General features: G+C 30.7%; 49 protein-coding genes and 1 other annotated feature (1 of these 50 cut by a window edge). Of the genes, 5 read left to right on the top strand and 44 right to left on the bottom strand.

Translation table 11 applies throughout. The features are described from left to right. Positions 1-157: 157 nt before the first annotated feature. The 19 genes from B5E75_RS01825 to kdpF all read right to left on the bottom strand — a co-directional run bounded on the left by B5E75_RS01825 (position 158) and on the right by kdpF (position 21,998). On the bottom strand, positions 158-2,056 hold the full coding sequence (locus B5E75_RS01825) for an ABC transporter permease (RefSeq protein ID WP_087357088.1): 1,899 nt from the start codon (positions 2,054-2,056) through the stop codon (positions 158-160). Then, complete coding sequence (locus B5E75_RS01820; RefSeq protein WP_087357087.1) at positions 2,053-2,814, bottom strand: ABC transporter ATP-binding protein; 762 nt, start codon at positions 2,812-2,814, stop codon at positions 2,053-2,055. The genes B5E75_RS01825 and B5E75_RS01820 overlap by 4 nt, the downstream gene beginning before the upstream one ends. Positions 2,815-2,913: 99 nt before the next feature. Beyond that, positions 2,914-3,900 (bottom strand): sensor histidine kinase, encoded by a 987-nt coding sequence (locus B5E75_RS01815; RefSeq protein ID WP_162607615.1) that lies wholly within the window; start codon positions 3,898-3,900, stop codon positions 2,914-2,916. Continuing rightward, positions 3,897-4,574: a response regulator transcription factor gene (locus B5E75_RS01810; protein WP_205091087.1), complete on the bottom strand. Its 678-nt coding sequence runs from the start codon at positions 4,572-4,574 to the stop codon at positions 3,897-3,899. The genes B5E75_RS01815 and B5E75_RS01810 overlap by 4 nt, the downstream gene beginning before the upstream one ends. A gap of 124 nt (positions 4,575-4,698) precedes the next feature. Further along, entirely contained in the window at positions 4,699-5,571 is an 873-nt protein-coding gene (locus tag B5E75_RS01805; RefSeq protein ID WP_087357085.1) for an Rpn family recombination-promoting nuclease/putative transposase, read from the bottom strand. Between the two features lie 186 nt (positions 5,572-5,757). Beyond that, complete coding sequence (gene argF, locus B5E75_RS01800) at positions 5,758-6,750, bottom strand: ornithine carbamoyltransferase (RefSeq protein ID WP_087357084.1); 993 nt, start codon at positions 6,748-6,750, stop codon at positions 5,758-5,760. 9 nt (positions 6,751-6,759) lie between these two features. Next, entirely contained in the window at positions 6,760-7,620 is an 861-nt protein-coding gene (argB, locus tag B5E75_RS01795; RefSeq protein ID WP_087357083.1) for an acetylglutamate kinase, read from the bottom strand. A gap of 12 nt (positions 7,621-7,632) precedes the next feature. Next, a complete protein-coding gene (gene argJ / locus B5E75_RS01790; RefSeq protein WP_087357082.1) occupies positions 7,633-8,850 on the bottom strand; it encodes a bifunctional glutamate N-acetyltransferase/amino-acid acetyltransferase ArgJ in 1,218 nt (405 codons plus the stop codon). A gap of 12 nt (positions 8,851-8,862) precedes the next feature. Next, the gene (gene argC / locus B5E75_RS01785) at positions 8,863-9,897 is read right to left on the bottom strand and encodes an N-acetyl-gamma-glutamyl-phosphate reductase (protein ID WP_087357081.1); all 1,035 of its coding nucleotides are present in this window, start codon (positions 9,895-9,897) and stop codon (positions 8,863-8,865) included. Beyond that, positions 9,894-11,273: an argininosuccinate lyase gene (gene argH / locus B5E75_RS01780; RefSeq protein ID WP_087357080.1), complete on the bottom strand. Its 1,380-nt coding sequence runs from the start codon at positions 11,271-11,273 to the stop codon at positions 9,894-9,896. Before argH ends, argC begins: the two co-directional genes overlap by 4 nt. Positions 11,274-11,284: 11 nt before the next feature. Continuing rightward, positions 11,285-12,505: an argininosuccinate synthase gene (locus B5E75_RS01775; RefSeq protein ID WP_087357079.1), complete on the bottom strand. Its 1,221-nt coding sequence runs from the start codon at positions 12,503-12,505 to the stop codon at positions 11,285-11,287. Between the two features lie 104 nt (positions 12,506-12,609). Further along, positions 12,610-12,821, bottom strand: a binding site (T-box leader). Positions 12,822-12,912: 91 nt separating this feature from the next. After that, positions 12,913-13,275 (bottom strand): tetratricopeptide repeat protein, encoded by a 363-nt coding sequence (locus B5E75_RS01770; protein ID WP_087243685.1) that lies wholly within the window; start codon positions 13,273-13,275, stop codon positions 12,913-12,915. Between the two features lie 93 nt (positions 13,276-13,368). Next, the gene (locus B5E75_RS01765; RefSeq protein ID WP_087357078.1) at positions 13,369-14,079 is read right to left on the bottom strand and encodes a response regulator transcription factor; all 711 of its coding nucleotides are present in this window, start codon (positions 14,077-14,079) and stop codon (positions 13,369-13,371) included. After that, positions 14,072-16,606 carry a sensor histidine kinase gene (locus B5E75_RS01760; protein ID WP_087357077.1) on the bottom strand — a complete coding sequence of 845 codons (2,535 nt, stop codon included), beginning with the start codon at positions 16,604-16,606 and terminating at the stop codon, positions 14,072-14,074. Before B5E75_RS01760 ends, B5E75_RS01765 begins: the two co-directional genes overlap by 8 nt. A 5-nt stretch (positions 16,607-16,611) precedes the next feature. Further along, entirely contained in the window at positions 16,612-17,325 is a 714-nt protein-coding gene (locus B5E75_RS01755; protein WP_087243682.1) for a response regulator transcription factor, read from the bottom strand. Between the two features lie 119 nt (positions 17,326-17,444). Further along, on the bottom strand, positions 17,445-18,068 hold the full coding sequence (gene kdpC / locus B5E75_RS01750; RefSeq protein ID WP_087243681.1) for a potassium-transporting ATPase subunit KdpC: 624 nt from the start codon (positions 18,066-18,068) through the stop codon (positions 17,445-17,447). A gap of 10 nt (positions 18,069-18,078) precedes the next feature. Then, entirely contained in the window at positions 18,079-20,136 is a 2,058-nt protein-coding gene (gene kdpB, locus B5E75_RS01745; protein WP_087357076.1) for a potassium-transporting ATPase subunit KdpB, read from the bottom strand. Between the two features lie 20 nt (positions 20,137-20,156). Then, on the bottom strand, positions 20,157-21,905 hold the full coding sequence (locus tag B5E75_RS01740) for a potassium-transporting ATPase subunit KdpA (protein ID WP_087357075.1): 1,749 nt from the start codon (positions 21,903-21,905) through the stop codon (positions 20,157-20,159). Between the two features lie 15 nt (positions 21,906-21,920). Continuing rightward, positions 21,921-21,998, bottom strand: coding sequence for a K(+)-transporting ATPase subunit F (kdpF, locus tag B5E75_RS15025; protein ID WP_143746615.1), 78 nt, complete (start codon positions 21,996-21,998; stop codon positions 21,921-21,923). A 278-nt stretch (positions 21,999-22,276) separates the two neighbouring features. Here kdpF and B5E75_RS01730 point away from each other — a divergent pair, with 278 nt between their 5' ends. Further along, a complete protein-coding gene (locus B5E75_RS01730) occupies positions 22,277-24,235 on the top strand; it encodes a DUF4118 domain-containing protein (protein WP_191492496.1) in 1,959 nt (652 codons plus the stop codon). A 190-nt stretch (positions 24,236-24,425) separates the two neighbouring features. Here B5E75_RS01730 and B5E75_RS01725 read toward each other — a convergent pair whose 3' ends face one another. The 3 genes from B5E75_RS01725 to B5E75_RS14800 all read right to left on the bottom strand — a co-directional run bounded on the left by B5E75_RS01725 (position 24,426) and on the right by B5E75_RS14800 (position 26,932). Next, positions 24,426-25,115 carry a response regulator gene (locus B5E75_RS01725; RefSeq protein WP_087243677.1) on the bottom strand — a complete coding sequence of 230 codons (690 nt, stop codon included), beginning with the start codon at positions 25,113-25,115 and terminating at the stop codon, positions 24,426-24,428. Further along, on the bottom strand, positions 25,090-26,553 hold the full coding sequence (locus tag B5E75_RS01720) for a sensor histidine kinase (protein ID WP_158093989.1): 1,464 nt from the start codon (positions 26,551-26,553) through the stop codon (positions 25,090-25,092). The genes B5E75_RS01725 and B5E75_RS01720 overlap by 26 nt, the downstream gene beginning before the upstream one ends. A 241-nt stretch (positions 26,554-26,794) precedes the next feature. Next, entirely contained in the window at positions 26,795-26,932 is a 138-nt protein-coding gene (locus tag B5E75_RS14800) for an HAD hydrolase-like protein (RefSeq protein ID WP_241146601.1), read from the bottom strand. A gap of 100 nt (positions 26,933-27,032) precedes the next feature. Between B5E75_RS14800 and B5E75_RS15020 the strand changes: the two genes are divergently transcribed. Continuing rightward, entirely contained in the window at positions 27,033-27,128 is a 96-nt protein-coding gene (locus B5E75_RS15020) for an AraC family transcriptional regulator (RefSeq protein ID WP_087243675.1), read from the top strand. Positions 27,129-27,227: 99 nt separating this feature from the next. Here the strand turns inward: B5E75_RS15020 and B5E75_RS01705 are convergent, their stop codons facing one another. The 7 genes from B5E75_RS01705 to B5E75_RS01675 all read right to left on the bottom strand — a co-directional run bounded on the left by B5E75_RS01705 (position 27,228) and on the right by B5E75_RS01675 (position 33,638). Then, on the bottom strand, positions 27,228-28,049 hold the full coding sequence (locus B5E75_RS01705) for a MurR/RpiR family transcriptional regulator (RefSeq protein ID WP_087243674.1): 822 nt from the start codon (positions 28,047-28,049) through the stop codon (positions 27,228-27,230). A gap of 40 nt (positions 28,050-28,089) precedes the next feature. Beyond that, complete coding sequence (locus B5E75_RS01700; RefSeq protein ID WP_087357073.1) at positions 28,090-28,749, bottom strand: GDSL-type esterase/lipase family protein; 660 nt, start codon at positions 28,747-28,749, stop codon at positions 28,090-28,092. Further along, positions 28,727-30,241, bottom strand: coding sequence for a DUF4127 family protein (locus B5E75_RS01695; RefSeq protein WP_087357072.1), 1,515 nt, complete (start codon positions 30,239-30,241; stop codon positions 28,727-28,729). The genes B5E75_RS01700 and B5E75_RS01695 overlap by 23 nt, the downstream gene beginning before the upstream one ends. Next, a complete protein-coding gene (locus tag B5E75_RS01690; RefSeq protein WP_087357071.1) occupies positions 30,238-31,002 on the bottom strand; it encodes an HAD-IIB family hydrolase in 765 nt (254 codons plus the stop codon). Before B5E75_RS01690 ends, B5E75_RS01695 begins: the two co-directional genes overlap by 4 nt. Beyond that, a complete protein-coding gene (locus B5E75_RS01685) occupies positions 30,992-32,263 on the bottom strand; it encodes a PTS sugar transporter subunit IIC (RefSeq protein ID WP_241146600.1) in 1,272 nt (423 codons plus the stop codon). The genes B5E75_RS01690 and B5E75_RS01685 overlap by 11 nt, the downstream gene beginning before the upstream one ends. Then, positions 32,256-32,954 (bottom strand): N-acetylmannosamine-6-phosphate 2-epimerase, encoded by a 699-nt coding sequence (locus B5E75_RS01680; RefSeq protein ID WP_087357069.1) that lies wholly within the window; start codon positions 32,952-32,954, stop codon positions 32,256-32,258. The genes B5E75_RS01685 and B5E75_RS01680 overlap by 8 nt, the downstream gene beginning before the upstream one ends. A 165-nt stretch (positions 32,955-33,119) precedes the next feature. Further along, the gene (locus tag B5E75_RS01675) at positions 33,120-33,638 is read right to left on the bottom strand and encodes a DUF3592 domain-containing protein (protein WP_087357068.1); all 519 of its coding nucleotides are present in this window, start codon (positions 33,636-33,638) and stop codon (positions 33,120-33,122) included. A gap of 167 nt (positions 33,639-33,805) precedes the next feature. On the opposite strand from B5E75_RS01675, the gene B5E75_RS01670 reads away from it, so the two are divergent. Together B5E75_RS01670 and B5E75_RS01665 are read left to right on the top strand one after the other, a co-directional pair. Beyond that, a complete protein-coding gene (locus B5E75_RS01670) occupies positions 33,806-35,047 on the top strand; it encodes an MFS transporter (protein ID WP_087357067.1) in 1,242 nt (413 codons plus the stop codon). After that, positions 35,028-36,047 (top strand): ArsR/SmtB family transcription factor, encoded by a 1,020-nt coding sequence (locus B5E75_RS01665; protein ID WP_087357066.1) that lies wholly within the window; start codon positions 35,028-35,030, stop codon positions 36,045-36,047. The genes B5E75_RS01670 and B5E75_RS01665 overlap by 20 nt, the downstream gene beginning before the upstream one ends. 11 nt (positions 36,048-36,058) lie before the next feature. On the opposite strand, the gene B5E75_RS01660 is transcribed toward B5E75_RS01665, so the two are convergent. The 5 genes from B5E75_RS01660 to B5E75_RS01640 form a co-directional block, all read right to left on the bottom strand. Next, a complete protein-coding gene (locus B5E75_RS01660; RefSeq protein ID WP_087357065.1) occupies positions 36,059-37,621 on the bottom strand; it encodes a putative ABC exporter domain-containing protein in 1,563 nt (520 codons plus the stop codon). Between the two features lies 1 nt (position 37,622). After that, positions 37,623-38,315 (bottom strand): ABC transporter ATP-binding protein, encoded by a 693-nt coding sequence (locus B5E75_RS01655; RefSeq protein WP_087357064.1) that lies wholly within the window; start codon positions 38,313-38,315, stop codon positions 37,623-37,625. Positions 38,316-38,446: 131 nt separating this feature from the next. Beyond that, positions 38,447-38,845, bottom strand: coding sequence for a PTS sugar transporter subunit IIB (locus B5E75_RS01650; protein ID WP_087357063.1), 399 nt, complete (start codon positions 38,843-38,845; stop codon positions 38,447-38,449). Beyond that, positions 38,838-40,016 (bottom strand): aminotransferase class I/II-fold pyridoxal phosphate-dependent enzyme, encoded by a 1,179-nt coding sequence (locus B5E75_RS01645; protein WP_087357062.1) that lies wholly within the window; start codon positions 40,014-40,016, stop codon positions 38,838-38,840. The genes B5E75_RS01650 and B5E75_RS01645 overlap by 8 nt, the downstream gene beginning before the upstream one ends. Next, positions 40,016-40,507, bottom strand: coding sequence for an Lrp/AsnC family transcriptional regulator (locus B5E75_RS01640; RefSeq protein ID WP_087357061.1), 492 nt, complete (start codon positions 40,505-40,507; stop codon positions 40,016-40,018). Before B5E75_RS01640 ends, B5E75_RS01645 begins: the two co-directional genes overlap by 1 nt. 162 nt (positions 40,508-40,669) lie before the next feature. Here B5E75_RS01640 and B5E75_RS01635 point away from each other — a divergent pair, with 162 nt between their 5' ends. Further along, the gene (locus tag B5E75_RS01635) at positions 40,670-41,701 is read left to right on the top strand and encodes a lactonase family protein (RefSeq protein ID WP_087357060.1); all 1,032 of its coding nucleotides are present in this window, start codon (positions 40,670-40,672) and stop codon (positions 41,699-41,701) included. Between the two features lie 18 nt (positions 41,702-41,719). Here B5E75_RS01635 and B5E75_RS01630 read toward each other — a convergent pair whose 3' ends face one another. The 10 genes from B5E75_RS01630 to B5E75_RS01585 form a co-directional block, all read right to left on the bottom strand. Continuing rightward, entirely contained in the window at positions 41,720-43,033 is a 1,314-nt protein-coding gene (locus tag B5E75_RS01630) for an MATE family efflux transporter (protein WP_239480127.1), read from the bottom strand. A gap of 4 nt (positions 43,034-43,037) precedes the next feature. After that, the gene (locus tag B5E75_RS01625) at positions 43,038-43,532 is read right to left on the bottom strand and encodes a pyridoxamine 5'-phosphate oxidase family protein (RefSeq protein ID WP_087357058.1); all 495 of its coding nucleotides are present in this window, start codon (positions 43,530-43,532) and stop codon (positions 43,038-43,040) included. A gap of 167 nt (positions 43,533-43,699) precedes the next feature. Next, positions 43,700-44,536 carry a PTS system mannose/fructose/sorbose family transporter subunit IID gene (locus B5E75_RS01620; RefSeq protein WP_087357057.1) on the bottom strand — a complete coding sequence of 279 codons (837 nt, stop codon included), beginning with the start codon at positions 44,534-44,536 and terminating at the stop codon, positions 43,700-43,702. A gap of 18 nt (positions 44,537-44,554) precedes the next feature. Beyond that, entirely contained in the window at positions 44,555-45,340 is a 786-nt protein-coding gene (locus B5E75_RS01615; protein ID WP_087357056.1) for a PTS mannose/fructose/sorbose/N-acetylgalactosamine transporter subunit IIC, read from the bottom strand. A gap of 14 nt (positions 45,341-45,354) precedes the next feature. Further along, the gene (locus tag B5E75_RS01610; RefSeq protein ID WP_087357055.1) at positions 45,355-45,825 is read right to left on the bottom strand and encodes a PTS sugar transporter subunit IIB; all 471 of its coding nucleotides are present in this window, start codon (positions 45,823-45,825) and stop codon (positions 45,355-45,357) included. A 13-nt stretch (positions 45,826-45,838) separates the two neighbouring features. Beyond that, positions 45,839-46,264 (bottom strand): PTS sugar transporter subunit IIA, encoded by a 426-nt coding sequence (locus B5E75_RS01605; RefSeq protein WP_087357054.1) that lies wholly within the window; start codon positions 46,262-46,264, stop codon positions 45,839-45,841. 188 nt (positions 46,265-46,452) lie between these two features. Next, the gene (locus B5E75_RS01600; RefSeq protein ID WP_239480126.1) at positions 46,453-49,128 is read right to left on the bottom strand and encodes a PRD domain-containing protein; all 2,676 of its coding nucleotides are present in this window, start codon (positions 49,126-49,128) and stop codon (positions 46,453-46,455) included. 188 nt (positions 49,129-49,316) lie between these two features. Then, positions 49,317-50,282 (bottom strand): SIS domain-containing protein, encoded by a 966-nt coding sequence (locus B5E75_RS01595; RefSeq protein ID WP_087357052.1) that lies wholly within the window; start codon positions 50,280-50,282, stop codon positions 49,317-49,319. A gap of 230 nt (positions 50,283-50,512) precedes the next feature. Beyond that, entirely contained in the window at positions 50,513-52,243 is a 1,731-nt protein-coding gene (locus B5E75_RS14505; protein WP_162607614.1) for an HAD-IA family hydrolase, read from the bottom strand. Between the two features lie 11 nt (positions 52,244-52,254). After that, on the bottom strand, positions 52,255-53,526 hold the 3' portion of the coding sequence (locus tag B5E75_RS01585) for an MATE family efflux transporter (protein ID WP_087357051.1). 111 nt of this gene lie beyond the right edge of the window; 1,272 of the gene's 1,383 nt are visible here — the last part of the coding sequence; its start codon lies off the right edge, out of view; the stop codon is at positions 52,255-52,257.

Genomic DNA, 53,526 nt, shown 5'->3' with positions numbered 1-53,526 from the left:
GCTAAACATATTATACACAAATCATTGCTTATAGTAAACACTATATAATATTTCTAACCTCTCTATTATTTATATACGCAAAAATATTTCATTTTTCTTTTTTTATTTTCAATTTTATATAAAAAACCCACTTTTTTCTAAGTAGGCTTTTAAGTTTCTATAGTTTTTCATAAATTCCAGCATTTTGACAATATATGACAATGGACAATCCATAACATAATATGAAAAAGATACTAATAACTCCAACACTCAAAATATTTGTCATTAATAAATCTGTCTGCATCATATTAGCAAGAGCATGAACTGAAAAATATGATGATACACTCATAATTAAAAATGGAACGACATAAATAAATAATAATTCTTTTTGAATACCTTTCTTTAATGTCTTTTGACTGATTCCAATCTTCTTTAAAACTCGATAACGTTCTTTTTCTTCAAATGCATCATTATAAAGTTTCATAAAAATGATACTGCCACTTGCAAAAATAAACACCATAAACATAAAGATACAAACAGGATATAACATTTTTATCCATTGAATAGAATCATTCTCTGTATCCATCTTAATCATTCCCACATAATCCGGCTGATTTTGTATGTCCTGTAAAGATGCATTAACCATTTTAGGATTATCAATTTTATAATTATATACATATAATGATGTTCCTATAGATTTTAAATCTTCAAATTCTTCATCACTCACACAATAAAACGATACTTGTTCTTGAAGATAACCTAAATAAGGAACTTGTGTATTTGCAACGGTTTGATAAGTTTTATGATTCAAAACAACATCTTCTAATCGACCATCTGTTAATAATGTCATTAAATATTGATGTTGTAAATCTATAACTTGATTATCTTGAAGTTGAGGTAAATCAAATTCCTGCTTAGAATCCTTAGCTAATTGTTTTAATTGTGAATAAGGAATCACAACATAACTGTTATCTTCATATTTTTCATTTACCAATGAAGGATCTATTTGTACAATTTCAATATGAGATTGATACTCTATATCATTATGTTTTTCTATTTCTCCAGCAAATTCATTTTGCAAATGATCTTTTTGGCTAAATATCTGATAAGTGTATATGTTTTCAAAATCATGAATTGTCTGATAACGATCATACATAGCGACTCCAGTTGCTAGAGCAGTGACAGAGCAAATCATCAAAACTGTTACAATAGCATAAGTTCGATAATTTTTCTTCATACGATAAATCATTTGATTCATCCATAATGTTCTTTGATATCTATAAAGAAAAGTTTTATGTGAAGCTAAACTTTGATAAGTTAAAGGAACAAAGCCACCAAATAACAAATAAACACCAACTATCACAAGAACCACAGCTAATAATGAATTAGACATGGTTTCCATACCACCCTTTTTAATAGCAAAATAATATCCTAAAACAAGAATAATTATTCCTAATAGTGCTTTTAAAAAGAGAATAATTTTATTTTGTTTAATGTATTCATTTTGACGATTAGCACTGACCATATCTAAGACACTGCTTCGCATTAAATTCACATATCCTTTGAATACAAAAATGAAATAAACAATCAAATAAAGAATACAACTCCATAAAACAGCTGATAAAGACACTTGAAATGTTAATTGGACTTCTATATCTGAAATTGTTATTAAAATCATTGTAAACAATTGTGAAACCAAAATTCCAAATCCTATTCCCATAATCAAAGAAACCAAACCAATCATTAATGTTTCTAACATATATAGTTTCCCAATTCTTTGATTAGTGAGTCCCATAAAAATATAGATTCCTATTTCCTTTTTACGCTTTGTCAAAAAAACATTTGTTGCATACCAAACAAAGAAAAACATAAAACAAGATAAAACAATAAGAACACACTGAATAACAATCTTTAAATTACGACTATTCATTTGACCTAATGACTCCATAATGGGTGAAGCCATAAGATTAAAAAAATTAAATATAATCAAAACAGTGAAAGCGAGTGAAGCAATTAAAGAAATATAATTTTTAAGACTTGCTTTAAAATTAATAAAAGACAATTTGACAAGGCTCATGCAAAATCACTTCCCATAGCAATCTGTGTATCAATAATACGATCATACAATTCTTTTCGACTATCTCCTCTTGTTAAACGACATTTCATCATGCCATCACTTAAAATATACACATCTTTTGCATAAGAAGCACTGAAAGGATCATGTGTAACCATGAGGATCGTTGCTTTTCCTTCATCATTAATCATTTTTAAACGTTCTAATAAATCACGACTAGAACGTGAATCTAAAGCTCCCGTAGGTTCATCTGCAAATAGTATTTCTGGTTCACTAATTAAAGCTCGACAAGTTGCTCCTCTTTGTTTTTGTCCACCTGACAGTTGATAAGGATATTTTTTTAAATGCTCTTTTAAACCAAAGATAGAAGCTAAGTTTTCACTTTTCGCTATACAAACTTGAGATGAAACACCATTGAGGGATAATGGTAAAGCAATGTTATCTTGTAAAGTCATTGTATCTAATAAATTATAGTCTTGAAAAATAAATCCTATCTTATCCCTTCTTAGTTTTGATAATTCTTTATTTTTCATTTTTGTTATATCTTTACCATCTAATAAAACCATTCCCTGTGTAGGTTTATCAATCGTTGATAAAATATTCAGTAAAGTCGTTTTTCCACTTCCACTAGGTCCCATAATTGCAATAAAATCATTTTGATAAATCGTTAAATCAATTCCTTTTAATACTCTTGTCTGAAATCCTCTTGTCCCATAATTTTTCACAAGACCTTTGATTTCTACAATCTTTTTTCTATCCATAAATTATTCCTCCTAACACCTTCATTGTAAAATAGAACCTCTTTGAAATCCTTACATTTCCCTCACAATAACCTAGCTTATCTTACATTGATTGAAAGGTTAGCGATAAAAATAATCTCTTTGATCTTGAAAAGATATTTTTACTTTTGTGTATCTTTGATACTCACTTTCTACCTCGATTTGATGTCCTAACTGAGATATCATTTTTTTCACCATATATAATCCCATTCCTGTCGATTTATATTGCCCATTATGATGATTCATACCTGTATAGCCTTTATCAAAAATTCTTGGTAAATCCTGTGTTTGAATACCTTCACCATTATCCTCAATCCATAAATCAATATCTTTTTCCTGTTGTTGTATCCATACTTTTAAACAAGGACTTTCTTTGGCATATTTAATAGCATTACTCATAATCTGATCTAATATATAAACTAACCATGTTTGATCACTATAAACTTGAACATCTTCCACTTGTACATTGATCTCAAAATGCTTTTTGATAAAGAAAAAGCGATTGTTTTTTAATGATTGGTAGACACAATCTCTTAAAGAAACAGGCTTCATATTGATATCATATAATTGACTTTGAATTCTTGTAATGATTAAAACTTGATTGAGATATTGATTCATTTTTTCTAATTGTTCCTGCATATCTTCTTTTTGTTGAAAATGAGAATTTTTTTGATTCATTAATAAACTGGCAGATAGCGGAATCTTCATTTCATGACACCATTTTGCAATATAATCTTGAAGATCATAATTTGCCTGATATTGTGTATTGAGTTGTTCTTGAAGTATTGCGATATCATGATAAGCAATATCAATATTTTCATAGCGATCAAACTGTGAAGCAATGATTTCTTTTGAGTTAAGATATTCTTTCTTTTTATCTTGAAGATGTATTTCTTTGAAAAAATCTATAAGTAAAAACATTGTAATTAAAATAATAATGACTACATCTAAATAAATAAGGTATTGTATATTAGCATGTGGTATTAAGTATATAAAATAAAGATTATATGATAATATGATGAAAATAATGATCAGTAGGTAGACATAATATTTTTGAATATATTTCATGGAATATAATAGCCCTTTCCTTTTTTTGTATAAATCATATCTTGTTGGCATGTTTCTTTGAGTTTTGTTCTTAAACGTGATATAAGCACAGTAAGTGAATTATCAGATATAAATTCATCCGTATTCCATAATGTTTCCATAAGTTCTTGTCTTGAAACAACATTTCCTTTTGATTCTAATAACAAACATACAATTTGACTTTCAGATTTTGTTAGAGGTATTTCTTTTTCATAATAAAAGAAGCTGCCTTTCATTTTATCAAAATATATATTTTCATTAATACGCATCTGATCTTTCACTTTATATTGATACGTTCGTCTAAGAATGGCTTCTATTTTTGCTTTTAAAAGTTCTAAATGAAATGGTTTATCAACATAATCATCTCCACCCTGTAAGATGGCTCTGATTTTATCATGATCATCATTTCGACTGCTGATAAAAATAATAGGGACTTCTGATATATTTCTGATTTGGGTACACCAATAAAACCCATCATAATAAGGCAAATTAATATCCATTAAGATTAAGTGTGGCTTATAATTCATAAAATCTTGCATAATATTCTCAAAATGTGTTGCTGTAACTGCTTGATAACCCCATCTTATCAAAAAATCTTTGATTTCACGTGCAAGTATATCATCATCTTCAACAATCATTATATGTATTGGATTCATCAAATCACCTCTCATCTTAAAACTATTATATCGTTTTCTTATCACTATAAAAAGAAAAAAGCATAATATTACAAAACTGTAACATTATGCTTAAAATTGACCTATTTAAGAAAGCAAATTTTGCTTATAACCATTTTAATACATCTTCTTCATTATGTATTTCTAAAATATGTATTCCTATTGTATCAAGACTTTCTTCACTACTTTTTTCTAACTTGATTTCCAGCTCTGGTGTAAGCTTCCCTAAGATTTTCTTTAATTGTAGCAGGATTAAACCTAACTTCCCTTGTTGTTTTCCTTTTTCCATACCTGATTTCTCTGCATCTTTCCAGAATGAATACATTTCCACTGTTCCTCCATCTCCTTTCATTTTTTCCAGTATGTCTTCTCTCCCTGTCAATGTTGCCAGTACTCTGGCTACCGCTTTTGTAATAATCATCTTCTTCAAGCCTTCTTCATCTTTTCTCCATATTGTCTTTAATCCACTGATGACCTTTTTGTTATCTTCATTTTTCAGCAGGTTTTCATCCATCTCCTTCATGTCTACAACCCTCATCTTCCAGTCATTCTGTTTTCTCTTGATTTCCTCTGGTCCTTTGACTCTTTCCAGCAATGATGTCACGGCATTCCATTTCCCTTCGCCATGAAATAATACGACGCTCATCACTGGCATCAGCATATGATTCTTGAATCGCTTGTCCTGCATGTTGTAGACCAGTGCATCATAAAGCAGTGTTCTTGATGCCATTGTAAAGTCAACACTGCTTTGAGCTTCAAGAATCAAGATAGCTTGAAAATCCTTTCTTTCCCACATCATGATGACATCATGAGTGCGTTCCTTAGATAGAAAGTCACCAATAAATATCTCTCTGGAATCAAGAGGGTGAAGGTCACAGGGATGGATAATAGCATAACCATCAAAGAAAAGAGCATTCATGAAGTCAGCAAAACGGATAGGGTATGAGAAGAAATCCTTCAACACATGATCTTTTTTCATCAATGAATCCCTCCTATAGAGGAGAGGCTAAACTTATTATACACAAATCATTGCTTATAGTAAACACTATATAATATTTCTAACCTCTCTATTATTTATATACGCAAAAATATTTCATTTTTCTTTTTTTATTTTCAATTTTATACAAAATCTTCTATAAATAAAAAAAGCCGTTAAAAAACAGCTTTATCTATTCCCTATTGTTGCAACCATAACAGCCTTTATAGTATGCATTCTGTTTTCTGCTTCATCAAAAACAACAGATTGTGAAGATCTGAAAACTTCATCCTCCACTTCTCTAATATCAATACCTTCATCATATTTTATCTTTGCCACTTCTGTTTCAAAATCATGAAAAGAAGGTAAACAATGCATAAAAAGCGTTGTTTCTTTTCCAGTTTTTTTCATCATTTGGGTTGTGACTTTATAAGGTGATAACATTTCAACTCTTGGTTTATACAAAGCTTCATCTTCACCCATACTTACCCAAATATCTGTATAAATCACATCTGCATCTTTAACCGCATCATCAATATTATCTAAAATTTCTATTTTTCCACCTGATTTTTTTGCTTCCTGTTGGCAATAGGCAAAAACCTCTGGATCAACCTGTAAATCTTTTGGTCCTAAGCATACAAAATGCATTCCCATCTTAGCTGCACCATACATTAAACCATAACAGACATTATTACGAATATCCCCTGTAAAAACAAATTTCACTTTGTTTAAAGGTATATGAAGATGTTCTTCTATTGTCATAAAATCAGCAAGTGTCTGGGTTGGATGATCAACATCTGTTAAGCCATTCCATACTGGAACCCCTGAATATTTTGCTAAATCTTCAACAGTTTTTTGGGCAAAGCCTCTAAATTCAATACCATCATACATTCTTCCTAAAACTTTCGCTGTATCCTCTAAAGATTCTTTTTTCCCCATTTGTGAGTTACTCAAGAATGTCACATGGCCTCCTTCATCTAAAGCAGCCACTTCAAATGCACAACGTGTACGTGTAGATGTTTTTTCAAACAGCAAAACAATGTTCTTTCCTTTTAAAGATTCACCAATTTTCCCCTCTTTTTTTTCTTTTTTTAATTGATGTGCTAAATCCAATAAATAACGAATTTCTTCTTGAGAATAATCTTTCAAAGTTAAAAAACTTCTATTCTTTAAATTAACCATATAATCCTCCTATCTTGTAAACATTGTTCCAATTCCATCTTTTGATAACATTTCAATCAAAATAGAATGAGGAATACGTCCATCAATAATCACTGCTTTTTTAACGTTTTCACGAATAGCTCGAACACAACATTCTATTTTAGGAATCATTCCTCCACCAATAATTCCTTTGTCTGTTAATCCTTTCACTTCATAAACATGAACTAAAGGAATTAGTGTTGATTCATCTTCTTTATCCATCAATAATCCCGGTATATCACTTACTAGAATCATATTTTCAGCTTGAACTTGAGCAGCAATCTCAGCAGCAGCTGTATCAGCATTAATATTATAAGTATGACCTTCTTCATCTAAACCTACACTTGAAACAACAGGAATATACCCTTTATCCAATAAGTCCATGATAATATGGGCATTGATTTTTACAATATCTCCTACATAACCTAAATCATCTTCACATTCATGTTTTTTCGCAACGATTAACTGGTTATCAATACCACTGATTCCAACTGCATTTCCACCTTTTTGCATAATCAACTTCACAAGATCCTTATTTGTTTTTCCAGCTAAAACCATTTGAACAACATCCATCGTTTCTTCATCAGTATATCGTAAACCATGAATAAACTGAGATTCCTTATTCATTTTCTTTAAAGTTTGATTAATCTCAGGTCCACCACCATGTACTAAAATAACTTTAATCCCAATTTCAGACAATAAAACAACATCTTGAATCACATTCATTTTCAATTCTTCATTAATCATAGCATTTCCACCATATTTAATCACAACAATCTTATCATGATATTTTTGAATATATGGTAAAGCCTGAGATAAAATTTCTGCTTTGACAATTGCATTTTGATTCATAATTATTCCCCTTTATGTGCGATAATCTCCATTGATTTTGACATAATCATAAGTCAAGTCACATCCCCATGCAACAGCTTCAAACTCACCATCATGCAAATCAACAATCACTTCTATTTCATCTTCACTTAAGATCTGAGCAGCTTTTTCCTCACTAAAAGGATAGCCACCACCATTTTCACAAACACGAATTTTCCCCTTAATACTTTTTAAATCGACATCAATTTTCTGAATATCATATTGTGCTGGACTATAACCAATAGCACATAAGATACGACCCCAATTCGCATCTTGACCAAACATAGCCGCCTTGAATAATGAACTTGTAATAACAGATTTTGCTACAACTTTTGCATCTTTTAATGTCTGTCCATGCAAAACTGTACATGTTAATAGCTTTGTTGCTCCTTCGCCATCTTTCGCAATCGCTTTAGATAATTTTGTACAAATATACATGAATGCTTCTTTAAAAACATAATAATTTTCATCTTTTTGTGTAATCTCTTGATTTTGAGCCAATCCATTACACATCAATGTTAACATATCATTTGTTGATGTATCACCATCAACACTCACCATATTAAATGTATCATCAACAACTTCATGAATGACTTCATTTAACATCTCTTTATTAATCGCAACATCGCTTGTCACAAAAGCTAACATTGTTGCCATATTGGGATGAATCATCCCACTTCCCTTAGCGATTGCTCCAATGTGACAAATTTTATCACCAATTTTCAACTCAACCGCATATTCTTTTTTGACAGTATCTGTTGTCATGATTCCTTCACAGGCATCACTGCTTCCTTGTGTAGATAGAGATTGAACCAATTGTTCCATATAATTTTCAAATGGTTCAATACTTAAAGGTTGTCCAATCACACCTGTGGAAGCAACCACAATATCATCGCTATCAATGCCTAATGCCTGTCCACATAATTGACAAATTTTATCAGCAATCTCCTTACCATTAGGATTACATGTATTGGCATTACCACTATTACAAATAATAGCTTTGGCTTCAAGATTCTTTAAATGCTGTTGTGTGACATAGATGGGTGCCCCTTTCACCTTGTTTTGAGTATATGTACTCGCACAATGGCACATAACATCACTGACAATTAAAGACAAATCTTTTTTACTTTTATTTTTTCTAATACCACAATGGATTCCAGAGGCTTGAAATCCTAGAGGGGCACACACCCCTCCATCAATATCTTTAAACATATATTTTCCCCCTTAAAATGATGCTGGTATCATCATCAAACCCTCTTTTTCATCTAAATCATACATCAAATTCATATTTTGAATAGCCTGTCCAGCTGCACCTTTTACCATATTATCAATAGTTGATACAATAATAAGTTGATGATATCTTGCATCATAGTGTAAAGATATATCACAGAAATTAGAATATTGTACAAATTTTAAATCAGCCACTTTTCCTGTTGGTAAGACTCTTACAAAATATTCATCTTGATAAGTTTTTTGATAAATATCATAAACAGCTTCCCATGATACAGAGTCCTTTAAAGATACATATATGGTAGAAATAATTCCACGATTGACTGGCAATAAATGTGGTGTAAATACAACTTCTATATTCTGATGAGCCATCTTTGAAAGTTCTTGTTCAATTTCAGGAGTATGACGATGACTTGCGATTTTGTAAGGATGAAAAGATTCATTACATTTTGGAAAATGCGTGTCTTCCGTTAACGATTTCCCTGCTCCTGTTGTTCCAGACTTCGAATCAATAATAATCTTTTCATCTTTTTGTATATGATGTTTTAAAAGCGGATAAAGTCCTAAAGTAATAGAAGTTGGATAACATCCCGGATTTCCAATAATTGTTGCTTTCTTAATTTGTTCTCGATTGACTTCACTTAAACCATAAACCTGTTTTTCATGAAGATCTGGATATTGATAATCATGAAGATACCATTGTTGATAATCTTTTTCATGATCCAAGCGAAAATCTGCACCTAAATCAATAAATTTTTTTCCTTTTTCATCACAAACTTTCGCATATTTTTCACTTAGCCCATGAGGAAGGGAAGCAAAAATCATCTCTGCATTTTCCAATACTTCCTGATCATTTGTCAACATCATATCAAATCTTCCATAAAAAGATGGATATAAATCAGAAATCATCTTTCCTTCATAACTTTGTGAACTTATCGCAATAATATTTACATCTTTATGACCTAATAGTAATCGATACAGCTCAGCTCCAGCATACCCACTGGCACCTATAATTCCTACTTTTATCATTTCAATGCCTCCAATTTCTTGACCATTCTTTCAATTGCTTTTTGACAAGTTACTGGTGCTGGACCACCTTCCACTTTTCTATTTTCAATACAAGTCAAAAGTGATATAGCCTGATAAATATCTTCATCAAAAACTTCATCAAAAGACTGATAAACATTTAACGGAAGTGTTTCAAGCACTTCATCATGATCAATACAATAAGCAACGAGTTGTCCTGTTGTTTTATAAGCTTCTCTAAAAGCTCTACCCTTTTTCACAAGATAATCAGCACAATCTGTCGCATTGATAAATCCTTTGGCAGCACATTCTTTCATACGTTCAACATTCACTTTCATTGTCTTGATCATATCTGTAAATACAGGTAAACACATTTTCACTTGATCAATACTATCAAATAATGTTTCTTTATCTTCCTGCATATCCTTATTATAAGCCAAAGGTAATCCTTTCATCATCGTTAAAAGTGTTGAAACATGATTGATGACTCTGGCACTTTTTCCTCTGACAAGTTCAGCAATATCTGGATTTTTCTTTTGTGGCATGATGCTTGACCCTGTTGCATAAGCATCATCTAATTCAATATATTTAAATTCCCACGAACACCATAGAATGATTTCTTCACTCAAACGTGAAAGATGCATCATAATCATAGCTAAATCATTGGCTAATTCTATCGCATAATCTCTATCACTGACACCATCGAGTGAATTATACATAATATCATCCATACCTAATTCTTGAGCGACAAACATTCTATCAATAGGATATGTTGTTGTGGCTAATGCCCCACTTCCTAGTGGTGATACATTCATACGTTTCAAACAATCTTCTAATCTTGTATAATCACGATAAAACATTTCCACATAAGCCATCAAATGATGAGCAAAAGTGATAGGTTGTGCTCTTTGTAAATGCGTATAACCACACATAATTGTATGGGTATGATCCTTGGCCTTTTCAATCATCACTTTCATCAGCTCTATCAACATATTTTTAATGTCATTCATCTCATCACGCGTATATAATCTTAAATCTAAAGCTACCTGATCATTACGTGATCTGGCTGTATGCAACTTTTTCCCACTGACTGGATAACGCTTTGTCAGCTCTGCTTCTATAAACATATGAATATCTTCAGCTTCAGGATCAAACAATAGTTTTCCTTCTTCAATTTCTTGAAGAATATCATTCAATCCCTGTAAGATTTCATCTAAATCCTGTCTTGAAATAATCCCCTGTTTTGCCAGCATTTTTGCATGGGCCTGACTTCCCATAATATCATGTTTATACATTCTTGCATCAAATGATATAGATGAATTAAAAGCATTCACATCTGCATTAATCTCTTTTTTAAATCTACCAGCCCATAATGCCATATTTTCAACCCCTATTTCTTTCTTTGTTGATCTAATAAAGCTTTTACCTTAATAGGTAAACCATATAAATTAATGAATCCTTGAGAATCCATTTGATTATAATCTTCATCCTCTCCAAATGAAGCTGTCTGTTCACTATATAAAGTATCTGGTGAAGTCATTCCTGCTCCAATAATATTTCCTTTATATAATTTTAATTTCACTTCTCCATTGACAGTCTTTTGTGTTTCATCAATAAAAGCCAATAATGCTTTTGTAAGTGGTGTATACCATTGACCATTATATAAAATATCTGCTAGTTTTTGAGATACTTGATATTTAAAATGTTGTGTTTCTTTATCAATTGTGATTTCTTCTAAATCAGCATGAGCTTTATAAAGAATTGTTCCTCCCGGTGTTTCATAGACACCTCTTGACTTCATACCAACCAATCTATTTTCAACCATATCAATGATACCAATACCATTTTCCCCACCAATTTTATTTAAAGCAGTAATTAAATCAATACCATTCATCTTTTCACCATTTAAAGCAACAGGTACTCCTTTTTCAAAAGTTAAAGTAATATATGTTGGCTTATCTGGTGCTTTTTCTGGTGTGACACCTAATTCAAGAATCTTATCATACATTGGTTCATTTGCAGGATTTTCTAAATCCAATCCTTCATGTGATAAATGCCATAAGTTTTTATCCTTAGAATAATTTGTTTCTTTATTGATTTTTAAAGGAATATTTCTCGCTTGGGCATACTCAATTTCATCTTCTCTACTCTTTAATTCCCATACTCTCCATGGTGCAATAATATCTAATTCAGGTGCAAAAGCTTTAATTGTCAGTTCAAATCTGACCTGATCATTTCCTTTACCTGTACAACCATGACAAATGGCATCTGCCCCTTCTTTTTTTGCAATCTCTACTAATTTTTTCGCAATGATTGGTCTTGCTAGAGAAGTTCCTAAAAGATATTTTCCTTCATAAACAGCATTCGCTTTAATCGCTGGAAAAATAAAATCATTCACAAACTCTTCCTTGCAATCAGCACAATAATATTTAGAAGCTCCGGTCGCTAAAGCTTTTTCTTCTAATCCATCAAGTTCATCTCCTTGACCAACATCCCCAGCTACGGCAATAACTTCACAACCATAATTTTCTTTTAACCATGCAATAATAATTGATGTATCCAATCCTCCTGAATACGCTAATACGACTTTTTTATATTGTTTCTTTTCCATCTTTCATTTTCCTCCATTATTTCTATATTATTCAATTGATTATTTATACATTGAACTCGCCGCAATTTCATCACCCTCTCTAAAACAAAAAACCTCTGGATAAATCCAGAGGTGCATAAACACGGTACCACTCTAGTTGTCAGATAATATAATATCTAACCACTCTTTCCTTTAACGCAGGTTACGTTCCATTATACTTCTCTTTCCAATGGACTCTCACAGGTGCGTTTCACATCTTTCCACTTAGTAGCCTTCCACTCTGTACTACCTCGCTTGAAGCGTTCAAGAAATTACTTTTCCTGCTCAACGATTTTTAATATGCGTTAATCATACATGGATAGCTTTCTTTTGTCAATATATTTTTTTATTTTTTCCAAATATAACAAGTTTTTTTATGAAAATGCAAATTATATAATAATTTTTCTTTTAAACAATCCTTGAGAATCTTGCGTTTCCATCTCACAACACTCTTGATCATAATAATAACATTGGAAACTTGATAAAGATACCAATCGATCAATATTTTTTCTTGATGGTCGGTAATTAGGAGATAATGACCAAGCTGCACGATAATGTTTCATTGCTAGGGCTAAATCTCCTTGTTTTTCTGCTAAAATGCCTAGTAAATTCTGTGGTTGAGGTGCATGTGGATAATTCACTAATGCCTGAACAACTAATTCCTGACATTCAGAACGATCCTTTTCAATAAGACTTTTAACCTTTTCTCCTAATTTTTCTAAAACTATATATTCATTTCTATTTTGTTTCATATAACTCACTCCTTATCTTCACTATTATTATAAGAAATATATTGTGAAGTGAGTGTGAGAAAACAAAAGCTTGTGTGAGAATGCTGTGAGAATTTAATCACTCTTTTCAATCTTCACCATACGATAGCCTATCCCTACATGTGTCTGAATATAACTCACACCACTTTTTTCTGGTTCAATCTTTTTACGCAAATTAGCCATAAAAACACGTAACGAAGCGACATCACTATCAAAAGCACTTCCCCATATTTCTCGTGTTAAATAAGTATGCGTTAAAATTTTTCCGATATTTTTTGATAACAAATTTAATATCTTATATTCAATAGGTGTTAAATGAATTTCTTCTCCCTTAAGAGTCACACAACTTGAAGCATAATCAATTTTTAAATCTCCATTTTCAAATATATGGTTGTTTTTTGCATCACTATTCCATATATATTCTGTTCTTCTTAATGCGACACGCAATCGAGCCAATAATTCTTCTACCGAGAATGGTTTTGTCAAATAATCATCTGCTCCAGCATCAAGAGCTGCCACTTTGTCACTTTCTTCTCCTCTGGCACTAAGAATAATGATTGGAATTTGTGATTTTTCACGAATTTTTTGAATCACTTCCATTCCATCTATATCAGGTAATCCCAAATCTAGAAGGATAACATCAGGATGTTCAGAGGCAAACTCTAGAAGAGCTGATTCTCCACTATCAGATAATATATATTTATAATTTCTTGTCTGTAATGTAATAGCAATCAAATTACGAACGGCTTTATCATCTTCCACAACTAATATTTTTGGACTATTCATGTATTTCTACCTCCTGTGCCGGTAAAGATATCTGAAAAACTGTTCCATGAGGCGAATTATCATAAACTTTAATTTCCCCATGATGTGCCTGTATAATGGACTGACAAAGAGATAATCCCAATCCTAAACTTCTGCGACTATCTGCGACTTGACGATTGGCAGTATAAAACATATCAAAAATATGTTCCTTATCTTTATCATTAATGCCATTTCCTTCATCAGCAATATCAATATAGATGTTTTTATCTTTAAGATAACTCTGTATAGTTATTGTTGTATGATCAGGTGTATATTTGATAGCATTATCTAAGATATTCATAATGACTTGAACAATCAGTCTAGCATCTATTTTAGCAAGTAATATATTTTCATCTTGAATAACTTGAATATGATGTTGTATTCTGCGTGTATTGATATGTTTAAGTGCTTCATTAATCACATCTTCTATTAATTCTACTTTTAGATTCAAATTCATTGATCCATTTTCTATACGAGTTACAGACAATAAATTTTCTACAAGATTAATAAGCCATAAAGAATCATCATAAATATCGCTGTATAACTGCTTTTTTTTATCTTCATCTAAGATTGTACCCGTACTTAATAAAATTCCTGCATTACCAGAGATAGAAGTCAAAGGAGTTCTCAAATCATGAGATATAGAACGTAAAAGATTAGCTCTGAGTTGTTCATTTTTGGCTTTTAAATCTGCGGTTGCTTTTTCCTTAATAACACTTTCATTTTCTAAAGAAAGAGCTAATTCTCCTAAGATAGAAAGCATAATATTATTTTCATATGAATCTAAGGGTTTGTCATCTATATATATACCGATAATACCATAAATTTTGTCTCCAATACGTACTGCTAAATAAAGGCATAATGCATTGGATAATGTTTTCGTTGTCGCTCCAGCATGTTTATTATTTTTGAGAACCCATTTTGCAACAGCTTCTTCATTTTGAAATATGGATGTATCCTTTGGCGATTGGCAAAAAATAAGTGGTTTTTCTAAATTATTCTTTGAAACAGGATAGAAAATAATATCCCTTTGTAATAATTTCATAAGTGAATGACATGTTACAGAAATAATTCCTTCTTTATTTTTTTCCTTCTGTAGTTTCTGATTTGTTTCTAATAATATTTTCATACGATAAGCATTTTGTGCTGAATCTTTTGCACTTGTTTGTAACTTATTTGTCATACTGCTTGTAATAAAAGCAACAATAAACATGATTATAAATGTCACGATATACCTTGAATCATAAGCTCTCAATGTTAATCTTGGACTTGTAAAAAGAAAATTAAAAATCAAGACACTAATGAATGAAGATGCTAAACTATAAATTCTTCTTGTCGTAATCAATGCAGTCATTAAAACACCTAAAATATAAATCAGTATAATATTAGATTCTTTAAAATCAAGATAGTAAAAGATTCCACCAATCAATGTGGACAAAATCAACATACCTGCTGTTCGCATGAAATCTTGACGATTAAGTGTTAATTGTGGTCTTACTAACTTAAAAATAGACCTTTCATCAATATAAGGTATAACATATATTTCTAGTTGTGGTGCTAATCGAACTAATTGCTCAGATAATGAAGAACGTTGAAAAAAATGCGTTGGACTTTGACCTAGCACAATTTTGGTAACCCCAGAGATTCTAGCATATTCAGCTATTTCAAATACAACCTTATTATCATTAAGCACTTCAATTTGTGCTTGTAAGTCTTTTGCTAGAGATATATTTTCTTGTAGATACTGATATTCTTTTTTAGAAAGCTTTTTATCCAATGGTGCAATATATAAAGCTGTTAATCTTGCTTGATATGTACTTGCAAGTTTTGCTGCTGTTCTTATGACTTTCGCATTTGAAGGTGATGGTGACAAGCAGACTAAGATATGCTCAGAATTTATAAAATGAGATTTAGAAGGTAAGGAAGTTAACTTTTTTATTCTTTGTGCACAACATTTGATTGCTAACTCTCTTAATGCTTTTAAAGTTTCTACTGAATAATGATGCTCATATTGTGGCTCATTATCAATAAACTTAACTTGATGTGCTTGTTCAAAAAGATAATCAGGTATTGTTTCACTTGAATGCTCTCCTGTTATCTTATTAATATCATCTTGTAAGCTCACTATATCTTGTACATTGGCAGTTGTATAAACATCAATTCCTGCTTCAAGTATTTCAAGAATATCTTGATAACGTTTTAAATGCCTAGAGCCATTTCTATTTGTATGAGCCATATGATCAATCAATACTATATGTGGATGTCTCGCTAAAATAGCATCTATATCTACCTCTGGTGAAGATAGCATTAACTGACGATTGGGAACACATTCCAACCCCTTTAAAATCGTCTCTAACCCTTCTACATTTTCTATATACCCCACAACCACATCATTAGACATATCCGTCAATTCCTTAGCTTCTTGTAACATTGCATATGTTTTTCCAGTATGCATTGCATAGCCAAAAAATATTTTTAAACGCCCTTGATGTTTTTTTTCTTCATTCATGAATATTATTCACCACTCTTTTTTTGTCTAACCATACGATAACCAATACCTATATGCGTTTGAATATATTTTTGATCATCCGCATACTGTTTATCAATCTTTTTTCTTAATGTTGTCATATAAACACGTAATGAGGACAAATCTGATTCCAATGCATTTTTCCATATTTTATCTAAAATAAACTGATAAGTTAAGACTTTACCAACATTTTTTGCTAAAAGGCAAAGCAAATTATATTCTATTGGCATTAAATGTATTTCTTTTCCTTTTAAAGATACTGTCGCTGATAAATAATTAATTTTTAAATCACCATTTTCAAAAACCGTTTCTTCTTGAGTCGTCATATTTTGTAAATATTCAGCTCTACGTAAAGTTGAACGAACTCTTGCTAAAAGTTCATCAATATTAAATGGTTTTGTTAAATAATCATCTGCTCCTGCATCCAATGCAGCTATCTTATCTTCATTACTACTTCTTGCACTTAAAACAATGATGGGAATAACCGAAAACGTACGAACTGTTTTGATAATATCTATACCATCTTGATCAGGTAATCCTAAATCTAATAAAATAATATCGTAATGATGTGATGTCATAGCCAATAAAGCACTCTCACCATTAATCATAGCATCAAATTGATATCCATGTGTCTGCAAAGTTGTAGACACAAGATTTCTAACTGAATGATCATCTTCTACAACCAATATATTCGCCTGCATATTTTCTTCCTTTTCCCCTTTAAATATATTTATATTTTACTATATAGCTATTACGAAAAAAAGTCTTTTCTATATAAACAAGACCAAAAAACTCCACTTGGATAAAGTGGAGTTTTTCATTAAATCATATCTATTTCTTGTGCAACCATTAAGTTTAATTTTAAAACATTGACAGTTTCTTCTCCAAAAATACCTAAGAATTTTCCTGAAGTATTTTCTTCAATCATTTTTTCTAATTGTTCTTGAGATAAACCTGTATTTTTAGCAACTCTATCCATTTGTACTTTAGCAGCTTCTACTGAAATATGTGGATCTAATCCTGATCCTGATGCAGTAATAATGTCAGAAGGAATATCTTCTTTGCTTACTGTAGGATTTTCTTCTAAGAATTTTTCAATATCTTCATCTAATCTTTCTTTCAAAGCAGGATTACTTGGTGCATAGTTGTTACTTCCAGATGATAAACCTGCATATTCTCCACTATCTTTTTGTTCTTGTGTATAAGTATTGTAGTTGTAAGCTGAAGGTCTGCAATGGAACAATCTTTCATCAGTAAAATCTTGTCCAACAATTTCAGAACCCACTGCTTTTCCATCTACTTCAACAAGACTTCCATTTGATTGACTTGGAAATACAACTTGTGAAACTCCTGTTAATACCATGGGATAAATAAATCCACATATCACAAACATTGCTATTGCAAATAGAAACGCCAATCTAAAGTGTCTTAAAAACTTTTTCATAGTTTACCTCCTATAATCCTAATAAAACTAATAATGGTGCAATAATCATATCAATAATCTTAATTCCTAAAAATGGACAAATCACTCCACCTAATCCATAGATTAGCATATTTCTTCCAAGCATTTTAGATGCACTCATAGGTTTATACTTAACACCTTTCATTGCTAGTGGAATCAAACATGGAATAATCACTGCGTTAAAAATCAATGCAGATAAAATAGCACTTTCAGATGTTTGTAATCCCATGATGTTAAGAACACTTAATTGTGGTATAACAGCTTGGAACATGGCTGGTATAATTGCAAAGTATTTTGCAATATCATTAGCAATTGAGAAAGTCGTTAATGATCCTCGAGTAATTAACAACTGTTTACCAATTTCTACAACTTCCAAGATCTTTGTAGGGTCAGAATCTAAATCAACCATGTTTGCAGCTTCTTTGGCAGCAGATGTCCCACTATTCATAGCAATACCAACATTAGCTTGGGCAAGTGCTGGTGCGTCATTTGTTCCATCACCAGTCATGGCTACAATCTTTCCTTCAGATTGTTCTTTTTTAATTGCTTCAATTTTATCTTCTGGTTTACATTCCGCAATATAACCATCAACACCTGCTTCAGCAGCAATAGTCGCAGCAGTTAATGGATTATCTCCAGTACACATAATAGTTTTAATACCAATTTTACGCAAACGTTCAAAACGTTCTACTAAACCAGGTTTTACAGTATCTTTTAAATAAATAACACCTAAAATTCTATAATCTGCACATACAACCAAAGGTGTTCCACCAAGTTTTGAAACTTCATCTACTTTTAATGTTAAATCATCTGGTACCTTACCACCATTTTCTTTAACATATTGAATCATAGCGTCACCGGCACCTTTACGAACAACATGTCCATCAGTCGTATTCACACCACTCATTTTACTAGCAGCAGTAAATTCAATAAATTCAGCATTTTCATAATTTTTTCTTTGTAATTGACAACCGAATTTTTCTGCCAATTCAACAGTAGATTTTCCTTCAGGTGTGTCATCACCTATAGATGCAATCCAAGCGTATTCAGTGAGTTCTTCTTTTTTAATACCTGATACAGGGATAAAATCACTAGCCAAACGATTTCCAAAAGTAATAGTTCCTGTTTTATCAAGAATCATTGTATCAACATCACCACATGCTTCAACCGCTTTTCCTGACATAGCAATAACATTAAAACGTGTTACTCTATCCATTCCCGCAATTCCAATAGCACTTAATAAAGCTCCTATTGTTGTAGGAATCAAACATACAGTTAATGCGATTAATGTTGAAATTGGTATTTGTACTTCTGAATAATTAGCCATTGGATAAATTGTTACAATAACGATTAAGAAAATAATTGTTAATGAAACTAATAATGTGTTTAGAGCTATTTCATTAGGTGTTTTTTGACGTGAAGCCCCTTCAACTAAAGCAATCATTTTATCCAAGAATGAATGCCCTGGTTCAGAAGTAATTTCCACTTTAATCCAGTCTGAAACAACCGTTGTTCCTCCAGTGACTGAAGCAAAATCTCCCCCACTTTCCTTAGTGACTGGTGCCGATTCACCTGTAATCGCAGATTCATCAATACTCGCAATTCCTTCGATGATTTCACCATCATTTGGAATTAATTCTCCAGCTTTTACGAGAACAACATCACCTTTTTGTAATTCACTAGCTGAAATCATTTCTTCTGATCCATCCTCGTGGATAAGACGAGCTTTTGTATCTTTCTTTGTTTTCTTTAATGTTTCAGCCTGTGCTTTTCCTCGTCCTTCTGCAACAGATTCAGCAAAGTTAGCAAACAATAAAGTAATAAACAAAATAATCGCAACAATCGCATTATATAAACTTAAATTATCTCCCTTATCATTAAATAAATGTGGGAAAAAGACAAGAATAGTACAAATGACAAATCCAACTTCAACAACAAACATAACTGGATTTTTCATCATATACATAGGATTTAATTTTACAAAAGCCCCTTTGATAGAAGAACCAAGAATATCTTTTGTAATAAATTTTGTTTTTTCTTGACGACTCATATATTAAACTAAACCCCTTTCTATAGACCTAAGGTCAATCCCTCTGAAATTGGTCCAAGAGCTAAAGCTGGTAAGAATGTTAATGCTGCAAAAATATAAACAACAAAAACTAAGATAATAGCGAAAGTCCAAGTATTTGTTTTTAATGTACCAATTGACTCGTTCACATCAATTTTATTGAATAAACTTCCAGCAATAGCTAATTGAATAATAATTGATAGATAACGTCCTAAAAACATAACTAAACCACAAGTAACATTCCAAAATACTGTATTATCCGCTAATCCTTCAAATCCAGAACCATTGTTAGCTGCAGATGATGTAAATTCATACAATACCTGTGTTAATCCATGAAAACCAGGATTTGTAATTCCATCTAATCCTGCTTGAACTGAAACAGCTAAAGCACTAAATCCTAATATTAATAAAGGATGAATAATAATACATAGTGCTGCTAATTTCATTTCTTTTCCTTCTATTTTTTTACCTAGATACTCTGGTGTACGTCCAATCATTAAACCACAAATAAATACACCAATAATTGCATAAATCAGCATATTCATAAGACCTACACCAACACCACCAAAGACAACATTTAACATCATATGCAATAATGGAACTAATCCACCTAATGGTGTTAATGTATCATGCATATTGTTAACTGTTCCTGTTGTAAATGATGTCGTTACAGTTGTAAAGAGCGAAGACTGGGCAACTCCAAATCTTACTTCTTTACCTTCCATATTTCCAATTGTTTGAGTAATTCCAGCTGATGCAACTGCACTATTTCCTTGACTTTCACTAAAGAAACATAGTGCTAAACCAATAACAAACAAAATTGACATTGCCGCAAAAATTGTACGTCCTTCTTTACCTAACCAAACTTTAGAACTTGGTTTATCAAATTCTTTTGAAGCTGTTGTATCCAATTTTTTAGCTTTTCTTTCTTGATATTTATCATAAACCATATGACCAAATGTGAATACACAAGCTGCTGGTAAGAACATCATTGAATATAATTCAGCAATATTTGATAAAACTGTTGGATTTTCAAGTGGTGTTGATGAGTTTGCCCCTAAGAAACCTCCACCATTTGTTCCTAAGTGTTTAATTGATTCCAGTGCCGCTATTGGTCCAGAAGCAATATCTTGCAATTTTCCTTCAATTGTTGTTAGTGTTATATTTGGACTCAAATTTTGAGGTACTCCTTGAGATACAAGGAACAATCCAACAATGAAAGCCATAGGAATCAAGAAACGTGTTGTAATTCGTGTCACATCACAATAGAAGTTACCCATTCGTTTACCTAAGATTCCTCGAACCATTGCAACACATGCAGCATATCCAGTTGCTGCAGATGTAAACATCATCATAATGATGACAAACATTTGTGATAAATAAGATAAACCTGATTCACCAGAATAATGTTGTAAATTTGTGTTTGTCATAAACGAAATAATTGTATTGTAAGATAATGATGCTTCCATCCCTTCAATACCATTAGGATTGAATATACCTATTGATTGAATTCTTAAAATAAGATAACCAACAAAAACTAAACATGCATTAAATAACAATAAAGATAATGCATACTTTTTCCACCCCATATTTGATGTATCAATTTTTAATATCTTATATATTCCATTATCAATACGATCAAAAAGTGGATCTGCAAATGTCTTCTTGTGAGTTGTTATATGATAAACATACTTTCCAATAGGAAAAATAATCACCATGAAGACAAGTAATGTACATACTATTTGTAACATAAACTCTCCTCCAAATTAAAATTTCTCAGGATTGATCAACGCATAAACCAAATAACTTGCTAATGCTACAATCACAATCGCTAATAACCACATATTCTTCCCTCCGTTACTTTTTATTGATCTGTTTATCATTCCAATCTACAAAAAGTTTCATAAGCAGAAAACCTATAGCTAATACAGCACCCATAATTATGTCCATCATCATAGCGTTTCCCCCTTTTGTCTTTTTTAGACGTATATATCTTAGCATAGATAAAATAAAGAAAGTGTTAAAACACCAAGCCCCCATATTAAAATCATATTAAAATTTTTATTAAAACTTTTTTATTTATAAAATTTATGTACAATAAAAAAATAAGGAAGTGGTAGATATGGAAACAATAAAAAAAGGACGTCTAAAAATATTTTTCGGTTATTGTGCTGGTGTCGGTAAAACATTTGCGATGCTTGAAGCTGCTCATCAAAAATCTGTACAAGGTGTTGATGTTGTTATAGGGTATATAGAGCCGCATGATCGTAAAGAGACTACCGATCTTATTTATGGTCTAGAACAGATTCCTAAAAAGAAAATTATTTATCGCGATCGTCTTTTCTATGAATTTGATTTAGATGGTGCTTTAAAAAGACATCCTCAACTTATTCTAGTCGATGAATTAGCTCATACCAATGTTCATGGTTCAAGACATCAAAAACGTTATAGTGATATTGAAGAATTATTAAGAGCGGGTATTGATGTTTATACAACAGTGAATGTACAACATTTAGAAAGTCTACATGATATTGTTGAAAGTATTACAAGAATCAAGGTTAATGAAAGAATACCTGATCATGTTTTTGATGATGCTGATGATGTCAAATTAGTAGATATTGAAATTGATGATTTAATTGAGAGATTAAAAGAAGGGAAAATCTATCATAAACAACAAGCCAAAAGAGCTTTGGAACATTTCTTTATTAGAGATAATCTGACAGCTTTAAGAGAGATTACATTAAGACGTTGTGCTGATCGTGTTAATATCGTAACAGCCAAACAAAATCAACCTTTTGCTAAAGAGCATATTCTTGTTTGCATTGGAAGTTCTCCAACTAATCAAAAAGTTATTCGTACAGCTTCACGTATGGCTCAGGCTTTTCATGCAGATTTTACAGCTTTATATGTTGAAACTTCAAAAAGTAATAATCTCTCTAAGAAAGCCTTAGCTCAACTTCAGTCGAATTTAAATTTAGCCAAACATCTCAAAGCAGATATTGTTTCTACATATGGGGATGATGTTGCATTTCAAATAGGTCAATATGCCAAAACAAGTGGTGTCTCTAAATTAGTGTTAGGTCGCTCTTATCAAAAACCAACTTTAATCAAAAGAAGTACCATTGTCGATCAATTAACGATGAATGCTCCAAACCTAGAAATTTATATTATTCCAGATCATCGTTCAACGGCACAAAAGAAATCTGTAGATTTATCAAAATTTATCAAATTTTCATTAAAAGAAACAATTTTAGCTCTATCTATTTTTCTTATTACTACATTACTAGGTTTTATTTTCTATGAAATACATGTCAATACAACAAATATTATTTTACTCTATGTTTTAGCTTCATGTTTCATTGGTATTGTCACATATTATCCAATATACAATCTCATCTCAACCTTTTTAAGCATTATTGCTATTAACTACTTCTTCATAGATCCAAGATTTACCTTTAATATGTCCTCATCTGATTATCCATTCATTTTTATTGTCATGTTCATTGTATCAATATCCATTAGTACAATGGCTCACAAATTAAAGAAAGAAAACCTTTTAGCCTCTATTCATGCACATAGTATGGATATTCTGTTAGAAACAAGTCAAAATTTACAAACGAGCAATTCTTATCAAGATATTATGAATATTACATGTTTTCAACTATATAAAATGTTAAATCGTATAATTATTTTTTATCCCGTTAAGAACAACACACTCCAAAAACCTATGATTTATGGTCCACATATCACTTCAGATATTAAAAGAGAATACATTAATCATAAAGAGTTAGCTGTAGCCCAGTGGGTTCTTGTCAACAATAAAAATGCCGGTGTTTCAACCAGCACTCTTCCCGCTGCTAAAGGATTATATCTTGCTGTTAGAAAAAAGGACAATATTTTTGCAGTGATTGGTATTGCTATGGAACAAGGTGAGGATTTAGCACCTTATGAAAAAGCTTTATTGAAAGCTATTTTAAATGAAATCGCTTTAGCTATTGATGCAATTTATAAACAAGAATCTCATAATGAAATGATTTTAAAACAACAATTAAATGAATCTTTGGAACATGAAGATATGTAACATCATAACCATATTCTTAAATATTCTTCTCAAGATAATTCTATTATAAAATCATTAAGCCAATAGACACTATAAAAACGTCAATAACAATCTTTTATGATATTTACTGACGTTTTTATAATACCTTCATTGTTTTATTGTAAATAATCATTATAAACTTAGCCAAATATACTTTCATTTATACATACAGTTATTCATCAACCATTCTATATCCAACACCTATTTCTGTAAGTATATATTGTGGTGTTGCAGGATTTTTTTCAATTTTTCTTCTTAATCCTGCCATAAGAGCTCTCAGTGCCTGTGTATCATGTCCATACCCTTTTCCATATATTTCTTCAATAATCATATCTGTTGTTAAAACTTTTCCTGCATTCTTAAAAAATAAAACAAGTAATTGATATTCTAATGGTGTTACATGAATAGGTTGATCATTTAAATAGACTTGCCTTTTATCTAAGTCAATAGATAAATCCTTGACTTTATAATATGTTTGAATTTGAACTTGATTATAACGATAAAAATGTCTAAAAGCCACTTTAATCCTTGCCACTAATTCCGTGGCTGAAAAGGGTTTGGTTAAATAATCATCTGCCCCTAATTCTAATGCATCTGCTTTGTCTTTGTCTTTATCTCTGGCAGAAACAACAATAATAGGAATTTCTGAGAATTCTCGTAATCTTTGAATAATATCTACCCCATCCATATCTGGCAATCCCAAATCAAGTAATATTAAGTCTATATTTTCGTAAAAAATCTTTCGTAACGCATCTTGTCCGTTGCTGGCAGTAATGTATTGATAATTGTTATTTTCTAAACAATAACAAATAAATTTTCTAATTTGTACATCATCTTCAACAACTAATATTGTTTGATTCATATTCATCCTCCATTGGTAATGTTATTATAAATTGTGCTCCTTGATGATTCAGACACTCTTTGGCTTCAATAGTTCCTTGATGTGCCTCTATAATAGCTTTACATATTGTTAAACCAAGTCCTACTCCCTTAAAGGAATCAGAATAAGACTGATGTTGTGTATAGAACATTCCAAAAAGTTTTTGAGGATCCTCACCAAGAAAACCATCCCCGTAGTCCTCTACAACAAGATAACATTGATGATCTTGTTTGTAAGCATTAATGACTATTTTTTCATTATTTGAAGTATGTTTAAAGGCATTATCCAGTAAATTAATAATGACTTGCTGAATCAGTTGTGCATCCATTGGAACCATCATGACTTCGTCAGGAACATGAACCTCAATCTGCCTCTCAGACATATTTTTTTGCACATGGGAAATAGCACTTCCTATAACTTCTTCTATCGCTTCATATTCTTTATGAATCACAAGTTTTCCTTCTTGTACTTTAGTTAAACTCAAAATATTTTGTACCATAAGATACAACCAATCAGCCTCTTGATAAATATCCTGTGCTAAATGATATGAGGAACTTGTTGGTTGGTTGATTCCCATAATCATTTCTGACGTTCCCATAATACCAGATAACGGTGTTCTTAAATCATGAGAAATGGAGCGTAAAAGATTGCTGCGATAATGTTCTTTAATACTTGCTTCATTTAATTTTAACTGTTCCTCTATTGAATAAATACGATCTAAGGCTAATGAAATATTATCTATCATAAGATAAAAGATATGTTTTTGGGTTTCATCCATATGTTGAAAATTATCATCTTTAAAAAAGAGAATTCCCAATAATCGTGAAACACCATATAAAGGAAAGAAAATATACATATCTTTGATAATATATTTTTGATTTTCATTACGAAAACAGTCAATAATATCTTGATGTTTATGTTCATTATGATAATCTAAAAAGATGAAATCTATTGGATAATGAAAATATTGATTTAATATATGATAGACTTCATCATAAAGTCTCTGTTTGTCTGTAATCTTTGAAAGATGATTTGTCAATTCATAAAGCATTTTCATATTTTGAGCATTTTTATATGCCTGATTCTGGGAAAGTTGGATACGTGAGGTTAATGTACTGACAATAATAGAGGTCAATGTCATAGATATAAAAGTTATAAAATATCTGGAATCATAAAATAATAATGTATAATAAGGTGCTGTAAAGAAATAATTAAATAAAAATGTTGCAATAATAGAACTAATTATTCCATAGATATATCCTTTTGTTAATAAGGAGATGATCAGTATAGAAATAATATAAATTAAAACAATCGTTATTTCAGACCAGTCTAAATATTGAAAGAACAAGCCTACACAGGATGCTATAACTAATAATATAACTGTAATCAACAATGAGTGAATATAAGACTTGAATTTCATTTTCATTTTCACCTCTTGCTTTTATTAAATAACATATATCCATAGAAAGCAATCTTTTTATGATTATCTTTCCACGCAAAAAAGAATCACAATATTTTATAAGTGATTCTTTTTTTAGTAATAGATTGTTATGTATCATTTCATAATAATTGTAATAAATCTATTGGTTTATCAAAAATATAAGTATAATAATCAATTCCTATATCTGATGTACTCCCTCCTCCACTTCGCATATTCAAAATCAATGTGAGCATTCTTTGAAGCTAATTATATAAATGACTTCATCTGGCTGTAATTTTAATTTCTTTAAACATTCCAATAATGGTGCACGATTTGGTTTATGTTTATCTGTATCTTCTGCTAATACCTTTGCTTTCATATATTTATCTTCATCAATCATCGATCCAATATTTGATTCAATATCGTTGAAGTCAGACAAAAAATGTTACAATATTCAGATTTTTCCACTGATGAAATAAATGGAAAAATGTGATTTTCAAACATCAAGTTACTTTGGAAAAATATTTCATCAAAACACAGGTATGACTCCCTCACAATATAGATCAACTCGATAAATTCATTTTCAAGATAAAAGAAGCTGTTACAAAAACAGCTTCTATCATTTTTGATATGCTCATTTTTAATATAATAAAACGAGCACATATATAAAGATCCTATTCTTCTAATTCATATCCTATATCTGTTAAAGTCATCTGTAATTTTTTTCTTTTGTTGTATTGATTATAGTGAAGATAATGTGCATAAAGTATGTCAATCATAATCAATGCTGGTATTTGTGGCGATATCTTATCTGAAACTGCCAAATTCTTTAGACCACTCATCAAAATAAATTCATCATAATAATCACGATACTTATATCTATTATAAGCTGACAACATGACTGTTTTCGCTCCTTTTTCTTTGGCAGCTTTTAACCCATCAATCACTTCACTTGTTTGTCCACTTACACTAATACCAAAGACTAAAGAGTTTTCATCAATACGTGTGATATTCATACGAATAGAGTGAGCTTCAACAAGATAATCCACATCTAGTCCCAGTCGCATAAATCGGAGTTTAAATTCTCTCCCCACAACACCTGATGACCCTATTCCATAAACATAAATACGCTTATATTCATCGAGCATCTTGGCTACACGAACCATCTGATCATTATCAATTAATGAATATGTCTTTTCTAAGACTTTCTGATAAAAATTCAAAACCTGTTTTGTCAGTACATCTAAATCTTTTACAACTTGTTGTGAATCTTGATATACATATACAAATTGACGATAACCTTTGAATCCTATTTTTTTCGCAAAACGTGATAATGATGCCTCAGAAACATATAATCTTTGAGAAACAGCTTTCGATGATAAATTTTCATCATTAACTTGATTCATAAAATAGTCTGCTATTCTTTTTTCTAATGGTGTTAATTTAGAATAAGCCATTTCAATCAACGGCAAAACACTTTGATTATATGTACGCATAATAATACCCCTATGCCATTATAACACTTATTTTTTATAATCATAAATATTTTTCAATGACTGGTGTTAAAATTTGAGTTAAACATTTGTACCCTTCTTCATTCAAATGTAATCCATCTTGATAATATTTGACTTTTGCCTCTTTGTTTTCATCTACAAAATCATCAAATGTCCATAATAATATTGTTTTTGAATCATATATCACTTCTTGATACTGCTGATAAATCATTTCAACAAGATCGTTACAACGAATACCTGGAACATGATGATAATCTTTGAGTGTTTCAATACAAGGTAGTGTAGACATCAATATAATTTGTGTATCAGGGCAATTCCCACGAATGAGATCAATTATATTTTTAACATTAACAGCGATATCTTTTGGTGAAAGCATGACTGTGTTTCCTAAATCATTAATACCAATCATCATGACAACAATCTTTGGTTGATATTTAATAACTGCTTCATCAACCATCCATAAAAGTTCATTTGAAGTTGCTCCTCCTATTCCACAATTATATATTGGTTTTATTTGAGGAAAGTATTTTTCTAAATCATACATCTCTGTAATAGAATCACCAAAGAATACAACACCACCTAGTAATGCAGTTTTTGTCTGTTTTACAATTGTCATCATTCTTTCCAGTTGCCCTTCTCTTAATTGATAATAACAAGGATTATACTTCATTGTTTCTCTCATAACATACCTCTATTTCCATTCCTATTTCAAACATTCTTTTCCATGGAAGATTTATTCTATGAATAATAACAGGATATTTTTGACTTATTTTGAGTGATTTATAATATTCTTGAAGTTTATCTTTAATAATCTGTTCTACTTGGTCCTGTTGATTTTTAAAATCATAATAAGATAATCCTAAACATGGTAAATTATAATTGACAACCTCTTTACGTACACATGCCTGATAAAAGACATCTTCAATAATTCTAAAACAAATATTTTTTATCATATTTGTTTCACCTAAACATGCCTGAGCTAAAGTTGTACCTAATGTATTACAATTTGTATTCCACCCTGCATAACTGATCAGTTTATCAAGTACATTCAATTCGTCTAAATATTCAATTAATTGAATATCTCCGCCATTACTAAATGCACTGTCACATAAAGCTACATGATAGCCCTGTTCAATATATTCTTGAATCGTATATGCAAAGTCAAGCAATTGGCGATAGCTTGTATATGTGATATCTTTCTCTTTTTCATCGACAAAAGATTCCTGCATAATTTTTCCAGGTGCATTGATAGCCAGTATGAAATCTGCTTCCTGTGGAGTAGCAACGATTCTCGCCCCACAAACTCTGATATGTGACTTCAAGCTTTCATACATAGGGCGATCTTCATAATTAGGGATAATTGTTGGACCTAATATTGAAGCATAATATGGATACACTTTTGGTTTTAATTGATAGAAATCATGATAAGCCCTTGTTAATAAGGATAATGCAACTTCATCAGCACCAGGATAAATCATGACTTGTCGATCTAAATGTTTTTCTTTTAAAACTTGAATGACTTCTTGTTGTGATATCGCTGTATATCCATAAGGAGAAGAATCATCTTGTGGAATAACAAGAAAATCAATATCTTTATTTTCTAGATAAGACAGAATTTGAATATTGACAAATGTATTAAGATTTCTTCTTTTTTCATAATCATCTATAATATCTTGAGGAATACATATACTTTCCAATTCTTTTTCTTCTTCCATTGTCAATCCATGTCTTTGTTGATAATCCAATAAATATTTTCTTCTAAATAATTGATATCCATACTCTTCATAATAATCTGGTTCTTCTTGAGCAGAATTATATGATGGACATCTCATAATACAGTTAAAAGCATATATTTTTAGCTTTGGATTCATTTCTTTAAGACGTTTAATAATATTTAATCGTGATATAAGTTCTTCCTTTTTTTTATTGTGTAAACGAGAAGGAATCAATCCACCATATACAAGCATATCTATAGATAAAACCATATTATCAACTTGATGAATATGTTCATATATAAAACGATCAAGTTTTTCTAAAGGAGCAGATTCTTTTTTATTTCCTAACAATGATTGGGGTGGAACTATCAGTTCAATCTGATGATTTGTTTGAGCAATCATTTGTGGATATTGATAATTACATGGTCTTTCATCCAATGGGATAAGTAATGTTTTCATATGTTCCTCTCTTTCTCATAAATATCAATCAACGCTTCTAAAATACTGTATTTTACAATAGCCTGTCTAGGATTTTCAAACTGACCTACATTATAAAAACAATCACTATATTCAATCATAGCAAAATCACTTGGAGAATCTCCAATCGCATAGATATAATCATTTTGAAAATTATTTTTTAAAGCCAAACCTTTAGATGCCTGACAACTCAATATTTCTAAAGAAGTCGCCGATGTCAAAATAGCTTGTGTCTGCTTATATTGTTTATTAACCGTTTTCGCAATATCTTCTAAAATAGATGTTTGTCCGACAATTAAAAACAAAACAACTGGTTGACATAATATAATTTCTTCAAAATCTTGCTTAATCATATGAGAATCATAAAGCTCTTTAGGAAACTCTGGATCACGTTCACTTGTCCAATAACGATTAGAAACCGTATTGATTTCAATACGAACAGGATAATTTTTAATTTGATCATAAATTTTGAAAGCATCTGATTTATTGAGTAATTCACTACAAAGATAATTTTCTTTAATGACAACTGCACCATTTTGAGAAATTCGATGTTTAATTGATAATTGGTATTTTTGTTGTATTTTTAATATATCATGGTCTAAACGACCTGTACAAATAGCTAATGTACATCCCATATTTTGAAGGAGATTCAGATATTTTAATGTCTGATCTCCTCCAATAATTTGATTTTGAGAATCTAATAATGTTCCGTCTAAGTCAAATACAATAACTTTATTCTTCACTTGTTTCTTCCTTTGTATTATTCATAACCTTAACAAATGGGATGTAAATAATGACTGATAAAACAAGAATAACTAACGCAACAATACCAGAAAGAACATCTCCTCCAGTTGCCAAGAAAGCCCCTAAAACAGGTGGTGTTGTCCAAGGCGTCTGAACATAAGTATAAGCCATAACCCCAATAGATGTTGCTAGAGAACCAATGCCTAAACCAACTAAAGTAGAAACAATCATAGGAATAATCAAGATAGGATTCATAACAACAGGTAATCCAAACATTAATGGTTCAGAGATATTAAATAATGCAGGTACAAAACCTAATTTAGCTATCGTACGATAGTCTTCACGTCTTGAAACAATAAAGATAGCCAACACTAAAGCCAACATATTTCCAGCACCACCCATGAAAGCTACACTATCAAGGAATGGTTTTGTGATAATAGCTGCAGGTTCTACACCTGAAGAAATTGCTTGAACGTTTGCTGTTAAACTTGCCAAATAAATTGGTTCCAAAATTGGATTGAAAATATATGCTGAATGAATACCAAATCCCCAAATTAACATATATAATGCATAAATAACGACTAAACCTATTGGTGATGAAACAATATTCGTAAATGGTGTTTGTATCCAATTAAAAATTAAATCGTTTAATGGTGCTCCTAAGGCATCTGTGATGATTCGAGCAATACCAAAAATAATAACAGTTAAAGCAACAGGAACAATAGAATTTAATGAACGTGCAATTCCTGTAGGAACACTATCAGGCATTTTAATAATTAATGCCTTAAATCCCATTAAAAATCTAAAAAGCTCTACAGATACTAATGCTGAAATAAATCCAGTAAACATTGCTGCTGCACCTAAATAATATGTTGTGACATATTCACCAAGCGTTGCATCTGCAACGAAAGGTGTTAAGCATAGAAAACATACCAAAGCTGTTGCCCCAGCAATAGAAGTATCCATTTTATATTGACTGGCAAGTGCTTTAGCCGTTGTAAAAACAAGCAATACTGTCATGATTGACATAGATGCCGAACTAATGACACTACCAAGTTGTGCAAAATCACTAAATGGTGTACCAAACCATTGATCCAAATAATTTCCTTCACCTATTAAAACGCTATTAATCAATGTAAACAATGATGCCGTAATAACAAGAGGCATAATCGCAATATAACCATCTCTAATCGCTGATAAATATCTATTTTTTGATAATTTTTCAGCTATTGGTAATAAAAAATTTGAAATTTTATCCATCATTTTTCTCACTTTCCTTTCTCATTTCTTTGACGAATCTTTGTGTAATGATCTGTGGTCTTGTGATAATCGAACCAACCACAACACTATAACATCCTAGTTCCAATACTCGCCTTGCTTTTTGTGGTGTATCAATATTTCCTTCTGCAATCACAGGATGTTTGACTCTTGCAAGTATGCTACGTATGATTTCAAAATCATTATGTTCAATCTTTAAATGCTGACTCTCTGGTGTATATCCAACAAGTGTTGTTCCAATAAAATCAAATCCCAGTCCATCTGCATATATTGCTTCTTCTATCGTCGAGCAATCTGCCATCCATTTTTGCTGTGGATATTTTTCTTTAATCTGCTTAAAAAATGCTTCTAGTGTTATATGATAAGGTCTTAGGCGATTTGTTGCATCTAAAGCAATAATATCAACTCCTGCTCTAACCAACTCATCAACTTCCTGAATCGTTGGTGTGATATATATATCACTATCATCATAATCTTTTTTAATAATACCAATAATTGGTAGAGATACTTCTTGGCGGATAGCTTGAATATCTTCAACACTATTGGCTCTTATTCCTTTAGCACCTCCTTGATAAGCAGCCAATGCCATCTTTGACATTATATAAGATGAATGAAGTGGTTCATCTTCCAATGCCTGACATGAAACAATTAATTGATTTTTAAATTCCTCCATCTTCTCCCTCCTTGCTTAACCACACTATACTTTTTAAAACTTATTTTGACAACACTTTCAAATCCTTTAGATTTTACTTTCAAAATTTTTTTGAAACATATCTAAAATAATTATATTTTGAAAGTATTTTCAAAAAAAAGAATGACTTTTCATCCCTAAGTCATTCTATAAACTATCTATCATATAAAATAAAATTACTGAAAATATGATCAAAAAAACACCTATCAACAAAAAAACAAGTCCAACTATAGATAGTTTCTCTGGTATCTTTTCTACAAATGACATCTGTGGTTTTGACGGATTATAATAAACAGGCATACGTGATTCCAAAGGCCACATTTGCATAGCATCACGTTTACCCATTCTCCCACCAGCTATAGACAAATAGTCATTTTTTGTTACTTTTACAAAAGGTTCTTCTTGTGATTTCCAACTTTTCATCACATAACCACGAAAGCTTCTTTTTCTTCGATAAGTTTCTCCAAAAACACGATATTCAACAACTGGCACAATCACACCATTTCCTCTATAACCATAATCAACAACTTTTCCTTCAGTCATGTCTTGGCAAAGATGTATTTTTCTTTTTTGTAGAAATATAATCAAAAATCCAATAACTGTAAAAACAGCACCAAGACCTCCAACAATTAAAAATACAAATAGTGTTGTTTCCTCTTTTGACATCTTCTCACTCCCCTTTACCTTTATTAAATACTATCTTTATATAAAAATCAACCATCAATATATTAGATATTTATCTAATGTCAATATTGACATTTATCTAATTAACATTATAATTCTATATATATTGAATATATAGTTAGATGTAAATCTAACAAGGAGGTCATATCATGAAATATACACAATTAAAAAATGAAAAAGAATTTTTCAAATTAGCTATTGCATCAGCATTTAATCGTTTTGGTGATTCTATTGATGCCCTCGCTCTAACATGGCTTGTTTATGCACTGAGTGGTAATGCTATGTATAGTGCTGTGAACTTTGGTATAAACTATTTACCTACAATTATTCTCACACCAATCATGGGTGCTTTTATTGAAAAAAGAAATAAAAAAAGAATCATGGCGTTAAGTGATATTATTCGTGCATCACTTGTCATCCTGATGATAACTTTATATATGACTAATCAACTCAATGTTTATATCATCATGTTCATAACATTCATGATTTCAACTTTAGAAACATTACGTGTTCCTGCTTCAACACCTTTAGTCGCATCGCTTGTCAGTAAAGATAAATATGATATCGCTCAATCTTTGCATACATCTTTATCTAAAGGTGCTGAAATTATCGGAATGGGTTTAGCTGGTTTTCTATTAAGTACAAATGGTATTGTTTTCACTTTCATCATTGATGCCAGTGCTTTTGTGATCAGTAGTTTATTAATCAGTTGGTTACATTTCACTCAAAGAAACACTTCCCATAAACAATCAACATTATTACTATTAAAAGAAGGATTCAAATATACCAAAACCAAACCCTCTTTGATTCAACTTTGTATTTTAGCTTGTTGTATTAATGCTTTTTTAGTCCCTATCAATGCTTTTTCTAGTGCATTAAGTGTTGAAGTTTATCATGGAGGTCCTCAGATGGTTTCTTATTTATCTATTGGTTTTAGTGTAGGTAGTGTTATTGGTTCTGTTATTTATCCTTATATTGTTTCTTATATGAATGCCAAAAGAATGATTCAAACTTTATTTGGTGGTGCCAGTGTTTTCTATATTTTTGCGATTGTATTCTCTTATTTTTCATTACAACTTGTCAAATCTTTCGGCCTTTTTATACTGGCAATTATGTTTGGAACAGTTGTTGTGTTTGCAAATATGTATTCTCAATTAATGATTTTAAAAAAGGTCCATTCATCTTACCTTGCTAGATTCAGTGCAATTACAAATTCTTTAGGTGTTTCAATGATTCCACTTGTATCATTTTTCATGAGTTTTTTAAGTTCTTTATTTTCTATTCAAAATATTTTTATTTTTACTGGAATATTTGTTATGATAGTAGGAGGAATATTATTATATAAATCTATAGATGAGGTGATTGATCAAGATGAAAATGACGATATATAATGAACCTTTATGGTATAAAGAATGGCGAGATTTAGGATTTGAATGTGTGAATGGTCCTAAAACATTATCTTTAAATATCTCACAAAAAAATGAAAACTTTTCTACTTTCAAAAAAAGTCATGACATATTGATAAGAAAAGCAAAAAAGATAAAAAATCTTCAAAAATATTTTTTATCTTATCAATTAGATAACAATGAAATATTATGTTTAGCTGATTTTATCTTAAATGCTTTCTACCATGTCAATGAGTTTTCTAAGGAGCATATGGAAGAAACCTTAATTCAAAAGTTTAGAGATTTTCATATTGATGAATTAAGGGAAGATACTTTAAAATTCATTGATTTTCAAAATGATGTTATAGCAAGTATCAGACAATTAAATATTGATAACGAAGCAAAATTAGATATTATTGAAACGCTCTATCATCCTGCTGCTATGATTCATGGTTTATTTGATATTTTTAGACAATTTGAAGATATTTATCAATCTTTAAATTTAGATCATAATCTTTTCCATAGCACTCAAAATATCAAAGAAAATGATTTACGTTTATTTTTTAAACATATTGGTTTAAATATCGATGAAACACCTCTTTATATTTATCCTTCTTTTACAAATTATCATTCATTGGTATTATTGATAGAAGAAGATCATTATGTTTTACTTATGGGAGCTGGTTTAGAGAGTCAATCATTAACTTCCTATCATGAATCACGTAATGAACAACAGAAATTAGAATATTTCTTAAAAGTTTTAAGTGATAAATCTAAGTTTGAAATTTTAACTCTGTTAAAGAAAAAGTCCATGTATGGTAATGAACTTGCTAAAGCTATGCATTTAAAAACACCTACGATATCTTATCATATGGATGCTCTTATCAGTGGTGATCTTATTCATATTAGAAAAGAAAATAATCGTATTTACTATTCCTTAAACAAAGAGGAAATTGAACACATGATACAATATCTACATCATAAACTACTAAAGGATGAGAACTAAATCTCATCCTTTTAATCACTCTTTAATTCTCTACCATTCATCATACCTTGACAAGCCCACAATATAATGAAGGATAATATAAAATTCATAGCTAAAGAAGCTATTGAGATTATTGTGAGAGTCGTTGGGGTTAAACTATTTGTCATCACAAGAATCACTGTCAATAGAACACTTGGCAATGCACTGACTAACATAATCAACATACGCATCATATTTTCAAAAACACGTGTTGAACGACTTTTTAATATACGAATCGTCAATACACTGGCACTCATAAATACAAAGATGTAACCAAACATGTTGAGTAAATACATCAAAATATTAAGAATGGATTCATGGTAATAAACCCCAACAATAATGAAAGATAAAACACCTATAACTGATACTTTCATAAATGTAGGAATCATCACAGCAATTAATTTTTTATAAGGTTGATCTGGTATAAGATAAATCTGATAATTTTTTAATTCAGCTGTTAAATCACTTGTCTGCATCATCATAAATAACCAGATAACCATCATATAAATAAAGAATCCAAATCCCATATTACTAAAAATAGTGATAATCAGATAAATCCCAATAGAAAGCAAATCATTCCATGAAACAAGACTCCCTTTTTTCTTCATAATAAGAAGATTTTTAGATAATACAGCAAAAGCACCATCATAGAATCTTTTAACATTGATCTTTTTAACTTTCACATTTCTTAAAGCATCCTGATTTCCCGCTTTAAATTCCTTTAAACGTTTTGATAATTCTAATGAATCTTCTAATGCCTGTTCATAAAAATCACCCTTATAACTAATAAACAACAAATAAATCACAATCAAACAAATCATCAACAATAATAACCCTAAAACCGTTAAAATCATCTTTGATTCTACATAAGAAATCAAAGTTAACTTTAACCATCCAAATACTGGTACATAATAAAAGAGTGGTGATTCAATAAAATCTATCATAATCGTTTGTATACGCCCAGTCTGTAAATAGGTTAATATTAATATCACTGCTAGAATCAAAACAAAGATTCCTGCAATCACATAATTCATCTTTTTATATTTTTGATCTCCAATAGATAAAACATAACTATAATCAATAAACACAAGAAAAGTCATGATTGTTATAACACTACCTAATAAAGCTAACAGAATAAATCCTAAATCAACTTTGATTTGCATATTCATGCCTATAAAGAAAATCAAAGCAAAGAAAGCGAGTAATATGGATTGTAAAAAGGTTTGAAAAGATAAAAATGTCATGATCTGTTTTTTATGGAAAGGTCCACTAAATAAAAAATAGGCATCTTCTCCAGAAAACAAAGCTTTTTTTGAAGAAAGCATTGTAGAAAATAACATTAAAGCTAAAAAACCTATAAAGATAAGAATAGATGAATGTAATTCAAAATTCACTAACATCAATGTATTATCTTTTGGTAAAAAGAAGAAAGCATAGAAAATAAAACCATATAAAAGAACAACAAAAATTGTAAAGATAGCACTAGAAGGCTTTTTAAAAAGATTTCTCAAAGATGCTTTGGTTTTCATAAACCATAACAAACATAATGCTTTCATACTATTTTCCTTCTGTTAATTCAAAGAAAAAATCTTTTAAGCTTTCTTCTTGAAGCTCATTTTTTTGAATTCTTTGAATAATATGTCCTTCTTTCATAATATAGGCTTCATCAAAAATATCACTGACAATATCAATAATATGTGTACTAATCAATACTGCACAACCTTCATCAGCAATATTCCTCAATATTTTTAAAGTTTCTTCAATACTTGCTGGGTCTAAACCAACCATCGGTTCATCCACAAGTAAAGCCTTTGGCTCAATCATAAAAGCTAACAACATACTTAACTTCTGTGTCATCCCTTTACTTAACTCTTTTGCCATTTTCTTTCTTTTTTCAGTAAGGTGAAACAATTCCAGATACTTTTGTGCTTTTTCCTTATAATTTTCGACTTGATAGGCATGTCCTATAAAATCAATATGCTCATCTACCGTAAGCAAATCATATAAAACAGGCGTTTCTGGTACATAACCAAAACAACGTTTCGCTTCAATAGAACCATTATCATATCCACATATTTGAATATTTCCTTCAAACTTCAAAAGATTTGCAATACTTTTAATCGTCGTTGATTTTCCTGCTCCATTAGGACCTAATAAGATTGTAATCTTACCACTTTGAGCAACCAGTTCAATATCATCCACTGCTTTGAACGAACCATAACGTTTCGTTAAATGATGTATTTCTATCATAACATCCCTCCTCGTTTTTTATTATATACCCCCCCCTCTCTCATTTTTTGCAAGGGGCAAGTTATATAATTTGATTATACCTGCTCATTAGAAAAATGTCACGAAAAAAGGAACATCTCTATTAATGCTCCTTAAACATGATGATATGCCTTTTGTCTTTTGATTTTTAATACATGTTCTTCATCGGGAAAATGAACTGGATTCATATGTGTTTGTTGATAAATCACTAACAAATCCTTAACATCTTGATAAATTTCTTCAATTTCCATATTCCCATACATTCTTGGTGGTAATACATATACAGGAATTTGAACATGATGATTTTCAATAAATGATTTGATATACATATTCAAATGAGGACAACAAACAATGATATCAAAATCATTCATCTTTTCATAAGCAATAGAAAATGGTGAAAATTCAATCATTAACTTCTGATCTAAATGTTTCTCTACAATTTCTTTTTTCATTCTTTCAGCAACATAGCTAGAAGAAAAGCCACCACCGCAACATAATAGAATTTTAATCATGATTGCCTCTACATTTATCAACAAATATTTTTATTTTCTCAGTAGCAATCTTCAATTCCTCTAAACTATAAGCATACGAAACTCGAATAAATCCTTCTCCAGCTGGACCAAAAGCTGTTCCCGGTACACAGGCAACTTTTTGATCTTCCAATAGTTTTTCACAGAACTCATCAGAAGTCAAACCTGTTGAACGAATACATGGGAAAACATAAAAAGCCCCTTGTGGCTTAAATGTTTCTAAGCCCATATCATTAAATGTTTTGACTAAGAAATTACGTCTGGCTTTATAAGAATCACGCATTTTTAAAACTTCATCATAACAGTGTCTTAATCCTTCAATAGCACCATATTGGGCAGATGAAGGGGCTGACATAATAATATATTGATGAATTTTATTCATCGCTTTCGTTAAAACTGGATGAGCCAAAACATACCCTAAGCGCCATCCTGTCATCGCAAAGGCTTTAGAAAAACCACTTACAACAATGACTTGATCTTTAATTTCATCAAATGAAGCAATGGAACAAAATTCTTCTTCATAACTGAGTTCTGCATAAATTTCATCAGAAATGACAATAATTCCTGATTCTTTGATAATTGGAACTATTTTTTCATAATCACTCTTTGTCATAAATCCACCTGTTGGATTAGATGGATAATTGATTAATAATGCTTTGGTATGAGGTGTAATGGCAGCTTTTAATAATTCTGGCGTTAATTTAAATTCATCTTCTTGACGAAGATTAATCGTTACTGGAATTCCTCCTGCCAATTCTACTCCCGGCGTATAAGCCACATATCCAGGATCTAATACAATCATTTCTTCACCCGGATTCAATATTGCACGAATCGCAATATCAATTCCTTCTGAACCTCCAACTGTTACAATGCAGTTATCCTTAGGGTTATATTCTACATGAAAACGTCTTTGATAATAGCGACAGATTTCTTCTCTTAATTCCTGTAAACCTTGATTAGCCGTGTAAAAAGTTCTTCCTTTTTCAATCGAATAAATAGCTGCTTCACGAATAGCCCAAGGTGTTGTAAAATCAGGCTCTCCTACCCCTAATGATATAACATCTTCCATCTGTGAAGCTAAATCAAAGAACTTTCTAATACCACTAGGTTTAATTGTTTTGACCCTATCACTTAAAATATCATTATAATCCATTATGGAGTCACCACCAATCTATCATTTTTTCCATCTTCATCTTCAATTAAAACAACACCATTGTTTTTATATTGTTTCAAAACAAAATAAGTTGATGTTCCAGTGACACCATCTACACATGCTAATTTACTAGCCACAAAATGAGCCACTTCCTGCATTGTTTTTCCTTTCACAATACATACAAATTCAAAACTTCCACTCAACAAATACATTGTATCCACTTCATCAAATTTATAAATATGACTGGCAATACGGTCATAACCATATTCTCTTTCTGGACTGGCATTGACTTGTATTAAAGCCGTCACAATCTCGGTATTTGTTAAATCCCAATTGACAATTGTATGATAACCACAAATAACTTTTTTCTTTTCTAATTCTGTTAATTTCTCTATCACATCATCTTTTGATTCATCTAAGGCGGCCGCTAAATCAGTAATCTTCATCCTCGCATTTTTTTGTAACAAACTTAGCATTAATTTTTCATCCATATTCGCTTCCTCCTTCAATATAGTATCTATTGTATTACACTTTTGTGTATTATGAAAGAATTTTATGATTTTTTTATTATTTCTATATTTATATGTTGATTTTTATTTATTTCACAAATAATTATGTTAAAATAATTTTATAAACTGAAAGGAGCATGATCTATGAAAGTTTTTTATGTATCCAGTTATGGAAAACATCATGATAAAGGCATTTATATCATGAAATTTGATAAAGAAACACTTGAAATGAAACGTATTCAACAAATTGAAACACAAGATTATCCCTCTTATATGATATGTGATGATCATACATTATATGTTGCCTATAAAAATGCTAATTCTCATAGTCACGGTGGTGGTTTAGGAAGTTTTTCAATATATAAAGATGAATTAATTCTCAATAACAATTATCATTCCAGTGGTCGTTCTTATACACATCTTTGTGTTGATCAAAGTCATCGCTACTTGTTTGCAGCAAATTATCATGTCGGAGCAACAGCTTCCTATCAATTAGAAAATGGTATCATTACTCAAAAAATATGTGCAGTTCATCATACTGGCTTAGGTCCTGATTTACTCAAACGTCAGACAAGCCCTCATGTTCATTATGTTGGCATTACACCAGATCAACAATTTGTTTACGCTGTTGACTTAGGAGCCGATAAAGTTGTCATGTATCGCTACTCTCAAGGTGTTTTATTGGAAGATCCTGATTATACACTTAACATTGTACCGGGTTCTGGTCCACGTCATATGATTTTTTCAAAAGATGGTCGTTTTGCTTATTTAGTCAATGAAATTGCCAATAATATTATGGTCTTTAAATATCTGCAAGGACATTTCCAGTTGATTCAAGCGATTCATTGTATTCCTCGACATTTCAAGGGCTTTTCAAGTGCTGCAGCGATTCGTTTAACACAAAGTGGAAATCATCTTTTTGTATCTAATCGAGGACATGACAGTATTGCGATGTATCGTGTTAACAAAGAAAGTGGGAAAATTTCACTATTATATATGGTTCACACCGGTAAAGAACCAAGAGATTTCCAAATTCTTGATGATCAATACTTAATTGTCGCTTGTCAAGGCAGCAATCTTTTACAAATCATGACATTGAATGAGGATACAGAAGAACTTGTATTGACTGATTCTACAGTAGAAATTCCTGCTCCTGTATGTATTGCATTTGAATAATTACAAAAACTGTGTAATTCACACAGTTTTTTTCTTTCTTCTCAATTTCAAATAAAATATAACACCAATGATAGATACCATAAATTCTGTTATAGGGAATGCACACCAGACACCAGTCATAGCACCTATCCATGATAATAAGAACGCTGTTGGAATCATAACAAAAAATCCTCTTAATAAAGAAATCATATGGGCAGGAAGTGGATGTTCAACTGATGTAAAATACATAGAAATAATGATATTAAATCCTGCAAATGGACAAGCCAAGAAGTATAATTTTAATCCCTGCGAGGCAATGATGCGTAAAGCCTGATTATTTTCACTATTGAAAACTTGTGTAATACTTGTTGCCTGAAAGAAAACAAGTCCATAAATCAATACAGAAATAACAAACATCATCACCAATGCATATTTTAATATTTGATGGATGGATTTCATTTGATTCAACCCATAGTAACGACTCATCAATGGCTGTATTCCTTGAGCAATACCTGTATAAATAGCAATAACAACTAATGAAAGATTGGCTATAACGCCATAGGCCGCAACACCTACATTACCAGTCAGTCCTAAAATAATTGTATTAAACACAATCATGACAACACCTGAAGAAACTTCAGTCACAAGTGAAGGCACTCCACTCGATAAAATACCAATAATCCTTTTGAATTGTAGATAACACTTTTGAATATGAAACTGATTTTTCTTTCTAATAAAGTGTGGTGAAAGAATCATCATACTGATAATGGGAGCTAAACCTGTCGCAAAAACAGCACCAAAGATACCCATTTGACAAGGAAAAATAAAAATATAATCTAAAATAATATTAGATAAGCTCCCACCAATCATAGCAGCCATTGATAATTGAGGTGCTCTATCATTACGTACAAAGCATAATAAAACATTATTTAATAAAAATGCTGGAGCAAACAATAATACCACTTGTAGATATGTCTTAGACATATCAAAAACATATCCTTGTTCAATAAATAAAGAAATAATAAAACCAGAAAAAAAGATACCAATCAAAACAAACAGCACTGCAAAACATCCTGCCAAAAACAAGGCATGTGTAAAAGTTTTATTCGCCTCAAGATGATGTTCTTGACTCTTTAAGATGGAATACTTTGTTCCAGCTCCCATACCTATCATTAAACCACTGCCATGAATAAAACTATAAATAGGAATAGCTAAATTTAAAGCTGTTAATCCATCAGTACCTAATCCTTTAGATACAAAAAAGGTGTCTGCTAAAATATAACATGATAAACCCAACATTCCCAAAATATTTAAAGACGTATATTTCAAAAATTCATTCAATCCTTTTTTCAAAATTCTATCCCTCATTTCTCTTATCTACAAGTTCTATTGCTTGTTTGCCAGTTATATCTTTTATATCCAGTTCTAATAGACATAAGGCTTTCCAAAATTTTTTTATTTCTTCTTGTCGATTTTGGATACTTTCATCTGGTGAATATTTGATAGCTAGTGTTTCAATAGCATGTTGTTTTTCATCATCATTTTCAAGCATATGGATGTTGCCGAAAACAATCACACTTCTAAAATAAGTTGTATATTTTTCTGGAACAATAACATCCTGATCAATTACACAAAATGAAACCTGATTATTTTCTTTCATTAAATCTAATTTATAACCACTTTTACTACAATGAAAATAAATCTTTTGATCTTCATAGACATAACTTATAGGTAAAGCATACGGTTCCATTTGATTTCCACAAAGTGCTAAAACACCTGATGTATTATTGTTTAATATTTCTATACATTTTTCATTTGATAAAGCTTGTTTACTACGACGCATTTTTTTCATCTTTTGTTTCTCCTTTTGTACAAAATAAAAACATTGATTTTCGTATCTTCTATGGCCTAACGATACGAAACCAATGTTTTAAAGTCTACCCGGCGGCAAACATTATTGATATATCTGTCAGATATTTTAGCACAGTTTATTTTGTATATCAATAGATTAGAGTTTGTTTAAACAGCTAATATTCCAAAATAATTTAATACAATACCTACAACAAAACATGATATAACAATAACAATTGGATGAACACCTTTTTTTACAAAGTAATACATAATTCCTGTTAAACATAAAGGAATAAGACATGGCATAATACCATTCAAAACGTCTTGTAAGACTAATGTTTCATTATAAACAATTGGTGTTGTAATATTTACTAATGTTGCACACATTCCACCAACAACAATTAAACCAGCAATTGAGCAGCCATACATCACTTTATCCATCAAATTGTTTTCTGAAATTTGACGGATAACTTCCTGACCTTTAACATACCCTAATTTACCACCAAACCATGTGATAGGGAAACTAACAGCAAATGAAATTAACATAGCAATAATTGGTCCTAAAATTGAACCTTTTTGAGCTAATGAAATCCCAATACTCATGGCTATAATTCTTACAGTTCCTTGAAATAATGAATCTCCAATTCCAGATAATGGCCCCATTAAAGCAGTTTTGACATTTGTAATCATCTCTGGATTAAATGTATCTGGATGTTCAGCATATTCTTCTTCCATTGCGGCAGTTAATCCTAATACAAAGGCTCCACATTGTGGTGTAATATTAAAGAATTCCAAAGCCGCATTATATCTTTCTTTCTTTTTTTCCAAATCCTCTGGGTCAGGATACAAACGATCTAAAGTTTTAGAAATACCCCACATAAATGCAGTATTCATTTGTCTTTCATAGTTCCAAAGAGTTTGCATACACCAACCACCCCAGAAAAATTCTTTACATTTTTTTCTTAACGGATAATTTCTTTGTGTTTCCAATCCTTTTTTTGACATTATTTCATCCTCCTTACTTTAATCATCTAATTCATCTAACTCATCAATGGATCCATCAGCTGTTTGAACTTTTGAATTATTATCATATTTCAATTGATATAAAATAACAGCAAAGATAATCGCAATAATAGCAATTCCTGTTAAACTTAAACCAGAATAAGCTGCTAAAGCAAATCCAAAGAAGAAGAAAATAGCATTTTTCTTGTTGATAATAACAGAAAGTAACATAGCAAATCCAAAGAATGCAACTAAATTAGCTCCTAATGTAACACCATTTAATACAAATTCTGGAATAAAATCATTAATCAAATTGATAAGATCAGCACCAAAATAAACAGCTATAAACACTGGGATAAAGTAACAAATAGAATATAACATTGGACCCCAAACAATATTAATTGTTTTGGCTCTTTTAAAATTACCAGCTTCTACACTACTATCAATCATATGTGTCATACTAATACGAAGAATATCTGCTCCCGTTTCAATCAATGTACTTAATAAAGTCATTGGTGTCGCAATAGCTAATGCTGTTGAAATGTCTGAACCAGTCATAATAACAATAGCACATCCAACGATTGACCCCATATTCATATCAAAACCAGAGGCACCAATACTCATGAACCCTAAACTTACCATTTCCATAGAAGCACCAACTGCTAGTCCAGTTTTTAAATCTCCTAAGAACAACCCTACAAGTGTACAGGTAATTAATGGTCTTTCAAAATTTAAACGTCCTAACATACGTGAATCTAATCTACCAAACACCGCAATTAGACCTATAACAAATGCATTTAATAACATTTATTTTTCCCTCCTTATTTTTCAAACTTCAATTCCTCTCTCTTTGTTGATGGAAGTTGTTGCATAAATATATGTGTTCCACAATCCATAATCTTTTTTGAATCTTCAACTTCTTCATCATTTAAATAAACAACGTCAGAATACAATTTTGATCCTTCTTTTTTTGCAATTCCTCCATAATTAATTTCTTTAATTTTAGGATACTGTTGAATAAATCTAGCAGCATCTTTTGTACAACCAAATATTATAAAAATTGTATCTTTTAATTCTTCGACTTTTGGCATTTTAGATAAAGCTTTTTCTACAGTAAAAATATTTAATTTTACTCCTGCTGGTTTTGACATATTCAATGCCATTTTTTGAAATTCATCATTTGCTGCTTTATCATCAATAACAATAATTCTCGATACAGCTAAATAGTGTGTCCATGTAAATGCTACTTGTCCATGAACAAGTCTATGATCAACTCTTACAGCTTTTATCATATTTCTCACCTCTCTACAAATCATCTTCATCAGGTATAAAAGCAATTGATTTATTAATATATTTCACACCAAAAAGTTCTTCCTGTGTTTTCATCTCTAATGTATTGTCACTCACTGTCGGAGTCGTTAATAACAAATCAATCAAAAAAGCTAAATTGATATTTGTAATCAGATGAAATGGATAAGTTCCTAAAAACTTCACAAATCCATTATTAACACTCCCACCTAATATATCAGTACAAATCACCAAATCTTCTTTTTCAAAATCATGATTTTCCATCATTTGTGTTATTTGATTATCTAAATTAAAATCTGGTGATGTATAGCAACACATTGCTTTTAAATCTTTCATATCACCGACAATAATATTCAAAGCGCTTACAAAACCATCGGCGAGATATCCATGTGTTGCAATAATAACCTTTTTTCCTTTTTCCATGCTTTATATTCATTCCTTTCTAGCCAAAACATGCTGATTATTTTTAGCATTGTGCCAAAGAAGGTTCGTTACACAATATCTTTGTTATTGCATATGACGACAACTCTCCAGTTTCATCATGTTTTCTCTCCTTCTTTATGAAAGGAGTTCTTCTCATTTAACATACCTGTCATAATGCAAAATAGATTTTATTTTGCATTATGATCAGCATCAATAAATTCATAAAGATAGGCAATTTCACTTGTTGGAATCACAATATTATAGCGTTTCGATATAATATGAAATGCTTCATGAACACACTTAATAAAATGCATATGTGTTTTTTCAAAATTCTCTAAATCGTCAAATTCTGTAATAGCTGTTTTTGTAACAAGTCTTTCAATAAGGCAACAAACATGTATATAAAGTCCTATAAGTGTTTTTCCATCAAACTTTTCTTGCAAACAATCTTGCAAAACATCCATAGCTACACTCACATTGTCTAACAAAACTTGGGGGTTTAAAATGGTTAAATATCCGACAACATTGAGTAAAGTAAAGTTTTTTCGTAAATCAGAAATCATATGATCTAATTCTTCAACATTTAAATATGGTGATAATCTTTTCATAATAATATCTATATGATGACCAGAAATAATGTCCTCTAAAGCAACAAATTTTTGTCCATTCACATGAGGATTAGCCGTCCCTGTAATAAACAATACATTATTGTTATTAAAAATTTCATGATCTTGACCACTAGAAATTAATTGATTGTAATCACAAACCACAAAATCTACAGGAATAGACTTTGTTGATAAACTATTTTCAAATAATTCTCTCATTCGTTGGGCTGTTTGAATTCCACTTTCGCTTGTAAAGATAATAGCATCCTTTTTTTGTCTTTTTACAATTGTATATTTTGCCATTGAATGAGCACTGACTTTTTCTAAAATCATTTTCATATTATTTTCATTCAAAATAGCATTACCAACATTTAATGCTAATCTCGTTGAAACATTATTAATGACACCTACATTACAATTAATCGCTGTACTTAAGCTTTTTCCTAATAATTCTAAAGACCCCATATCCACCATAACAATAACATCTGCATTACTATGCATACGATTAATTCTCTCAACTAGTATTTCTTTAATTTCATCAATTGTTACATCTAATGGCATATCTACAGCATCAAATATATAATTTTCCAGCAAACTATTAACAGCCTCAGCTATTGATGTTGCTGTAGAATACCCATGACAGATAATAATTCCAAATATTTTTTGTGTTTTTCTGACTGTATTATAATGATTAAGATTGACTATCATGATTAATTTAAAAAAACTATCAATATCTGTTTCTAAATTAGAATTGACTAATCGTATCATTTCTTCAACAATTAATGTTTCATTAATGCAATGCTCCTTTAACTGAGTTAATATATTATCTATATCAAAACGATTCTTCTGTTGCCATTTATTTATAGATGAGTGATACAATTCATTCATATACATTAACTTTGCAAAGGTATAGCTAAAGCCACTAGGCAGATTCATATAACGTTTTTTTAATATAGTATCAAAAATATTAGAGAGGGAGATTTCTATACCTTTAATACGTTCAGGAGCAACTCTTTGTTTATATGAAAGAAAATCACTTAATAAGTCAAAATGATGTTGTGCATCTTTTAGGGATTCCTGAAAATCTTGATCTTTAAAAAATGATTTTACAATCATACTAAAATAATCCAAAATATAATCAATCTGATCACTTTTCTTATAAGCTGTTGTATCAATATAAACAATATCTTCATCAGTAACAATCGGAAGTGTTCTTAATAAATATTCTGGTAAATGATATGTATGAATAATAACTTCTTTATTACCTGTATTTTCTTTTAAGGCAGAAGCACACATAATCTGTATAGCAGATTGTAATCCGATTAAGTTCTGTGAATAATCACCATTAACCAATGCTCTTAAAACACTACTACTGACTTTAATAATTTTATTCATTTTCTTGCCTTCATTGATCATGAAATGAATAATGAGCTCTTCAATTTCTTCTTTGCTCTTTTCTTTTAATAAAGGCAAAGAAATTAAGACAGGAATATTTTTAAGCAGGCAATCAACCATAAAATGATGCGGATGAATATCAGATAAAAGAATATATCTGATTGTTTTATGGAGATATTTCATTTTTTTGGTATTTGCGCTCTTGCCTATTTCAATCAAATGACATAATTTTTCTTGAAATGATTCGGACATATATTGTGCCCCAGCTAAAATGAAAACAATATAATCATACTGGTCAATCAATCCACTTTTATGTCCATCTCCAAAAATTTTTAATGATACTTGTTCACTATTGGTAGGTGTAAATTCTATCTTAAACACTTTTGCATTTTCATTAATCTTTCCACGCCTTGCTGCATTTTCATAAATGACTTGACTAAGTGTTCTCTTACCTGTACCTTTTGCCCCATACAAAATAATTGGTAATCCGCTTGGTGGATATTCAAAAGCTTCTCTTAATTGTTTAATAGGCTCCGCTAAAGATTTATCATAACCAATAATCTGAGAATAATCACCATCTCCTACGGAATGTTCATTAATATATTGTTTTACTTCCTCTAAGTCATAAAAATCATCATTTTGAAATACCAAATGAAATAATTCTTCCATTTTCTGACGATGCAAAAAATATACAGGTCGAGAATTAATCTTCATCACCAATTTTTCTTTTACAAGTTCATTAAGATATTGACTTGCTAAACTGCGACTAATATGCATTTCTTTTGCAATAGATGATGCTGTAAAATGACTCACTTGAGTAAAATCAAAGTTTTGTGTTAAATCATTCATATAATTTAAAATCATACTTTTTGTACTCCCTGTCACATTCATCATCCTTTCATAAAATGCACTTTTTACATTTCATATACTTAAATATACACTAACTCACTTTTTAGATGATTTAGTGTTGAAAAATTAAACACTATCTTTTTGCCTACCTTTGATAGAAAGTGAGAGTTTTAGAAACACTCACTTTCTAATGACAATTCATTTTAATATTTATATTTCCACATATATTTTCTTTTACTTAATGGATGATCTCTCATATCAGCTAATAAATGATTAAATACATCTAAAAGCGCTGTATGGAAATCATAATCATAATATTCACTAACTTCACCTAATTCATGTGAACCATATTTTTCCAAATCAATCACTGTATGATGATGATTGTACTGATCTAAGAATCGAATAGCTCTTTCGTCCAATGCTTTCGTTTTTCCAGTTGATTTTAATAATAAGAATGCTGTATCTGGATCAGTGATTTCAAATGGACCATGGAAATATTCTCCTGTATGAATAACTGCTGAATTGATCCATTGCATTTCCATTAAAATACAAATTGTTTCTTGTTGTGCAGCAGACCATGCTGTACCACTTCCCATTGTATAAATAACTGGATTATCTTTATATTGAATAGAAAATTGAATAGCTTCAGGAACAATAGCTTTTTGTGCAGCTGGTACTAATTCATTCATTTTATTCATTGCTTCTACCATTGCTTCATATTGACCAGTTCCTTCCACTTGATATAAAGTTTCATAAGCAATTTTTAAGATATAAGCAGATTTTCCTACTTCAAATGGAATACCTTCTCCATCTTCAAAAACAATTGTATAATCAGAAACTTCATGAATACCTGTATCTTGTGCTTCATGTGTCAATCCAATAACTGTTGCTCCTTTAGATTTTGCAACACGTCCTGCTTCTACTGTTTCTGCAGTATTTCCACCTCTAGATGCAATGACCACGATTGAGTTTTCACCAATACAAGCTGGTGTATCATGAACAAATTCATTTGCTGAAGTATAACTTGTTGTTATATTTTTAGCTTCTCTTTGAACATAGTAATATGCTGCATAGAAACATGCTAAAGACCCTCCAACACCTGCAAAACTTAAATTTTTAATTTGTTTTTCTGAAGTAATTTCTTCAATTATTTTTTTGACATCAAACATTTTCTATTTCCTCCTTTTTTGATGTTCTCTTTTGATACCTCTACTATACCAAACTCATTTTTTGTTATAAGTAGTGTTGACATATTTGTCTTAATGTTCTGTTTTTTATAACTTTTTCTGATTTTTTGACATTTTTCAACACTACTCTAACAGTCATATTCCTTTGTTTTTTTATAATCTACAAAAGTGTTGAAAAATAAAAAATGGAAATCATTCCATTTTTTATAACTCTATTCATTAGTTTTGGTTTGAACATAATCATTAAACTTAGAAAATCTTGGATGCGTATTCCATGTTTGTAATTCTTCACTGATCTGATAAGATAAAACTTGAAATACCGGTAAAATGTACAAAGGCATTAATAATGGTTCATGAATATGAAAAGGAATTCTTATCGCATGTTCATCATCAACCAAAGGGCTATTCGTGATTGCATAAGTTCGTGGTGTAACACTTTGAATGGCTTGATAAATTGAGATGATACGTGAACTTCCCTGTGAACAATCATCAATACACCACACTGTATATGCTGGTGTCAATTGGAGATTAAATCCATGAATAAATTCTTCTGCTTCATAAGCCATACATGGATGCTTTGTTGTTTCTGCCATTTTCAATGCCCCTTCTAAAGCAATGCCATAACTTTGAATGAATCCTATAAAAAATGTAGGATTCAAAGAAGTCATTTCATATAGATACTTTTGATAAAATTGTTTTGTTTCTTCTTGAATTATTTGATGACGTTCAGGTACCTCTAATAGTTCCTTAATGATTTCATCATAAACTTCTTGATGAATACAATGTTTTTTCAAACCAGATACCAATGCAAATAAAATCAAATATTCCATCAGCATCACAATACCTTTTGTGACATATCCTACAGTTTCTATTCCCATATGATAATCTACAACAATATCTGCATATGATTTCAAATCATCATTTTTTTGTCCTGTTATAAGGACAGCTTCTCGATGAAGTGATTTTAATTTTTGAAGTGCTTGAATACAATTTGTAGAATGACCACTTTGTGAAACCACAAAAACAAAATCATCTTCTGTTATTTGATTTTCAAAATATACAAAACTCATAGGTGAAATGACTTTAACATCACAATTTAAATATTTCATTAAAAATGGTTTTGCACATTGTGCCCCATTAAAACTAGAGCCACAAGCAATAATCCATAGGGACTGATATTCTTTTTGTAAATAAAGCTGTACCAGAGGCTTTGTTATTTCTTCTATATTTATGATATTGTCTTTCATCTGTTGTGGTGTTTCTTGAATATATGTCATCATAGTTACCTGAATATTCTTCTTTAATATATCAATAACATCTATCAAAGAATCTACTATAGCAAAAGTTTCTCTTTTCTGCTTTTCTTGTGCCGGTGCTAAATCTGGAATCATAATACAAGGAATATGCGCACGATATGCAGCTTCGACACCCACATATGAATCCTCCAATACCCATGCCTCTTGTGAATCGACACCAAAATAATTCAATACTGTTTCATAAATTTCTGGATGTGGTTTCCTTAAATGAACTTCATTGCCACACAATATATAATCAAATTGATCCCATAACTGTAATCGAGATAATCTTTGATAAGTTGTGTCTTTATCTGTCGCTGTTGCAACTGCTACAGGAATAGATAATGATTGAATAAAACGTAATAATTCCATAAGACCTTTCTTTATATCAATTCTTTCTTTTAGAAGTTCATCACCATATTCTCTCACTTCTTGTAAAATCTTTTCTGGATGAGCAAATTGTCGAAGATCGTTCTTCACAATATCTTCAACTTCTTTACCATTTCTCCCTACACATTTTAAAAAAGTTGTATTTCCCAAATCCTGTACACCATAACGCTTTCCAACACTATCCCAAGCTTCTTGCCATCTTGCTTCTGTATCAAGCATAAGACCATCAACATCAAAAATAATTAATTTTGGTAACATTTTCTTCCTCCTTATTTTATTGAATCATGAACATATGTTGTTAAATTCACAATCCATTTTCCTGTTTGATAACGTTTAATTCCTAAAATCACTCTCACAATTTGTTCTAATTGGCAAATCAAAAAAACAATAGCTATACTTTGAATCTGAAAGATATGAACACTTATAAATGCTAATGGAATTCCTACACTCCACATCAATCCACTATCAAGTAAAGTTAATACCTTAGAATCCCCTCCAGCTCTGAGTGAAGAAAAAACAATAACGATAAAGAATCGTAACGCTATACGCAAAGCAAAAACTTTCACAATAAGTATAGCTTCTTGAATGACTTGTGGATGAGTCAAGTCAAAGATTTGGACAAAAAGAGGCGAACCAAAATAAATGAATATCAGACAGACAACTGACATAGCAGTTGCTAAAGTCATTAAATAATCACCTTCTTCTTTTGCTTTATGACCATCACCATAACCTAATGAATAACCAACAATTGCAGCTACTGCATTAGAAAATCCATTTGCAAAAGCATAAAATACATTTGATATTTTTTCTCCAACATAATAAGCATCCATAGATCGTGTTCCTAAAGCTCCAAATGCTTTAATAAATAATGTTGAGCCAAACCCAAATAATAGTTCATTAAATACAATAGATTGTGTTTTTTGTAAAATGGGTTGAATAAAATAACGGTCAAATGTAAACATTTCTTGAAAACTACCTATAAAAGGTTGTTTTGTTTGATAAGCATACAAAACATGAATACATAATGATGACATTTGAGCTATACATGTTCCCATAGCTGCACCTTGTATCCCCATTCGTGGAAAACCATACAATCCAAAAATAAGTACATAATTCACGACTATATTCATGATCATTGCAATAATTCCTATAATCAAAGGTACTTTTGGACGATTAATATTGCGATAAGTCATATTGAAAACAAAACTTAACGCTAATGGAAAATATGAGAATTTTGCAATATTTAGATAGGCTAGTCCATTTTGAATAACACTTGCATCACTTATATAAAATTGTAAAATCACTTTCCCAAAAAAACTTGCTACAGAAAACCAAAATAAACCTGAAATCAAAGCTAACAAGACACTTAAACCAAATGACTTTTTGAAGCTTGTAAAATCCTTAGCACCAAAAAATTGCACAGAAAAAATTCCAACTCCTGCAGCACTTCCCCAAGAAACCGATGTACATAATGTTTCAATCTGTACAGCCGTTCCTACTGCTGTCACTTGACCAATCCATGATACCATTAACGAATCTAC

The sequence above is a fragment of the Massiliimicrobium timonense genome, assembly GCF_002160865.1.
Lineage (GTDB): Bacteria > Bacillota_I > Bacilli_A > Erysipelotrichales > Coprobacillaceae > Allocoprobacillus.
This window is presented reverse-complemented; position numbering and strand designations above follow the sequence as displayed.

Coding starts and splice junctions, on each gene's coding strand:
- B5E75_RS01765 (WP_087357078.1), bottom strand. CDS start 14,079: ATGAATAGTCCAAAAATATTAGTTGTGGAAGATGATAAAGCCGTTCGT.
- B5E75_RS01755 (WP_087243682.1), bottom strand. CDS start 17,325: ATGCAGGCGAATATATTGGTTGTAGAAGATGATCATTCAGTTAGAAAT.
- B5E75_RS01645 (WP_087357062.1), bottom strand. CDS start 40,016: ATGGATTATAATGATATTTTAAGTGATAGGGTCAAAACAATTAAACCT.
- B5E75_RS14505 (WP_162607614.1), bottom strand. CDS start 52,243: ATGTTACCAAAATTAATTATTTTTGATGTTGATGGTCTTATGCTTGAT.
- B5E75_RS01810 (WP_205091087.1), bottom strand. CDS start 4,574: ATGAATCCAATACATATAATGATTGTTGAAGATGATGATATACTTGCA.
- B5E75_RS01650 (WP_087357063.1), bottom strand. CDS start 38,845: ATGATTAAAATTCTATTATGTTGCGGTGGTGGCTTTTCTTCTAGCTAT.
- B5E75_RS01695 (WP_087357072.1), bottom strand. CDS start 30,241: ATGAAAACATTACTTATCCCATTGGATGAAAGACCATGTAATTATCAA.
- B5E75_RS01595 (WP_087357052.1), bottom strand. CDS start 50,282: ATGTTTGATGTCAAAAAAATAATTGAAGAAATTACTTCAGAAAAACAA.
- argF (WP_087357084.1), bottom strand. CDS start 6,750: ATGGTTAATTTAAAGAATAGAAGTTTTTTAACTTTGAAAGATTATTCT.
- B5E75_RS01675 (WP_087357068.1), bottom strand. CDS start 33,638: ATGTCAAAAGAGGAAACAACACTATTTGTATTTTTAATTGTTGGAGGT.
- kdpF (WP_143746615.1), bottom strand. CDS start 21,998: ATGTGGTTATTAGCGATTGTGATTGTAGCATTAGCAAGTTATTTGGTT.
- B5E75_RS01610 (WP_087357055.1), bottom strand. CDS start 45,825: ATGATAAAAGCTGTAAGAGTTGATCATAGACTTGTTCATGGACAAGTA.
- B5E75_RS01825 (WP_087357088.1), bottom strand. CDS start 2,056: ATGAGCCTTGTCAAATTGTCTTTTATTAATTTTAAAGCAAGTCTTAAA.
- argJ (WP_087357082.1), bottom strand. CDS start 8,850: ATGTTTAAAGATATTGATGGAGGGGTGTGTGCCCCTCTAGGATTTCAA.
- B5E75_RS01605 (WP_087357054.1), bottom strand. CDS start 46,264: ATGGAAAAAGGAAAAAAGGTTATTATTGCAACACATGGATATCTCGCC.
- B5E75_RS01660 (WP_087357065.1), bottom strand. CDS start 37,621: ATGAAAGCATTATGTTTGTTATGGTTTATGAAAACCAAAGCATCTTTG.
- B5E75_RS01670 (WP_087357067.1), top strand. CDS start 33,806: ATGAAATATACACAATTAAAAAATGAAAAAGAATTTTTCAAATTAGCT.
- B5E75_RS01600 (WP_239480126.1), bottom strand. CDS start 49,128: ATGATTTTAAATTATATGAATGATTTAACACAAAACTTTGATTTTACT.
- B5E75_RS01615 (WP_087357056.1), bottom strand. CDS start 45,340: ATGTTATTAAATGCATTTGTTATAGGTCTAATTGCGGTGTTTGGTAGA.
- B5E75_RS01665 (WP_087357066.1), top strand. CDS start 35,028: ATGAAAATGACGATATATAATGAACCTTTATGGTATAAAGAATGGCGA.
- B5E75_RS01805 (WP_087357085.1), bottom strand. CDS start 5,571: ATGAAAAAAGATCATGTGTTGAAGGATTTCTTCTCATACCCTATCCGT.
- argB (WP_087357083.1), bottom strand. CDS start 7,620: ATGAATCAAAATGCAATTGTCAAAGCAGAAATTTTATCTCAGGCTTTA.
- B5E75_RS15020 (WP_087243675.1), top strand. CDS start 27,033: ATGGAAAAATGTGATTTTCAAACATCAAGTTACTTTGGAAAAATATTT.
- B5E75_RS01655 (WP_087357064.1), bottom strand. CDS start 38,315: ATGATAGAAATACATCATTTAACGAAACGTTATGGTTCGTTCAAAGCA.
- B5E75_RS01625 (WP_087357058.1), bottom strand. CDS start 43,532: ATGAAAAAAATGCGTCGTAGTAAACAAGCTTTATCAAATGAAAAATGT.
- B5E75_RS01730 (WP_191492496.1), top strand. CDS start 22,277: ATGGAAACAATAAAAAAAGGACGTCTAAAAATATTTTTCGGTTATTGT.
- B5E75_RS01635 (WP_087357060.1), top strand. CDS start 40,670: ATGAAAGTTTTTTATGTATCCAGTTATGGAAAACATCATGATAAAGGC.
- B5E75_RS01720 (WP_158093989.1), bottom strand. CDS start 26,553: ATGAAATTCAAGTCTTATATTCACTCATTGTTGATTACAGTTATATTA.
- B5E75_RS01620 (WP_087357057.1), bottom strand. CDS start 44,536: ATGTCAAAAAAAGGATTGGAAACACAAAGAAATTATCCGTTAAGAAAA.
- B5E75_RS01815 (WP_162607615.1), bottom strand. CDS start 3,900: ATGAAATATATTCAAAAATATTATGTCTACCTACTGATCATTATTTTC.
- B5E75_RS01700 (WP_087357073.1), bottom strand. CDS start 28,749: ATGAGAGAAACAATGAAGTATAATCCTTGTTATTATCAATTAAGAGAA.
- kdpB (WP_087357076.1), bottom strand. CDS start 20,136: ATGAGTCGTCAAGAAAAAACAAAATTTATTACAAAAGATATTCTTGGT.
- B5E75_RS01640 (WP_087357061.1), bottom strand. CDS start 40,507: ATGGATGAAAAATTAATGCTAAGTTTGTTACAAAAAAATGCGAGGATG.
- argC (WP_087357081.1), bottom strand. CDS start 9,897: ATGATAAAAGTAGGAATTATAGGTGCCAGTGGGTATGCTGGAGCTGAG.
- B5E75_RS01770 (WP_087243685.1), bottom strand. CDS start 13,275: ATGAAACAAAATAGAAATGAATATATAGTTTTAGAAAAATTAGGAGAA.
- B5E75_RS01685 (WP_241146600.1), bottom strand. CDS start 32,263: ATGGATAAAATTTCAAATTTTTTATTACCAATAGCTGAAAAATTATCA.
- B5E75_RS01775 (WP_087357079.1), bottom strand. CDS start 12,505: ATGGAAAAGAAACAATATAAAAAAGTCGTATTAGCGTATTCAGGAGGA.
- B5E75_RS01725 (WP_087243677.1), bottom strand. CDS start 25,115: ATGAATCAAACAATATTAGTTGTTGAAGATGATGTACAAATTAGAAAA.
- B5E75_RS01680 (WP_087357069.1), bottom strand. CDS start 32,954: ATGGAGGAATTTAAAAATCAATTAATTGTTTCATGTCAGGCATTGGAA.
- argH (WP_087357080.1), bottom strand. CDS start 11,273: ATGGCATTATGGGCTGGTAGATTTAAAAAAGAGATTAATGCAGATGTG.
- B5E75_RS01760 (WP_087357077.1), bottom strand. CDS start 16,606: ATGAATGAAGAAAAAAAACATCAAGGGCGTTTAAAAATATTTTTTGGC.
- B5E75_RS14800 (WP_241146601.1), bottom strand. CDS start 26,932: ATGAAAGCAAAGGTATTAGCAGAAGATACAGATAAACATAAACCAAAT.
- B5E75_RS01705 (WP_087243674.1), bottom strand. CDS start 28,049: ATGCGTACATATAATCAAAGTGTTTTGCCGTTGATTGAAATGGCTTAT.
- kdpC (WP_087243681.1), bottom strand. CDS start 18,068: ATGAAAAAGTTTTTAAGACACTTTAGATTGGCGTTTCTATTTGCAATA.
- B5E75_RS01740 (WP_087357075.1), bottom strand. CDS start 21,905: ATGTTACAAATAGTATGTACATTACTTGTCTTCATGGTGATTATTTTT.
- B5E75_RS01820 (WP_087357087.1), bottom strand. CDS start 2,814: ATGGATAGAAAAAAGATTGTAGAAATCAAAGGTCTTGTGAAAAATTAT.